Annotated in this window: 36 protein-coding genes, 4 tRNA genes and 1 pseudogene; 32 read left to right on the top strand and 9 right to left on the bottom strand. The window is 39.3% G+C overall.

The features are described 5' to 3' along the window. From B4N75_RS08430 to tsaB, 14 genes and pseudogenes are all read left to right on the top strand, one after another. A pseudogene (locus B4N75_RS08430) lies at window positions 1-590 on the top strand (ornithine carbamoyltransferase); the annotation flags it as partial. 20 nt (window positions 591-610) lie between these two features. Then, window positions 611-1,054 (top strand): hypothetical protein, encoded by a 444-nt coding sequence (locus tag B4N75_RS08425; protein WP_296668974.1) that lies wholly within the window; start codon window positions 611-613, stop codon window positions 1,052-1,054. Window positions 1,055-1,147: 93 nt separating this feature from the next. Beyond that, window positions 1,148-2,128 carry a DHH family phosphoesterase gene (locus B4N75_RS08420; RefSeq protein ID WP_296668976.1) on the top strand — a complete coding sequence of 327 codons (981 nt, stop codon included), beginning with the start codon at window positions 1,148-1,150 and terminating at the stop codon, window positions 2,126-2,128. Window positions 2,129-2,425: 297 nt separating this feature from the next. Further along, the gene (locus tag B4N75_RS08415; RefSeq protein WP_296668978.1) at window positions 2,426-3,358 is read left to right on the top strand and encodes a hypothetical protein; all 933 of its coding nucleotides are present in this window, start codon (window positions 2,426-2,428) and stop codon (window positions 3,356-3,358) included. Between the two features lie 44 nt (window positions 3,359-3,402). Next, window positions 3,403-4,035, top strand: coding sequence for an RdgB/HAM1 family non-canonical purine NTP pyrophosphatase (gene rdgB, locus B4N75_RS08410; protein WP_296022723.1), 633 nt, complete (start codon window positions 3,403-3,405; stop codon window positions 4,033-4,035). A 387-nt stretch (window positions 4,036-4,422) separates the two neighbouring features. After that, window positions 4,423-5,283: a flagellin gene (locus B4N75_RS08405; RefSeq protein ID WP_078929749.1), complete on the top strand. Its 861-nt coding sequence runs from the start codon at window positions 4,423-4,425 to the stop codon at window positions 5,281-5,283. A 441-nt stretch (window positions 5,284-5,724) separates the two neighbouring features. Continuing rightward, window positions 5,725-6,579 carry a flagellin gene (locus B4N75_RS08400; protein WP_296022722.1) on the top strand — a complete coding sequence of 285 codons (855 nt, stop codon included), beginning with the start codon at window positions 5,725-5,727 and terminating at the stop codon, window positions 6,577-6,579. A gap of 114 nt (window positions 6,580-6,693) precedes the next feature. Next, entirely contained in the window at window positions 6,694-7,068 is a 375-nt protein-coding gene (locus B4N75_RS08395; RefSeq protein ID WP_296022721.1) for a flagellar protein FlaG, read from the top strand. Window positions 7,069-7,107: 39 nt separating this feature from the next. Then, complete coding sequence (gene fliD, locus B4N75_RS08390) at window positions 7,108-9,183, top strand: flagellar filament capping protein FliD (protein WP_296668981.1); 2,076 nt, start codon at window positions 7,108-7,110, stop codon at window positions 9,181-9,183. A gap of 58 nt (window positions 9,184-9,241) precedes the next feature. Continuing rightward, complete coding sequence (locus tag B4N75_RS08385) at window positions 9,242-9,829, top strand: hypothetical protein (protein ID WP_296022719.1); 588 nt, start codon at window positions 9,242-9,244, stop codon at window positions 9,827-9,829. Further along, complete coding sequence (locus B4N75_RS08380) at window positions 9,830-10,900, top strand: PilZ domain-containing protein (RefSeq protein WP_296668983.1); 1,071 nt, start codon at window positions 9,830-9,832, stop codon at window positions 10,898-10,900. An 81-nt stretch (window positions 10,901-10,981) separates the two neighbouring features. Beyond that, window positions 10,982-11,251: a hypothetical protein gene (locus B4N75_RS08375; protein WP_296022717.1), complete on the top strand. Its 270-nt coding sequence runs from the start codon at window positions 10,982-10,984 to the stop codon at window positions 11,249-11,251. Then, the gene (gene tsaE, locus B4N75_RS08370) at window positions 11,248-11,700 is read left to right on the top strand and encodes a tRNA (adenosine(37)-N6)-threonylcarbamoyltransferase complex ATPase subunit type 1 TsaE (protein ID WP_296668985.1); all 453 of its coding nucleotides are present in this window, start codon (window positions 11,248-11,250) and stop codon (window positions 11,698-11,700) included. The genes B4N75_RS08375 and tsaE overlap by 4 nt, the downstream gene beginning before the upstream one ends. After that, window positions 11,697-12,371 carry a tRNA (adenosine(37)-N6)-threonylcarbamoyltransferase complex dimerization subunit type 1 TsaB gene (tsaB, locus tag B4N75_RS08365; protein WP_296707129.1) on the top strand — a complete coding sequence of 225 codons (675 nt, stop codon included), beginning with the start codon at window positions 11,697-11,699 and terminating at the stop codon, window positions 12,369-12,371. Before tsaE ends, tsaB begins: the two co-directional genes overlap by 4 nt. Before the next feature lie 54 nt (window positions 12,372-12,425). On the opposite strand, the gene csrA is transcribed toward tsaB, so the two are convergent. The 5 genes from csrA to B4N75_RS08340 all read right to left on the bottom strand — a co-directional run bounded on the left by csrA (window position 12,426) and on the right by B4N75_RS08340 (window position 16,868). Next, a complete protein-coding gene (gene csrA / locus B4N75_RS08360; protein ID WP_273443248.1) occupies window positions 12,426-12,653 on the bottom strand; it encodes a carbon storage regulator CsrA in 228 nt (75 codons plus the stop codon). Further along, window positions 12,653-13,096 (bottom strand): flagellar assembly protein FliW, encoded by a 444-nt coding sequence (gene fliW, locus B4N75_RS08355; RefSeq protein ID WP_078929737.1) that lies wholly within the window; start codon window positions 13,094-13,096, stop codon window positions 12,653-12,655. Before fliW ends, csrA begins: the two co-directional genes overlap by 1 nt. A gap of 63 nt (window positions 13,097-13,159) precedes the next feature. Further along, window positions 13,160-14,404, bottom strand: a complete 1,245-nt coding sequence (locus B4N75_RS08350) for a flagellar hook-associated protein 3 (RefSeq protein WP_296668988.1) — start codon at window positions 14,402-14,404, stop codon at window positions 13,160-13,162. Window positions 14,405-14,537: 133 nt separating this feature from the next. Then, window positions 14,538-16,406 carry a flagellar hook-associated protein FlgK gene (gene flgK, locus B4N75_RS08345; protein WP_296707127.1) on the bottom strand — a complete coding sequence of 623 codons (1,869 nt, stop codon included), beginning with the start codon at window positions 16,404-16,406 and terminating at the stop codon, window positions 14,538-14,540. Between the two features lie 21 nt (window positions 16,407-16,427). Continuing rightward, window positions 16,428-16,868 (bottom strand): hypothetical protein, encoded by a 441-nt coding sequence (locus tag B4N75_RS08340; RefSeq protein ID WP_296707125.1) that lies wholly within the window; start codon window positions 16,866-16,868, stop codon window positions 16,428-16,430. A 317-nt stretch (window positions 16,869-17,185) separates the two neighbouring features. Here B4N75_RS08340 and B4N75_RS08335 point away from each other — a divergent pair. The 6 genes from B4N75_RS08335 to greA all read left to right on the top strand — a co-directional run bounded on the left by B4N75_RS08335 (window position 17,186) and on the right by greA (window position 21,638). After that, a tRNA-His gene (locus B4N75_RS08335) sits at window positions 17,186-17,257 on the top strand. A gap of 49 nt (window positions 17,258-17,306) precedes the next feature. Next, window positions 17,307-17,380, top strand: a tRNA-Arg gene (locus tag B4N75_RS08330). A 27-nt stretch (window positions 17,381-17,407) separates the two neighbouring features. Beyond that, window positions 17,408-17,480 (top strand) — tRNA-Lys (locus tag B4N75_RS08325). A 58-nt stretch (window positions 17,481-17,538) separates the two neighbouring features. After that, window positions 17,539-17,618, top strand: a tRNA-Leu gene (locus tag B4N75_RS08320). Between the two features lie 327 nt (window positions 17,619-17,945). Beyond that, a complete protein-coding gene (locus B4N75_RS08315) occupies window positions 17,946-18,884 on the top strand; it encodes a hypothetical protein (RefSeq protein ID WP_296668992.1) in 939 nt (312 codons plus the stop codon). A gap of 36 nt (window positions 18,885-18,920) precedes the next feature. Further along, window positions 18,921-21,638: a transcription elongation factor GreA gene (gene greA / locus B4N75_RS08310; protein WP_296668994.1), complete on the top strand. Its 2,718-nt coding sequence runs from the start codon at window positions 18,921-18,923 to the stop codon at window positions 21,636-21,638. Between the two features lie 105 nt (window positions 21,639-21,743). On the opposite strand, the gene B4N75_RS08305 is transcribed toward greA, so the two are convergent. Further along, complete coding sequence (locus tag B4N75_RS08305; RefSeq protein ID WP_296022709.1) at window positions 21,744-22,970, bottom strand: pyridoxal phosphate-dependent aminotransferase; 1,227 nt, start codon at window positions 22,968-22,970, stop codon at window positions 21,744-21,746. A gap of 200 nt (window positions 22,971-23,170) precedes the next feature. Between B4N75_RS08305 and B4N75_RS08300 the strand changes: the two genes are divergently transcribed. After that, window positions 23,171-24,241, top strand: coding sequence for a PTS transporter subunit IIC (locus B4N75_RS08300; RefSeq protein ID WP_296707124.1), 1,071 nt, complete (start codon window positions 23,171-23,173; stop codon window positions 24,239-24,241). A 212-nt stretch (window positions 24,242-24,453) separates the two neighbouring features. Next, entirely contained in the window at window positions 24,454-25,389 is a 936-nt protein-coding gene (locus B4N75_RS08295; RefSeq protein WP_296707122.1) for an MBL fold metallo-hydrolase, read from the top strand. Between the two features lie 19 nt (window positions 25,390-25,408). Here the strand turns inward: B4N75_RS08295 and deoC are convergent, their stop codons facing one another. Then, a complete protein-coding gene (deoC, locus tag B4N75_RS08290) occupies window positions 25,409-26,083 on the bottom strand; it encodes a deoxyribose-phosphate aldolase (protein WP_296022706.1) in 675 nt (224 codons plus the stop codon). 325 nt (window positions 26,084-26,408) lie between these two features. Here deoC and B4N75_RS08285 point away from each other — a divergent pair, with 325 nt between their 5' ends. The 5 genes from B4N75_RS08285 (at window position 26,409) to B4N75_RS08265 (ending at window position 31,964) form a co-directional block, all read left to right on the top strand. After that, window positions 26,409-26,582 (top strand): 4Fe-4S binding protein, encoded by a 174-nt coding sequence (locus B4N75_RS08285; RefSeq protein ID WP_078929727.1) that lies wholly within the window; start codon window positions 26,409-26,411, stop codon window positions 26,580-26,582. A 69-nt stretch (window positions 26,583-26,651) separates the two neighbouring features. Beyond that, window positions 26,652-27,068 carry a hypothetical protein gene (locus B4N75_RS08280; RefSeq protein WP_296668999.1) on the top strand — a complete coding sequence of 139 codons (417 nt, stop codon included), beginning with the start codon at window positions 26,652-26,654 and terminating at the stop codon, window positions 27,066-27,068. Window positions 27,069-27,111: 43 nt separating this feature from the next. Then, entirely contained in the window at window positions 27,112-28,023 is a 912-nt protein-coding gene (locus tag B4N75_RS08275; RefSeq protein WP_296707121.1) for a M23 family metallopeptidase, read from the top strand. Window positions 28,024-28,164: 141 nt separating this feature from the next. Further along, a complete protein-coding gene (locus tag B4N75_RS08270) occupies window positions 28,165-29,160 on the top strand; it encodes a hypothetical protein (RefSeq protein ID WP_296022703.1) in 996 nt (331 codons plus the stop codon). Between the two features lie 239 nt (window positions 29,161-29,399). After that, window positions 29,400-31,964, top strand: a complete 2,565-nt coding sequence (locus tag B4N75_RS08265) for a penicillin-binding protein 1A (RefSeq protein WP_296669002.1) — start codon at window positions 29,400-29,402, stop codon at window positions 31,962-31,964. A gap of 341 nt (window positions 31,965-32,305) precedes the next feature. Here the strand turns inward: B4N75_RS08265 and tyrS are convergent, their stop codons facing one another. Beyond that, complete coding sequence (gene tyrS, locus B4N75_RS08260) at window positions 32,306-33,550, bottom strand: tyrosine--tRNA ligase (protein ID WP_296022701.1); 1,245 nt, start codon at window positions 33,548-33,550, stop codon at window positions 32,306-32,308. A gap of 289 nt (window positions 33,551-33,839) precedes the next feature. Between tyrS and rlmJ the strand changes: the two genes are divergently transcribed. The 5 genes from rlmJ (at window position 33,840) to B4N75_RS08235 (ending at window position 41,066) form a co-directional block, all read left to right on the top strand. Then, window positions 33,840-34,703, top strand: a complete 864-nt coding sequence (rlmJ, locus tag B4N75_RS08255) for a 23S rRNA (adenine(2030)-N(6))-methyltransferase RlmJ (RefSeq protein WP_296669004.1) — start codon at window positions 33,840-33,842, stop codon at window positions 34,701-34,703. Window positions 34,704-34,973: 270 nt separating this feature from the next. Beyond that, window positions 34,974-36,143 (top strand): substrate-binding domain-containing protein, encoded by a 1,170-nt coding sequence (locus B4N75_RS08250; protein WP_296022917.1) that lies wholly within the window; start codon window positions 34,974-34,976, stop codon window positions 36,141-36,143. Window positions 36,144-36,336: 193 nt separating this feature from the next. Continuing rightward, window positions 36,337-37,830, top strand: a complete 1,494-nt coding sequence (locus tag B4N75_RS08245; RefSeq protein ID WP_296669005.1) for a sugar ABC transporter ATP-binding protein — start codon at window positions 36,337-36,339, stop codon at window positions 37,828-37,830. A gap of 154 nt (window positions 37,831-37,984) precedes the next feature. After that, window positions 37,985-39,625, top strand: a complete 1,641-nt coding sequence (locus B4N75_RS08240; RefSeq protein WP_296669007.1) for a galactose/methyl galactoside ABC transporter permease MglC — start codon at window positions 37,985-37,987, stop codon at window positions 39,623-39,625. A 196-nt stretch (window positions 39,626-39,821) separates the two neighbouring features. Next, complete coding sequence (locus B4N75_RS08235; protein WP_296669008.1) at window positions 39,822-41,066, top strand: HD domain-containing phosphohydrolase; 1,245 nt, start codon at window positions 39,822-39,824, stop codon at window positions 41,064-41,066. Between the two features lie 122 nt (window positions 41,067-41,188). Here the strand turns inward: B4N75_RS08235 and clpB are convergent, their stop codons facing one another. After that, entirely contained in the window at window positions 41,189-43,777 is a 2,589-nt protein-coding gene (gene clpB / locus B4N75_RS08230; protein ID WP_296022696.1) for an ATP-dependent chaperone ClpB, read from the bottom strand. Window positions 43,778-44,026: the final 249 nt, after the last annotated feature.

Genomic DNA, 44,026 nt, shown 5'->3' with positions numbered 1-44,026 from the left:
AGCAGCTTGCAGAATTTTCAGGAATTCCAGTAATTAACGGACTTACAGACGAATTTCATCCTACGCAGGCACTTGCCGATATTCTTACGCTTCAGGAAAATTTCGGAAAACTCAAGGGCTTGAAATGGGTTTTCTGCGGAGACGGACGCAATAACGTAGCGCGCTCCCTTATGATTATTTCTGCAAAACTGGGAATTGACTTTGCAATATTCGCCCCTAAAGAACTTTTTCCTCCAAAAGACATTCAGGATTTGTGCGAACCGTTCTCAAAAGAAAGCGGAGCAAAAATTGAAATTTCAGATGATATTTCGGTTGTAAAAGGAGCAGATTGCCTTTATACTGACGTATGGGTTTCGATGGGTGAAGAAGCGCTCAAAGAAGAAAGAACCCGTTTGCTCAAACCGTATCAGGTAAACAAAGAACTTATGACTGCGACAGGCAAAGAAAACACAATTTTTATGCACTGTCTTCCAGCGGTCTTAGGCCAGGAAGTTACCGAGGATGTTTTTGAAAGTTCCGCAAGCAAAGTTTGGGACGAAGCAGAAAACCGCAAGCATACGATTAAAGCAATCATGCTGGCACTTATCTAGCCATAACCAGGAGATTCAAGATGAAAAAAACTCTCATTGTTGGACTTATTTCTGCAGTTCTTTCTGCTGGATTCATTTTTAGCGCAACTGCACAGGAAAGCGCAGACAAACAAGAACCTTCTTACAAAAAGGAATTTCATGAATCTGAAATGAGTTACAAAAATGTAACAGTTTACAGAGTCCTCGACCAAAAAGATGCTTACATCGTAATGTATGCAAAAGGTCATCGCGAAGTTGGCAATGTTGTAGTTCCAAAAAAATGGTACAAATCTTCACCAAGAAAACTCGCATTCCGCAAGCTTTCTACAGGAATGTCTCCTTATATGACAGTTCTCTACCGCAATGGAGAATTTGAACAGGTAATTCTTACAATGCCGATAAGCCGTGCAGATTCTGCCTGGGGAGTAGCAGACAGCAACGTCCAGGTAAATGCCGACAAAGATACATTCGACATAGTTTATTAAAACATCTCTAAAGATTCACATTTCTTTTTAGAGTCTCAAAAAGAAAAAGAGCCGTCCTTTCTATGATGGCTCTTTTTTTTGACAGGAAAATTTATGAAAATCATAACTGACAAACAAATCGATTCATTTAAATTATTTTTAAAGTCGCACAATTTCTTTTTTGTAATCGGACACAAAGAGCCAGACGGAGACTGCATCTACAGCTGCCTTGCAATGGCCTGTATTCTAAAAAAGCTAAATCTTGAATACCAGCTTTTAAGCGCCGGTCCGTTCAAACGCAATGAAATCGCTTCAAAAGCACATTTTTTTTCAGACACGCCTCAATTTTTGTCAGAGCCGGAACGAAAAGAAACTGGTCTTATAATTCTTGACTGCTCAGAATTAAAAAGGCTTGGAGATATTGAAGGAGATTTGACAGGACTGGACACTTTTATCGTAGACCATCACCTTACTGCCGATGTATCTGACAACTGCATAATCGATTCCTCTGCTCCTGCCGCCTGTTGCCTCGTTCAGCAGATTTACGAAAAATTAATCGGCCCTGTAGATTCGGAAGTTGCAAATTATCTTTTTATAGGACAAAGCACAGACACAGGATATTTTAAATTTCTTAATTCAGATTCAACAGAAGTATTTTTACAGACAGCAAGACTCGTTCAGGCAGGCGTAAATCCTAGAAAAGTTTACGACCAGATAACTGGCGGCCGTCCTTATTCAACACGAAAACTTCTCGGAATTCTTTTAGGCAGAACAGAAAGAGTTTGCAACGACAAACTTGCAATTACATACGAAACTTTGGAAGATACAAAAAAATACGGTCAGGAAGGACGAGACAGCGACGCGCTTTATTCACTTCTCCTTGCAACGACAGGAATCGAGGCTGTTGCCTTCTTGCGCCAAGATACGGAATTCAGTTGTACAGGAGGACTTCGCTCAAGAGACGACTGTGACGTAAGTGCAATTGCCTCTCATTTTGGCGGTGGCGGCCATAAAAATGCAGCAGGTTTTAGCATTCAGGGCAAGCTGGAAAACCTTATTCCCGAAATAAAAAAAGAATTTGCAAAAATTTTATAAAGTTTTTCTGCAAGATTTTGCAAGAAAGTTTAAAGATTTCGCAAGTTTTTGCATGATTTTGCAAGAAAATTGCAAGTTTTTGCAAGAATTTGCATAATTCCGAAAGAAAGCTGCAAGTTCTTGCAAGAATTTGCATAACTCTGCAAGAAAGCCGCAAGTTTTTGCAAGAAAATGAATTTTTTTGCAAGTTTTCTGGATGATTTTGCAAGAACCTGCAAGAAAATACGAAAATTTCATCATTTTTACATAAAAAAAAATTGGCATAAAAATTGCTGTTTCCAAAACAGGAGGCAGCAAATGCAGCAAATTCAAATTTTTCAGGTTCCGCAGTTATTAAAAACAAAAAAAATTACGGAGCAAATGGCCAGAAATATCATCTGGGAAGAAATCTTTAAAAATCCGAAAAAATATGGACTTTCTACGCTTACAGAAGACCAGCTGAGCGATTTTTTGCTCTTCGGCTCTTCAGTTTTTATTCAATACGTAAAAAATTACACAAAAAGCTCCATCAACTTTACAATTTTTCTAAGAGCATGCATAAAGCATACTTACAAAAATTGGGTTAAAAAACAGGTAAAAACAAAAGCTGGCGAACAATGCCTGCAAGACCAGTCTATTCTTGACTTTGAATACAGACAGGAAAAAATGAACGAAGACTACATCGAAAAAAGCCATAATTTTCAGACAAAACGAAATTTTTCAAAAACATTGGACAACATGAGCAAAAAAAAGCAGGAAATTCTAAAGGAATTCATTCACATTTGCGCCTGCAAAGCCTGCAACGAAATAGATCCTGCAATGCTCAAAAACATATCTGAATTTTTAAAAATGAACCATGAACATTTTTGCCAGGAAATTGAGGAGTTAAAATTAAGGACAGCCTGTAAAAGGTCAAAAAGAAATTATATGATTGAACGGAGAAACCGCGCATTTTTCTTTCATAAGAGAGGTCTTTTCGAGATTTCGAAAATCGATACATCTTCATCTTATTACAACAGACTTTCGGAAAAATACGAAAACCAGACAAACAGCTGGAAAAATATCAACAGCCTTCTAAAGCACAGATTTGTTGCTTCTCCTACAGTTGCAGAAATTGCAAAAGTTACAGGAATAAAAGAGCGGCGTATTTCGTTTTTTTTAACCCACCGTCAAAAAACACTCAATTTTATGCCATTTATTGAAAATGCCCAAAATTATAAAGAGGAAAACGGCAAAAATGACGATGAGTGAATTCGTTTATTGTAACCACTTTTTTTTTGGAGTATATTTAGCTTATGAAATTATTTTTAGCTTCCGGCAACCGGCACAAACAGAAAGAAATGCAGGAAATTCTCTCTGATTGTGAAATTTTAATCCCTGCAGACGTTGGAATCGAATTTGATCCAGAAGAAACAGGCGCTAGTTTTTACGAAAATTCCCTCATAAAAGCGCGCGCCCTTTACGAGCTTGTCCATGAACCTGTAATTGCAGACGATTCAGGAATCTGCGTAGAAAGCCTCGGAAACGCACCAGGAATCTACACTTCACGCTATGCAGGTCCAGAATTTATGCGCGGTTATCCAGACGGTCACAAAATGCCGCAAAACGAGCAGAATGAAAACCTTATTCTGCAGCTTAACGCAACAGGCTCAAAAAACCGCAGATGTTTTTACGTCTGCGCAATGGTTTTGCTCATAAACAGTGAACGTTTTTTTGTCGCCCAGGAAACCTTTGAAGGCGAGCTAATCGACGACATAAAAAAACAGGCAGGAAACGGAGGTTTTGGCTACGATCCTATTGTCTATCTTCCGCAATACAAAAAAACTGTCGCAGAAATTTCAGCCGAAGAAAAAAATAGAATTTCTCACCGCGGAAAAGCAGCGCGAGCAATTTCTGACATCTTAAAAAATCTGAATAAACAAGGCTAAAATTCATTTTTTTTTATTTCATCTTGAATTACACTACAATGCACGGTCTGTCACAAAAAATTGGCAGACCGTGTTTTTTTGTACATAGTATAGCTGACTATTTTATGCCAGAAAATTTTGCAATCTGCCTGCACGTAAAATTGCACTTCCTCGCTCAACTATTTTTTTCAAAAAGTTCAAAAAAAATTGAATTTTTTATTAAAGATATTTATTTCCAATGCCGATAAGAATAAAGACAAGTTATGGGCAGAAATGTTTCGATGAAACAGATGTCCAAACAAGTCAATGTAAAAGGAAATGGATGTAGCCTTGTAAATGCAGAAGTTTCCTTTTACAAACAGTCCAAAAAGGATTTTGGATTGACAATTTTCCATGGAGGAAAAAATTATGGTCATTAACCACAACATGTCAGCTCTGTATTCAAACAGACAGTTAGGAGTAACTAACCAGGGTCTTCAAAAAGACATGGAAAAGCTTTCATCAGGCGAAAGAATCAACCGCGCTGGTGATGACGCCTCTGGGCTTGCGGTATCTGAAAAAATGCGCAGCCAGATCCGTGGATTGAACCAGGCTTCTCAGAACGCACAGAATGGTATCAGTTTCATTCAGGTTACAGAAGGTTATCTGCAGGAGACAACAGACATCATGCAGCGTATCCGCGAACTTGCAGTTCAGTCATCAAACGGCATCTACAGCGACGAAGACCGCATGCAGATCCAGGTTGAAGTTTCTCAGCTCGTTGCAGAAGTAGACCGCATTGCATCTACAGCACAGTTCAACGGTATGAACATGCTCACAGGACGTTTTGCGCAGTCTACAGGTGAAAACACTGTTACAGGTTCTATGTGGTTCCACATTGGAGCAAACATGGATCAGCGTATGCAGGTATTCATCGGAACAATGACATCGGAAGCTCTCGGTATCCGCGAAATCGGTACTGAAACTCCAATGAGTTTGGCATCTCCTGATATGGCCAACCGCGCAATCGGAACTATCGACGAAGCTCTTAAAAAGATTAACAAGCAACGTGCCGATCTCGGTGGTTACCAGAACCGCATGGAATATGCAGTTCGCGGACTTGATATTTCAGCTGAAAATATGCAGGCTTCTGAATCACGCATCCGTGACACAGACATGGCTTCGCAGATGGTTGAATTCACCAAGAACCAGGTACTCACACAGGCTGGAACAGCAATGCTTGCTCAGGCAAACTCACAATCACAGAACGTATTGTCTTTGCTTAGATAGTGCTGTATAGTAATTTGTCAGAAATCTAAGTATGATTTTAAAATCATTTTTGAATTTCTGACAAATTTTGCGGTGTTTTTGTTCTACTTCTTTTTATTTTTTCACAAAAAACACTAAAAACCTAACTTTAGAATTTGATTTAGCAGATTTTTTTGCTATAATCTTATTCATAGAGTTTTGCAGAACAAAAAGCTGTAATTTTATTGCAGTTTTATCTGAAAAACCGGGCATTTTTTTAGGAATGCCAATGATCTTTGAAAACAGCTCTCCATGACCTTGTGACAGTATGGACGGTTATTAGTATTTTTATACAGAATACGAATAACAGTTCCTGCTGATGGACTAAAACTGCAGAAGGGGGCGCAAAACCGACTGCAAACCGCACAATGGCAGGACTTACGGCATGAAGTCGTATGTTTTTTTGCATGGAGGGCACAAATTATGGTTATTAATCACAATATGAGTTCGATGTACTCAAATCGCACACTGGGAGTTTCTAATGAACAGTTGCAGGCAAACATCGAAAAACTCAGTTCAGGTCAGCGCATTAACAAAGCTGGCGATGACGCTTCAGGACTTGCAGTATCTGAAAAGATGCGCAGCCAAATTCGTGGATTGAATCAAGCCAACAGAAACATTCAGAATGGTGTTTCTTTCATTCAGTCTACAGAAGGATATTTGCAGGAAACTACAGACATTCTTCAAAGAATTCGTGAACTCGCAGTTCAGTCATCAAACGGCATCTACAGCGATGAAGACCGTATGCAGATTCAGGTTGAAGTATCTCAGCTCGTTGCAGAAGTAGATCGTATCGCTTCCCAGGCTCAGTTCAACGGAATGAATACTCTTACAGGCGCATTCGCTTCAGATTCAGTATCAGGACGCATTATGCAGTTCCAGATCGGTGCAAATGTTGACCAGAACGCTCGTGTATACATCGGCACTATGACAGCCGAAGCTCTTGGACTTAAAGGAGCCCAGGGATCTGATGAACAGATTGGAATTGATTCACCAGACAAAGCTAACATGGCTATTGCATCAATCGACAACGCGCTTTTGACAGTTTCAAAACAGCGTGCAGATCTCGGTGCATACCAGAACCGCTTTGAAATGGCTTCTAACGGTATTGGCGTAGCTGCAGAAAACCTTCAGGCTGCTGAGTCACGCATCCGTGATACAGATATGGCTTCTGAAATGGTTGAGTATACAAAAAACCAGATTCTTTCACAGGCTGGTACAGCAATGCTCGCACAGGCAAACAGCCAGTCACAGAACGTACTTGCATTGCTCAGATAGCAAAATCGCTTTTATTATTTAAGAGATTCCTGGATGTTATCTTTTTTAGAATAAAAGCGTAAAGAAGAAGGGGTGCGCCCTCCTTCTTCTTTCATTTTTCAGGAGGAAAGCCCCATGACAATAAGTTCAATAGGGCAGCCGGCAATGGATGGCCGCATATCAGCAAACTCCGCAAATGTTTATGCATCTAGAATTCCGCAAAAACTGGAAGTAAAGATGCCTATGGCAGATGCTGCACAAGTGGTTCAAAACATTTCCGACAAAAATGCCCAATTACAAGAAGATGTCCGTCAATTACAAAAACTATCAGATGTTGTTTCGGGTAGAAAAGTCCAATTTTCGGTAAATAAGGAACTGAATCAAGTCGTTGTTACCGTTGTTGACTCAAAAACTGATAAAGTCATAAAACAAATTCCTTCCGAAGACATTCAAAAGTTAAAAGTAAGAATACGGAAAGCAATCGGAGTATTGTTTGACGAAATGATTTAATTCATTTTCTTGCATTAGCATAATTTACAGGATTACAACATGGCTGATATATCAATACCTGGAGTCAGTGACAAATATAAGACTAACGATTTTATTGAAGCATTGATTAAAAAAGAGCGGCTTCCGCTTACAAGGGAGCAGGAGTCGCTCGACAGGTACAAGGAACAGCAAAATGCCTGGAACGGAATGAGCCAGAAGATGACGGCTCTTCGCACAAATACAAAAACTCTTTACTCATTTGACAATCCCTTCAACAATAAAATTTCGACTTCAACTGACGAAAATGCAATAACCGCAACACCCGGACGAGAAGCAGCTTACGGTCAAATTAAAATTGATGTTGTAAAACCGGCGACATCAGACCGTTTTCTTTCGGAAGAGCTGGACAAAGATTTTTCAATTCCAAAAGGGAAATACAGTTTTCAGGTTGCAGACAAAACGATTTCTTTTAACTGGAAAGGCGGAAAAGTTTCGGAATTTGTAAATTCTCTCAATAAACGCGGAGCAAACACAATAAAAGCAAGCATCGTCGGTGTTTCAAACAGCAAACAGTCGCTTTTACTTGAGTCATTAAAAACTGGCGATGAAAATACTTTAATTTTTAAGGATGATGCGCTTTCATTCGCCCTGAAACACGGAATCATTGCAAAAACAAAGGCTGACTTTCAGGAAATCGGAACGTCTTTGGAAGATTTTTATTCGCCTCAGGACGAATTTCCAGTTCCTGCGGTAGAACAGTCTGGAATGCCGGAAATTACAAGCAAAGAAGTTGAATGGGATTCAGAAGAAAACCGCTATATTCTTCCTCCGCGCTCTGGACTTGAACTTCAACTTAATGACGAAATTCTTGAAAACAAGAATAATAGAATTGAATTCACGTATTCAACCTTTGAAACCCAGGATATAACCGATGAATTAAACCTTATCCGCACTACCCGGCCGGAACTTCAGGAAGCAGGCAAAGTTACTTACGAAGACGTGACTGTTTTTAACGACAAGACACAAGTTGAACTTCCGCCAGTGCCTCCTACCCTGCTTACGCCAATTGCCGGCGAAACAGACTTTTACGCAAGAACTGCCGATGGAAAGGAAACTCAGATTAAGACCGCAAGTCTTGCTATTGATGAAGAAACTGGAGAAAAAACAGTTCAAGTTGATTTAAAAAATTATCCGGACATTCAGAGCATTGTTATACGAAACAGAAACACAGGAGAAGCGGCTGCTGTTTCAAAGTTTACGGTTTATGACTCAAAAAAAGATTTGGGCTACGAAGCTGTGCATCCGGTTTCAACTGCAGGAGATGCAATAATCAAGTACGAAGGAATTACTGTAAACCGTCCGACAAACAAAATAGACGATGTAATTCCTCATGTAACGCTGAATGTATTTAATTCAACTGAAAAGACCGCGACAATCGACATAAAACCGGACAAAGAATCTGCAAAAGACGCTCTAATTCAATTTGTAGGAACTTACAATCAGGTTTTGGCAGAAATGAACATTTTGAGCGAAAACAAGCCGGAAATTATTTCTGAATTAGATTATCTTACAAGCGATGAGCAGGAAAACGCGCAAAAAAGGCTCGGAATGTTTTTTGGAGACAGTTCCCTACGTTCCGGAAAAAGTTCCTTGCAATCAATTGTTTCTGGAAGTTACCGCTGGTCAGAAAATGCGGCAATAACAATGCTCAATCAGCTTGGAATTTCAACAAGGGCGACAGGTTCTTCAGGAGGATATTCCGCAAGCCAGCTCCGCGGTTACCTTGAAATAAACGAAAAACAGCTGGACAAGGCTCTGGAAAACGACCTCGATCAGATAAAAAATATTTTTGGATACGATTCTGACGGAGATTTAATCGTTGATTCAGGCATTGCATATCAACTCGACAGGCAGCTAGGTTCCTGGGTTCAGAGCGGCGGAATAATCGCAAATAAAAACGCAACTCTCAAAACAAGGATTCAATCGTCCGAAACAAAGATTGCAACTCTTGAACGTCAAATAGACAGCAAAGAAGCGCAATTAAGGTCGAAATACGGACAGATGGAAGGAACCTTGAACAGTCTGAACGCACAGTCAAATACAATCTCAAACTTTGCAAACAACGGAAAACAATAGTAAAATATATCTAAGCTAAAATTTGAATTTTTATAACTTACAGAAACAGGAAAAATTTATGGAATTTTATGTAAACGGGACAAAGATTGATGTTGAGCTCGAAAACGAAAAAACAATCGGAGATGTTCTCAGAGGTTTTGAAGAAGAATGTGCGAAATCAAACGCAACGACCATAAGCATTATCGTTGACGGAAAAAATATCAGTGCAGAAGATTTTGACAAAACTGCCGAAAAACAATTGTGTCCGGACACAAAAATTGAACTTGAAATTATAAGTCAGGATGCAATCGAAAATTCTTTCAACGAAGAAAAAGAAATCTGCCGCAAACTTTCAGAAGAATTAAAACAACTTCCTGTAAAATTTCAGGCTGGAAAAGACAATGAAGCAAATTCAATAATTACTTCGCTTGCTGATTTAATCGACAGCATTTGCCACACAGCAAGTCTTTCCGCCTTGTTTCCTCAGAAATTTGGAAAAATAAAAATCGAAGGCAAAACTTTTGTCGAATTTTTCGCAGATTTGTCTCCGATTCTAAAGGACTTTGAACAGGCTATTGAATCAAAGGACACAGTCCTTTTGGGCGATTTGGCAGAATACGAAATCAGCCCGCGGCTCGGCAGCCTGGCAGACGCTCTGGAGGCATAAATGAATTCTGGTTCACCGATTGCAGCAAGGCTTTCCATAAATATTCTTTCCGTTCTGCTAGTTGCTCTTATTGCTGCGACAATACTTGTAATTCTATGGGGCATCTCAAAAATTCTCGAAAAATATAAAATTTCAGATTCATATGCAGAAAAAAGCAAAAACCGCCCTACTTCAAAAAAAAATATAAATGAAATTTCAAAACGCGCAAAACTTTCAACTGACGAAAAACAACTTTTCTCTAAAATCTGCACAGAACATCCGCTCCCAAACATAAATTACATTCTCAATAAAACAAATACATTTAATTCATACTTAAAAAGTGAATTCAATTCATTAAAAAACACAGAAGATGAAAATGCAAAATCAGTTATCTTTTCGCTCAGGGCAAAACTTGTAAAAACGTTTGAATCTTCTGCCATTATAAAAACTTCGCGCGTAATTCCAATAGGAACAACTTTTAATTACACTCCATCGCAGGGAATTCATTTTTTAACCGTTCTTGTCGATTCAAATCAGTACGAACTTCATTTTCAGCTTCCGGAAGATTTGCCTGCCCAGGACAGACCAGCAATTCTTTCAAAAATAAAGTTGATTTTTGTGTACAAAGACTCAATGCCTTACGAAATAGAAGTCCGGGTTGTGCGTTATCAGAAAGGGAAAAGAGATACAGACCTTCTTGTCTGCACCCACAGCGATAAAATATTTTCCAGAACAAAACGCGCTTTTCCGAGAATTGACCTTTTTCAAGATTGCAGTTTTTCTTATGTAAAACCAGAAATTGACGGCAACAAAACAGAATATAAAGCAAGCGAAAAAATACATGAAGGACAACTTTTAGATATTTCTGCCGGAGGATGCAGGATAACAACAAAACTTGCCATCAAAGCAGAGCAATATTTAAAAGTAACAGCTCCTTTTGACGGAAAAACAGAAGCCTGCGCAATCGGCTTTATAATCCGAACTACAAAAACAAAAAATAACGAATATATTATTCACATAAAATTTGTAAAAATTGAAAAAAATATTATGAATAGAATAAATGCACTCGCCTGCGGTTATGAAACATTTTGAAATGCAAAAAAAATTCATAAGACTTTTTAACAGCAATACTGTTATTGACGGTAAAATTAGATTAGATTATTCTGTAAAGACATGAAAGTTTTAGAAATCAGTTCTATTGGCGTTGAAGATAATTTGATTTATTACCGCCGAAATTATACTGCAATTGCAAAAATCGATTTTCTCTCAAAGCAGGAAGATGTAGAGATTTCTTTTACAATAGAAGTTGATCCGTTCGGACGAAAGACAGTCACATTAAATTATCCGTACGGCACAAATTTTGATTATCCAGTTTTGCCTGTAACAAAATCAATAAAAGAAAAAATTCTTTCAATGGACAACGAAGGATTATTACCAATATGACTTTTTATACAGATTCACCAGAGCAGACAATTGAATTTGGAAAAAAAATAGGTTCTAAATTAAAAAAAGGCGATATTCTTGCAATGCAGGGAACTCTTGCGGCAGGAAAAACAACAATTACAAAGGGAATTGCGATTGCTCTTGGAGTTGAAGATACAATCACTAGCCCGACATTCTGCCTCATAAGCGAATACGAAGGAAAACTTCCTCTTTATCACATGGACGTTTACCGCCTTAACGGAACTGACGACTTTATAAATCTTGGCGCAGAAGAATTGATTTATGGAAACGGCGTAAGCATAATCGAATGGTCAGAAAAAATTATGGATTCGCTTCCAAAAAAAACAATAATAATTCGGCTTGAGCCTCAGAAAAGCGCCGATGGCTGCCGAAGAAAAATTACGCTCGAAAACTGGCCTTACGGCGACTTTTTATGGGGAAAAAAATGAAAGCTTTAGCAATAGACAGCGCATCTGGCTGCATGACAGTCAGCGCGAAAAATGATGATATTACGACTTCTCTGTCGCTGGATATAGGACAAAAACAAAGCCAGGAACTCTTGCCTGCCATTGATTTTGTCTTAAAAAAAGTCGATTTAAAACCTGAAGAACTCGATTACACGGTTTTATGCAAAGGTCCGGGAACTTTTACAGGTTTGAGGCTTGCATTCTCCGCTTTAAAATCAATTGAGCTGGCATTTAACAAGCCTGTTTATGGAGTTTCCACACTCGAATGTTACGCCTCGCCATTTAAAAATTTTGAAGGACTTGTAATTTCGACAGTCGATGCAAAAAAAGAACAGTTTTTTGCAGGAATTTACGAAAATAAAAAGACAATTCTTGAGCCGGAAGACACGACGATAGAAAAAGTAATTTCCGTAATCGACAAAACAAAAAAAGTTCTCTGCGTCGGATCGGATGCAAAGCTTTTTGCAGAAGAACTCAAACAAAACAGCCCTTCTCTGGACGTTATTTATTTTGACGCGCAAATAAACACCTGCATAAATCTTTTCAATATTGCCGAAAAAATGATTGAAGAAAAAAAAGAGCCCCTCAAAGATTTTGAAGGGCCTGAATATCTGCGCAAAAGCGAAGCAGAAATCGCCTTGGAAAACATGTAGTTTTTAAGCCGATTTTTTTATTCTTGATTAGACTAACTTTTTCTTCAAAAAAACTTATTTTCCGCCTAAGAATTTAGAAAGCGCTTCGAGAGTCTGCGAATTTGCGGCAGCTTCCCTGTTTTCTGTCTGAATTGCATTAAAAACTTCTTGACGGAAAACCTTTACATTTTTTGGCGCTTCAATCCCGATTTTAACCTGATCTCCGCGAACTTCAATCAAAGTGATTGTAATGTTGTCGCCAATTTTTATTTTTTCATCTACTTTTCTTGACAATATCAACATTACTTTTTTTCCTTATCGTTTAAAGTTTTGATGATATTATGCTTTGTGGTCCATTTTGAATCAGAAAGTATAACCTGAAGAGCTGTCCGATTTTTGCGGTTTATAACAATCGGCCCCTGAAGATTTGCAGTTACAGCGCTTCCGTCTGCCGGAACTGTAATTATTGCGAACAAAATTACATCGCCCGGAGAATCAATGCCGATTTCACAGAGAGTTCTGTCATCAATGTCGAGTTCATAATCATTTACAATCAAAAACGGATCAACGATTATAAAGGCAAGGTTCTGTTCGTCGAGAGACTGAAGCCAGTAAAAAGGTTTGTATTCCGCCTCTATAATCGCATATTTATGATATTCTTCAAAACCATAAAGACCGTTTGGAAAACTGACGATTTGACTTTCATCAACATTGACAGTTCCCATTGTTTTTGTTTTTACTTCCATTGCTAAAAATTTTCCTCCCAATTATTTTTAATTTCATTCAATTTTTATCTCAAAATTTAAACTTTACTTCATGTAGTTTAAGAGAGAAGAACTGTACATTTTTCCGGCATTGCTTAAGGTTGCCTGCTGGGTATATTCAAGCATTTTCTGATCGGTAATGGCCTGTGTTATGTCAAGATCGCCTTCCCTAGAAATTTGAGAAGTTACGTTCAGCGCAGTCGCAGAATTCCGCACAATGTCGTTTTGAAGCCTTTCATATTCGCTTCCGGACTTTGCAACGCGGGTAGTAAGATTGTTTATTCCAGAGTCAATGCTGGCAAGAACGCGAGTTCCGATTGTATCTCCATCGCCTTTTAAAAGGGAATTTCTGAGCAAAATTACACTGTCAAAAAGAGAACCGCCCGAAACACGAACATTATCCGCCATATTGTAAGGAGGCTTTTGACTTGAATCTTTTATTATTCCAAGGTCATTCAAAACAGTTCCAGAAACGTCTTCCAGCCAGAGTTGATGAGAATCCGTCGTTGTAAGGTTCAATCCGTTCGTAACAGGATCGACAGCAGCCTTTACAGCGGCTCCTGAACTGTTGATTTTTGCAACAAGAGAATATACTGTATCTCCGCTTTCCATCTGAATTTTTTGACCGTCGATATTTATTACGCCGCTTTCCTTTGCCTGCCATGAAGAAAGGTCACGTCCGCTGAACAGGCGCTGAGGTTCCGCCCAAAATGTCTTTGAACCAACATTGTCCACTGTAATATATTTATTTTCATCAACTTCAACTTTATTCTTATCAATCGTTCCGTTATAGCGAACAGAAGAAATCAAAGGCTGAACAGCACCGTCAACATGACCTAAATCAACTTCAAACGCAGGAGAGTTTGTGTTTGTGCCTGCAAAAATTGAATTTCCGTCAGGACCAGTAGCATTCGCGTTTTGAACAAGTTCCTGCAAAAGTTCATCAACTTCTACAGCCATATTCCGCAAATCGTCCTGATTATAAATTCCGTTTGCTCCAGTAACTGCAAGCTCACGCACACGCTGCATAATATCAAGAGAATTTTGCATATAACCTTCGCGATACACAAACTGGTCGCTTAAAGTTTGTCCGTTTTTTTCAAAATTGTTTACGCGGTTAAGATAAGACTGATATTTTACAAGATGGCCTGCAGCAACAGGATCATCGCGCAAAGACTGAATTTTTTGCTGGCTTCCTATCTGGTTGTTTATTTTATTTAAGCGGCGTTCCTGAATACGAAGATTGTTCTGAGTATTGTTGTTATTCATCTGACTGCTGATTCTTCTCATAGCCTTATTTCTCCCATAAAAAGCCAAGCTAAAAACTTCAGTTTTAGGATTGACCTTTTACTGCAATTCCGTATCAAAGTGAGAAATTGCAATTGATTAGTAAGTTTGCAACGCAAACTTGTAAAGATAAAAACTAAACGCCAAGACGATTGATTATCGTATCAAGCATCTGGTCGATTACAGAAACATATTTTGCCGCAGCGTTGTATCCATGCTGAAATTTTATGATGTCGGCAAGCTCCTCATCGATATTTACGCCGCTGATAGAATCCCTAAAATTCCTTAAATCATTCATAATCGCATTCTGGCTCAAAAGCATATTTTCCGCCTGTTCGCCTTTTAGACCGGCATTTGTGACAGTTTCTGCAAAATAGTCGTCAAAAGTGCGGCTCGTTCCAATCATTACGTCAGTGTTGCGGATTGAAGCAATTTCTACAGCAGCACGGGCATCTCCAATCGAAGCCCTTCCCTGGCCGTTCGGAAAACCTGTCGCCACTGAATTCGGGTCGTTTTTTATTTTTTCGCTAACGGCAATATATCCGCCAGGATTCATAACAGGAGCAACAGAATATTCTCCAGCCAGAGAATCAACCGCATCGGCGCGAGCAAAATCATAAGCGTTTTCTGCGCCGCTTCCGTTCAAAATGCCTGAATAACCGGCAAGGAAAAGTCCTGAATCTTCGACATGGCGAAGCACAAAGTCTGGATTTTCCATTGATTCAGAAGCGCCCGCTTTTAAAACGAGTTTATTTTCGCGGTCAAGATAAGCTTTAACCTCGCCCTGAGAATCATTTATCCTTGCAATTACATCTTCCACAGTGTCATTTGCAAAATATGGAACAGCAATATTTCCTGAATGGCCTGACAAAGTCATAACACCGTCAAGTCCGACTTTTTCCTGAGGATTTAACGAATTTTTACCGGAAAAACGGAAAATATAAGACGTATCAACTTCACCGTCACCGTTGCGGTCATAATTTCCCTTGACATCAGTAACAAAAGGATGCTGAACAAAAAAATCAAGCCCTGTCTCATTGTTCGCACCGATTCCAGCGCGATGAACATCGTTTACCAAATCAGCAAAATTTACAGCCATAGTGTTCAATGCCTGAATTTCGTTTCTTATATCACTGTCACGCAGCTCAATCAAAGCGCCGAGTTTTCCAGATTTTATGTCAGCGTTAAGAGCGGTGTCTTTCCACACAACCTTGTCATAACCATTATTGTCAGCCTGGGCAACAAGATCAAAACCGCGGGCAACGCTTCCCTGAACCAAAACCTGTCCGCCGACGTGAACCATAAATTCGTCGCTGTCGCGGCTGTCGCTCGTTATTTCCACAAGACCAGAAAGCTTCTCAACAAGCAAATCCCTTCTGTCCATAAGATCGTTCGGATTATCGCCCATCGCCTTGGAACGCACAATTTCGCCGTTCAAATCAGCGATCTGCTTTGCATAATCATTTACCTGCTTTACAGTAGCTTCAATATCGCCGTTCAAAAGAGTTCCTATTCCAGCCAAAGAATTATAGCGGCCAGAAATAGACTGAGTTAAACTGTCCGCACGGGTAACAACGGCTTGACGGGCAGCCTTGCTTTCCGGATAAACAGAAAGCTCCTGCCAAGACTGCCAGAATTTGTCCATATTCGTCCGGACAGAAACATCGTTCGGTTCATTGTAAACCTGCTCAATCATAGTGTAATACTGTTCGCGAGTAGCCCAGTAAGATTCGTTGTTTGACTGCGCAGCAATTCTCTGGTCAAGCATTTCATCCCTAAGACGAGTTATGCTTTCAATCGTAGTTCCCTGACCAATCTGTCCTGGAGTTTCCGCACGAGCAAGGTCAGGTCTGTAAAGAGGATCAAAAGTCTTAACCTGAACACGCTGCCTGCTGTAACCTTCAGTATCAGCGTTTGAAATATTGTGGCCGGCAGTCTGAATCTGCTGCGAATGAGCCATTATGCTTCTTTTTCCAAGTTCAATTCCTGCAAAAGCGTTAGCCATATTTTTTTCCTCCGTTCCAGCCTAAACAATCTGGTCTATTACAACATTGTGAAGTTCCGGCTTTACGATTTTTCCATAATGCGAATAAACAGTATTTCTGCGCTCAGGCAAAACTTCTTCAAAAATTCCTTTCAAAAATTTCCTAGTATTAAAAATATATTCATTTAAAATTTTGTTTTCAATTTTCGACTTCAAAAGCTTAGACTTTACTTCGCGGACAAGCACGGCAATTTCCAGCTCCGAATAAAAACTAACTTCCGAAGAAATTTTTTCCCGGCGTCCGTCAAGTTCGGCAAATTCATCGCTTAAACAGCGCATTTTTTCCAGCCACTCTTCAAGTTCGAGCCAAACCCGCTTTACAACACATTCGTGAACATTTTTCTGAACAACAAGAATTTCATCCAGCAAAGAAGACTGTTTTTTCAAAATTTCCAAAAACTGCATTTTTAAAGCCTGTTCCATAAATTTCCTCAATTTATTTTCGGAAAAACAAAAGCCACCCTTTAATTTATTTTCTTATTAGAACCGTTTTTTTATTTTGGACGAATTTTTTTTGTCTCCTCCGGTGTTACGTTGTTCCGCTAAACGCTCATTCGCATACTTTCAGTCTGCGAACGCTTCGCGCAACTCCACCCCGGCGTAAAATTTCCGCAAAAAAAAACAAGTTCCTCAGTTTTTGACAGTTTTTTATTCAAATTTTTAAAAAATCCAGAAATCACAATTTTTCATCTTGACACTAATCTTCGTTTTTTGATAGAATTATTCACATCAGTTACACGGTGCCTATAGCTCAGCGGTAGAGTTCCAGATTGTGGATCTGGCTGTCGTGGGTTCGAACCCCACTAGGCACCCACATTCAAATACATTTTTATGTGTTGGAGCTCGCTGGTTAAATACAACGCGTTTGTAGCTCAACTGGATAGAGCAACGGACTTCGAATCCGTAGGTTGCACGTTCGAGCCGTGTCAGACGCATATTGTATAAAAACTGATAAGATTTTCGGGCGACTAGCTCAGTTGGTAGAGCAACAGACTCTTAATCTGTGGGTCCGGGGTTCGAGCCCCCGGTCGCTCATATTTCGGTTTTACGAAATAAAAAATCGGGATCGAGACTTCTGTCCTTGCCGTAATCTGCGAGAGTGGTGAAATTGGCATACACGCTAGACTTAGGATCTAGTGCTTCGGCGTAAGGGTTCAAGTCCCTTCTCTCGCAAAATTCTTCCCCCCCATAAAAAATAGCAAACATATTTTTTCTTAATCTAGTCATTTCCTCTATTGGTTTTAAATTCATTCTTAATTTTCTCAAAAAAAAACAAGCTGCATGTTGTTTTTCCGTCCAAAACTTAGAGCCAAACCAAAAATTCGCTGTCTTTATTAAAAACTTTCTGTTATTTTTACGTGTAACTAAATTAAAAAAAATTAACAGAAAAAACCATTGACTTATTTACTCAAGTAAAGTATAAATTATGCCCCATTTTTGCTTTTTTTTATAATTTATTGACTAACACCCCCATTTTGCTATAAATTTAATACAGTCGTTATGAGTGTTCAATCTGAAGAAGGATTAAAACAGGCTTACAAAATGCTTTCTCAAGGAGAGCCAGCAGAGGCAAAAAAACTTCTTGCGGATATTTTGGAATTCAACCTCGACAACAAAGAGATTGATTTTGCAGTCTGGTGCTGTTCTTATTGGATTGATTTTATAAAAAAACTGGCAAAATCCGACTTTTACGAACGTGGAGAAAGCATTCTATTTCAGTGGAAAACTTTCGAGGAAGCGTTCGGCAAAAAAAAAGAAATTTTTGCAAGAACAGTTTTTTCGGTGCAGACAGGAGTGTTTTCTCTTGCACTGGACAGTTTTAGTTCTGTTTCACAGGAAAATACAAGACTTCCGGCTCAAAAGGCAGATTTGCTTTTAAAAATCGGAATCTGCAACAAAAAACTCGGAAAGTACGACATTGCGCGTTCAAACCTTATGGAGGCAAATAAATTTCTTCCTGGTTCGGCGCAGATAATTGCCGAAATGGCCGACTGCTGTGCCCTGTGCGGGTTGGAAAACGAGTCAAAAGTTCTTTTTCGGGAAGCATTTTTTATCGATGCGAGAAAAATCGATATAAGCATGCTAGATTCAGAACTTATAAAATGTCTTGTTCAGAAAATAAAAGACGACCACGGATACAGCGGCTCAGAACTTCAATATTGGATTCCAGTTTATGCGGTTCTTTATGGAGTTTTTAATATAAAGCGTGAGCTTCGGAGCGTAGAGGTTTTAAAATTAAAGCAGGATATTTATGAAACGGAAAACGAAATTAAAAATCCTGCTAACAATGTAAATCAGTTAAAACCAAAATTGATTTACATGTATTTCTGGTTAGTTGATCACTACATTCAGAAAAACCAGACTGGAAGCGAAGTTAGCGACCTTTTACTAAAAATCAAGATTTTAGACAGAAATGTCTATGACTTGTATATAAAATAATAAGTTTTGGAATAATTTTTTTTACAGGAGTATAAAATGTCTGCAGAAATCGTTACAAAAGTACAGGACATGCTCAAAGAGGCAACCTGGACAAGAGCAGCAATCGGCAACTACACAAAGAACAACCTTATCGAGCTGTCGGAAATCATCGAAAAAGCAGAAGCAGAGGATTGCACTGCGGAAATAAAAGCAATCTGTGATGAACAGCTTTCTCACACAAAAGACAGCATCATTGCGCTTTATATTTCGGGAATTCTCGGTTTAAAACATGGAGATCTTGACAATTCGAATTTGGTAACTCTTGTAGACATTTTCCAGAAAAATTACAAAGAACCGGTTGTAACCTATCTTTGCGAAACAATTCTCGACATTGATCCTAATAACAAATTTGCCCTCCGCACACTTGCAGATATTTACCGTGCAGCAAATGATCCAAAAGCTTGGGCTCTTTACGAAAAAATTGTAAAAATTGACGTTGAAGAAGCTGAAATCGCAAAAATTCTCGCAGAACATTACGAAGCAGAAGGCGATGTAAAAAATGCCGTTGCTTATTGCAAAAAAGCACTTCTCCGCTTTGTTAATACAAACAACCCAACCGCATTAAAAGAAACTTGGGCAAAACTCGTTTCTATGATTCCTGACGAAATTGACTTCTTCCTTCTCGTACAGCGCAAAGTAGAAAAATCAATCAGCGCAGAAGAAAGCTCTCTTCTTCTTCACGGCCTTTATCCGTACTACAAAGACAACGCGCCTTCAGATCCTAAAAAATGGGATATTGCAATTCAAATTCTCAAAATAATTCTCAGAATCGATCCAAAAGATTCTTGGGCAAGAAACGAAATTGCAGCCTGCTTCCAGGGAAAATACGCTAAAAATCCAAACGTCAACGACTTTATCGCTTCATCAAACCTTACTCAGAATTTCCGCAACGTATTTGAGGCAATCAATGATTTTGAAAAACACATTGCTTTTGGCGTAAAAAATTTCATTTACCACAGAACATGGGGCGTTGGAATCATCACAAAAGTAGAAAATGACAATCTTTTCATCAACTTTGGAAGAAAGAACGGAGTTAAGCAGATGTCTCTCAAAATGGCAGTAAGCGCGCTCCAGCCTCTTGCACGCGACCACATCTGGGTTCTCAAGGCAACAAAATCAAAGGACGATTTACAGAAACTTTTCAAGGACAACCGCGACAAAACTCAGGCTCTCAAAATTATAATCAAGTCTTTCGGAAACAGCTGCGACTTCAAAAGAATCAAATCGGAACTAGTTCCTTCTATTTTGACTCCTGGAGAATGGACTTCGTGGAACACGGCCGCAAAAAAAACTCTCGAAACAAATCCAATTTTTGGTGTAAATCCAAACAACATTAACGAATACATTGTTCGTGATGCTAAAATTTCTACAGAAGAAAAACTCAGCAACGAATTCAAGGCTGAAAAACAGTTCGCTCCACGTGCAGATGTCTTCATGAGATTTTTCAAAAACGAAGAAGCTGATAAAGACAGCGAATTCTTCATGGATATGTACAACTATTTCAAGGGTTTTTTAAAAGGCGCACATCAGGCAAACGAGCAGGTTGTAGCTTCTTACCTTATAGTTCAGAAAGTAGGTGCTGAAATGCCATCTTTGGCAGTTCAGCTCAACTACACTTTTGAACAGCTCTACCGCGACATTGACAATCCTCGCGAAATGTACACTCTTCTCAAAGACACAAAAAATACAAGTTTCCAGGCTGACTTTCTAAACCAGATAAAACTTTTGTCTGACTGGGTTGACCAGTACATTGAGCTTTTCCCGACAGTTCTGAACAAAAAAATGCTCAACGAAATTATTGAAAATGGAAATACAGAAAAAGTTCAGAAACTTGCCGTAAAAGTATTTGAAAATTTCCGCGACTACCGCAATGCAGTCCTCTTCTTCTTTGAAGAATGTCAGGACGACGAATGGTTTAAACAGTCTGGAATTTCTTATCAGAAACAATTGATTACAATCGTAAACATTATCGATCAGTCTTACCGTGAAATCGATAATCACGTTGATACTACAGAAAATAAAAAAATCATTAAAAACGCAATAAAATTGATTTTTGACGGCGAAAATGCTTATGCAAACTACATGCTTTCATGCGACATGGACACAATGACTCACCTTTACACTCTTGTTGATGACATTGTTAACCTTGAAGGCATTTACAAGCAGGCTTTGCGCAACAAAATTCTTTCAAAGTATCCAGATTACAAATTCCGCGCAAAAGAGGAAAAGACAAACGCTCCAAAGGGAATGCTCGTCACAAAGGCAAAGCTCGACGAGAAAAAGGCTCTCGAAGCAAAAATGACAACTGTTGACATTCCAGCAATTGCAAAGGAAGTTGCGGATGCAAAGGAAAAAGGCGACTTGAAAGAAAACGCTGAATATATCGCCGCAAAAGAAGCGCAGCACAAGCTCAACAACGACTTGAACCGTCTTCAGGGCGAACTTGCACGTGCAGTTATCTTCGATCCAACAACTGCTACAACTTCGATGGTTTCTTTTGGAACAGAAGTCGTTCTAACAAACAACGCTACAGGAAAAGACGAAAAATACATTATCATGGGACCGTGGGAATCAGATCCGGATGCAGGTATCATTTCTTACATGTCTCCGTTTGGCAATGCAATTCTCGATTCAAAAGTCGGCGAAAAACTTGAATTTACAATTAACGAACACAAAAATGACTACACTGTAAAATCGATTAGACTTGCCAAATAAAAGGTAAAAAAGAGGCTGCCCTTCAAGACAGGCAGCCTTTTTTTTGCAAAAAAAATGAATAAAAAAAGCAGAACTTAAAAAAATTCTGCTCAAAATTCTAAAGTCTTATTTTTTAAAAATCTTATTCAAAGCTTTTACAAGCTGAACATTTTCTTCGTGGGCTTTTATCGAAACTCTGTACCAGCTTAAATCCATTCCATAAAAATCCGAACAACCACGGATTACGATTTTTGACATTGCCAGAGCCTGGCACAAAGGCGCCTTAAACGGATTTGGCGAAGAATCCTCTTCGTTGACCAAAGACTGCTTTTTCGGACCGTTATGACCTTTTTTATCCTTTGCATGCTCTGAGCCGGAAGCATAATCCAACGCCGTTTTCTGTAAAGTTTCATTAAGTTGAACGAGAATATAATTTCCTTCACCACGCAAAACTTTTGCTCCGATTGATTCAAAATAATCCGACAAATATTTTCGTTCTTCGGTTACAAGCTTGAGCATCTGACGGTGCCAACTATTGCTTTCAATTTCTGCCTGCATTACCGCAGAACCTGTTACCTGGGCGTCCGTACTGATTGTCCACGGACGCATTGCATTAACAAGAGGATTATAAACGCTGGAACTAAAGCAAAGCGCGTATCCCAAACGAAGTCCTGCCATTCCATAAAATTTTGTAAATGCATTGAGAATTATAAGATGCGGGAATTCATCAGCGCGGTCTATAAGCGCGCGGACATTTTTTTCGGCAGTTTCGCTAAACTGACAGAAACAGGAATCCAAAACAAGAACAGTGTCCGATTTTTCGCAGAGCCTGGCAATTCTTACAATCATATCCAAAGGCATCACGTTGCCTGCCGGGTTTGAAGGACTTGCCATAAACATAAGCGGAACTCCGCCCGAAAGAATTTTTTCAAGATGCTGAAAATCATCTTCCGTAAAAACAAAGTCGTTTTTCTTTTCGAGGGTAAGGTGAAGAATTTTTTCTTCGCTGCATGCCATCAAAAGCGCATTTTCGTATTCAGAAAAGGCAGGCTCAACAATCAGGTTAAAAGCCGTTCCCTGAACATTTTTTCCAAAAACCATAGAAATAAGCTGAGTAATATCAGCAGCGCCAGAGCCGCACAGAATTGGCCCGTCAAAATTCCAGTATTTAGCAAGAGATTCTTTCAGTTCCGTACAATTAGGATCCGGATAAGCCGCAATAATATCTGGATTTAAGGAAAGCGCAAGCAATGCCCTCGAAGCAGCCTTGTGAACTCCCAAAGGACTTGTGTTAGCAGAAAAGTCCAGATAATCATTCAGTCTTCTTGAATTAGTTCCACCATGAAAAAACATAACAGAATTATTATATCATTTTATTTAAATCTCTCAAAGATAAAACACGGCATAAATTGAATTTTAACTGATTTTTTGCTAAATTAGACAGGAAATTCAGATGTTACGTTTGGGATGACCATTATTTTTCGGCATCAGCAAGTATATCAATGACACTACCATATTTTCTCCCGCTAACGCGGTGTTTACAGGAGGACGTTATGAACAAGTACGTCAAACGGTATCTTATTGATGCTTTGGGTGGAATGGCGCAAGGTCTTTTCGCTTCGCTCTTAATCGGAACAATTGTAAAAACTCTTGGTCAGCAGCTTTTGCGGCTTGGCTCAAACCCAATTTTTACTTTTTTAGTTGATGCAGGCGCTTTTGCTTCGGACGCTCATGTTGTCGGAGCGGCTATGGCAATAGGAATCGGTTTTGCAATGCAAGTTCCTGCACTTGTTCTTTTTACACTTGCGGCAACAGGAAGCGCGGCAAATGTAACTGGTGGAGCTGGAGGACCTCTTGCAGTTCTTTTTATCGCAATTCTTTCAGCAGAAGCAGGTTGCCTTGTAAGCAAAAAAACAAAAGTTGATATTATTGTTACTCCGCTTGTTACGCTTTTAACAGGATCATTGCTAACAGTCATTACAGCAAAATACATTGGAAAAGCAGCAAGCGCCTTTGGAAACATAATTGTCTGGGCAACAACACTCCGTCCTTTCTTGATGGGAATGATAATTTCTCTTCTTGTAGGAGTTTTGCTCACTTTGCCAGTAAGTTCAGCAGCGATCTGCGCAGCTCTCGGTCTTACAGGTCTTGCAGGAGGAGCGGCAGTCGCCGGTTGCTGCGCGCAAATGGTCGGTTTTGCAGTATTGAGTTTTAAGGATAACCGCTGGTCAGGACTTTTGAGCCAGGGGCTTGGAACAAGCATGCTCCAAATGCCAAATATCATCAAAAATCCAAAAATATGGATTCCGGCCTGCCTTTCTTCACTCATCACAGGTCCTGTTGCAACCTGCATTTTCAAAATGGAAATGAATGGAGCAGCGGTAAGTTCTGGAATGGGAACCTGCGGCTTAGTAGGTCAAATCGGCGTCATTTCTGGCTGGTTCAATCCTTCTCAGACAGCACTTTCCCACGGAGCGTCAGCAGCTGCTCCTTCAGGATTCGACTGGCTTGGACTTATTCTCGTATGCTTTGTTTTACCAGGAATTTTAACATGGCTTTTTGGGAAATTTTTCAGAAAACTTGATTGGATAAAAGACGGCGATTTACTTTTGGAAAATAGCTAAAACAGTTCTATAATGTAAAAATTGAGATTCATATTAGATACCCTTGATTTCGAGTTTTATAATTTAATGTCATTATCGTGCTTGAACCAGATAATCTATTGAAAAATTCCAACAGCTTCACCTGTCGCAGCACAGGATAGACACTTAAATTACTGCTCTTATCAAAACTCGACATTTGTATTAGATAGATTTTTTTTACGGGAGAATAATAAATGAACGAAAAAACTGAATTATCTGAACTTTCAAAAAACATTTATCTTCTTGCATTGCCAACAAATATCGGAATTATTGCCCTAAAACAGCCAGATTCCTCCACAAATATTTATTTAATCGACAGCGGAAACGATGAACGCTATGCAAAGGCGATACTTGAAGCAGTAAACAGTTCCTTCAATTCTCCCAAAATAAAATCCGTAATAAACACACACTCTCATGCAGACCATTGCGGCGGAAACGAATATTTGCGCTCAAAAACCGGATGCCAGATTATTGCAAGCATTGGCGAAGCCGCAATAATGGAATGCCCCGTTCTCGAAACAGGCCTAATCTGGGGCGGAATGCCGGTAAAAGAGCTCGAAACAAAGTATTTTACGGCTTCTCCCTGCATTGCCGACAAAACATTTAAAAGCGGCTCAGATTTTTACATTGAAGATAAAATTCACGTACAGACAGTTCCGCTCAAAGGTCATTACATCGACCATACAGGATTTTTAATCACCGATACAGACGGAAAAAAAATTTTTTTTGCAGGCGACTGCCTGAGCGGACGCGACGCAATAAAAAAATACTGGATTCAGTATCTTTTTAACGAAGAAGAATCAAAAAAAAGCCTTTTGGCCCTCTCAAAAATCCAGGCCGATTTTTATGTTCCAGGGCACGGTCAAGGCGTTGAACAAATTGAAGGGCTGGTCGAACTAAACCTTATTGCCCTTCTCGAAACCGAAAATATGATTTTGGACGAATTAAAAACTCCAAAAACGGCAGAACAGCTTCTCCAAAATGTAAGCACCCGCAACGGAATTTCGCTCAAACTCAGCCAATACGTCCTTATAGGCTGCACCTTGCGCTCATATTTAAGCTCCCTAAGCGACAGCGGAAAAATCAAGTACGAAATCAAAGACAACATGATGTACTGGTCTCTCGCCTGATTTTCCGCCACAAAAAAACTCAGCCTTCAACAATTTTAACACCGGCAGAACAACCAAGCCTGTTTGCACCGGCATCCAGCATTGCCACGGCGTCTTCAAAAGTCCGGATTCCGCCGCTCGCCTTTACGCCCATGTCTTTTCCGACAGTTTTTCTCATCAATTCAACGGCATGAACGCTCGCGCCTCCAGTCCCAAATCCAGTAGAAGTCTTTACAAAATCAGCGCCGGCTTCCTTTGCCTTTTCGCAAACCGTTACAATTTCTTCATCATTAAGATAGCAGGTCTCAAGAATCACTTTTTCTACAATTTTTTTATTTTCACCGCAATCAACGTCATCGACTGCACAGCGAACCGCATAAATCTCTTCAAAAACATCTTCCCATCGCCCGTCTTTTACAGCGCCTAGATTTACAACCATGTCAACTTCGTCCGCGCCCTCGCTAACACACATAGCGGCCTGGCTCGCCTTGTCATCAATCGAATTCGCCCCAAGAGGAAAACCAATCACAGTGCAGACCTTAACTCCGCTTCCACGCAAAATTTCCGCCGCAAAAGGAACATAAACTGGATTAACGCAGCAGCTCGCAAATCCGTATTTTACAGCCTCTTCGCAAAGTTTTTTAATGTCGCTTTCCGTAGCACAGGCAGAAAGCTGAGTGTGATCAATAAATTTCGCAATTTCTTTTCTTTCCATATTTTTCTCCCGTAAAAAAACTAACATTCATTATAACATAATTCTTAAAAATTTTATGGGAGTTGCGCCAACAAAGTTGCCGCCGCGCTTTCCGCGGTTCCGGCTTTCGCCTCCATTGCTCCGTTTCACTGCGCAACAAGACTGCCGCTGCAATCGCTAACTCGATTTCATTGCGTTTTTTTGTTAGCACAGTCTAATTCGTTCAAATCTGCCTTTATTTTTCTTGTTTAGGAAAATTTTATATGCTAAATTATAAACAGATTGAATCAAACAGTTTTGGCTTTTCAATCACATTTGGGAAACTTCCCTTAAAAAGAGGTACATTATGGCTTATAAAATTGATCCTTCAGCATGCGTAAACTGCGGAACATGCGAACCAGACTGTCCAGTCGGAGCAATCAGCGAAAACGACGGACACCGCGAAATCGATTCTTCTAAATGCGTAAGCTGCGGAACATGCGCAAGCGTTTGTCCGGCAACAGCAATTTCAGAAGAATAGTTTTACATTCTAAAAAATCTGCAAGAATTGCTCTTGCAGATTTTTTTTTGTCTGTTTATATTTGTAGGTATGTTCAGACAGATTTTAAAAGGCTACAGCCAGATTCTCAGTTCAATTTTAAAGGTTCTGGCGCTTCTTACAATTTGCGCACTCGTCGGAATTGCACTCGTCTATCCCTTATGGTATTTTGCAACTAAACTTCCGCAGACTTACACTCTCTGCGTTACAGCAATCGCCTGCCTTTTATTTTTAATCTGGCTTATTTTAAAAATCCGCTCTGCAGGAATTAAGAATTCCCTGATTTTTTTTACAAAATTCCTGATAATCGCATCTACAGTTTTAGGCTTTGTTTTTCTAGTCTTTGCAGGCAAAAGGCTTTTTACAATCTTTGAAATTATCCTTGCCTTTTTTCTTTACGGCTTTGTTTCGTTCATATTTAAGCCTTCGCAAAAAACAAAAGACTTTCTAGAAAATGATTCTCTCTAAAAAAATCAAAAAATTCTTTTTTTTACCGGCTCTGTCCTTTTTTTTGAATTTTTACGCTTTTTCAAACAAAGAACAGTCTTCAACTAAGATATTTGAAATCAATTCTGAAAAACTTCCGTTTATAAAAGTTCCGGACAGTTCAAAAGATTTGATTTTCAAGCAATTTTTAGAGGAAGCGGCCTTTAACTCAAAATATTCACTTTCTGCAAAAAATTCCTCTCAAAAACAAATTCTCAGTTTTTATAAAATCCTCGTACCACAAAACATGGATTTTATCTGGCTTTCTTCAAGGCTCAGCCCGGTTTACAAAGACACACTCGCAACTTTAAACAGGTTTTCTTCGGCAGATTCAAAAATTTCCGGAAAAATAATACTTGCTTCCACATTTAACGGAATTTTTATTCCTGAAAATCCCGGCTCAGCCTGGGAACAGCTTCTTTTCAAAAAATATATGACCGAGGAAAAAATCAAAAGCGCAAAAATTTTTAAGATTGACGGAAAACTTTTCTATTTTTTTAAAAATGAAAGGTTCGATCCGACGACAGCGCTTTTTTTTCTGGATACAAAACTTGTAAGTCCGCTTTCAACAAATATTTTAACGAGCAGTTTTGGTTACCGTGTAAGCCCGATTTCAGGAAAATGGAAATTTCATTCGGGAATAGATCTTGCGGCTCCATTAAAAAGCAGCGTTTTTGCCTGTTGCAGCGGAGAGGTCAGCCAGAGCGGATTTAACCCAACTTATGGAAACTTCGTTATTTTGCAGCATTACAACAATTTAACAAGCGTGTATGCCCATCTTTCAGAAATTCTTGTAAAAAAAGGTCAAAAAGTCAAAGCTGGCGAACTCATAGCAAAATCAGGTTCGACAGGCGCAAGCACAGGGCCTCATCTTCATTTTGAGCTTAGAAAAGACGGAAGCCCGACAGATCCCGGGAAAATCATAAATTTTAACTAAAAATTTAAAATATCTCCAGCTTTTAGATTTTTTTTAGATTTTTCGTTGATTTTGCATTATGATTTATATACATAAAAAATAGTATACTGTAAAATATTTATAGTTATAAAATAAATGTTATTTTTTATTTTGGAAAGATTTATGAAGAACTGCAAAAAGCCACGCAAAAAAATTCTATTTTCTCTGTTGCTGATTACGGCAAATTTTTTTGCGCTCTATGCAGAAAATTTTCGCGTTGCAAAAACACATGTAATCTTAATTCCTCAGAATTACGGAGAAGTTTCTGCCAATCTTGGAATTTTTGACGCGCTTGCAATAAAGCTTCCAGAAGACAAAACATTTGTTACAGGGCTTGAACTTACAATGAAAGTTCCGCAAATAATGACAACTTGGCGGGACAGTGTTGCATATACTTTTTATGACGGACTTTCTCCGCTTCCAACAGAAAAGACGATCGATTATACAGGAAGCAGAACAAGCATATCAACAATTTCTGGAAAAATCGTCAACACGATTTATATTCCGCTAAACGAAAAATTCAGCATCAAAAATAATCCTTATGCAAAAATTCTTGAAGAAAAAATTTCTGCAAAAAACGGAATAATTTTCCTACGCTATATGCTTGCAATGAAAGGCGCCCCCGAAGAACTCGAAAATGCGCAAATTCAGATTACAGCAAAACCTGTTTTGAGCAGCGAAGGATATTTCAGTCTTGAAGTTTCAAAACCGGAGGGAAAAAACGAAAACTTCAGCATTTACATTGACGACACCTTTATTCCGTCAATTCCCAAAAAAATGCTTTTAAAAGAAGGCGAACATCACCTACGCGTAACTGGAGAAACTTTCAGAAACGAAGTCCGCACTTTTATTGTCGAACAGGCAAAAATCACTTCGTTAAAGGTTGCTCTTCGAGGAATTGAGCCTGAAGTAAAAATTCTCTCACCAGAAAACGCTTCGATTTATTTTGACGGTGAAGAGCTCGCCTCTCCAAAAGAGCCTTTTGCCGTTACACAGGGACCACACACTGTAAAATTTGCAATCGGCGACTACGAAATTACAAAAACTTTTGATGCAATAAACGGCCGCTCGTACTCTGTAAACCTGAATATTGACGCTTCTGTAACCGAAGAAGAATAAAAATGTTTTAAAATTTCTTATTTTCATCACAAAAAATCAAAAACAACTAAAGATTTTTAAATAAACTGACGATATATATATTGTCGGGCATCAATTATCCCCTCCCACCCATTGAGCCCGACTGCCTGATGGGCATGGACCGGCTATCTAAAGCCGGTCTTTTTTTTGTTTTTATAAATTCAAAGCAAGCAAATCCATTACATTGACTAAAGGGCCGTAATTTCTTATTCTATAAGAATATGAAAATTAAAAAGTCAACATACGTGTTTGTCTGCGGTCTTTTTTTCTGCGCCATTTTTTTTGGAGCAGGACTTGGACTTGCTCTGAGCAATACAAAATTTATAAAAGATAATGAGCAGTTCACAGAATTCTCAACTTCGCTTCCGACAAAACTTTTAGACATAAATGGTGAACTTATAACTGAACTCGCTTCAGAGGAAAAACGAGAAATAATCAGCATAAGAGATTTGCCGCAGTGCATGCTCGATGCCCTTATAACGCGCGAAGACAGGCTTTTTTACAGCCACCATGGATATTCTGTAAAAGCTCTCTTTCGCGCAGTTTTCGGAAAACTCACAGGCATGTCGCTTGGAGGCGGTTCTACCTTAACCCAGCAGATTGCAGGAACTCTTTTTTGCGACAGAACAGATATGTCTATACGCCGAAAATTAAAGGAATTGTGGTGGGCAATTCAAATGGAAAGGCGCTACACTAAAGACGAAATCCTAGAGCTCTATCTGAATAAAATTTATTTTGGCGGCGGAACGTACGGCGTAAGCGCTGCGTCAAAATACTATTTCGGTCATGATGCAACGGAAATTACTCCGGCAGAAGCAGCAATTCTCGTAATTCAACTTTCCAACCCAGCATTTTACAATCCATTTGAATATCCAAACCGCGCAATGGATCGTCAGAAAGATGTTTTGAGCACAATGGTCAGCGCAGGATATATTTCAAAAGAGCAGGCGGATGAAAGTTTTGACGACTACTGGGCAAATTTTGACTACACAAGAACTGCTACGGCGGCTGTATTCAACCACGATGACAACGCTCCGTGGTTTTCTGAATATGTAAGGCGCGAGCTTGGAAACCTAATTTACGGAACTGAAGACATTTATTCTTCTGGATTTACAGTAAACACGACTCTCAACCTAAAAAATCAGGCAGTTGCGCAAGATGTAATGGACAGATATATCCGCTATGCAAACCGCACTTACCAACGCTCAACTGGAGAACGGACAAACCAGGCTTTTTCTGTTTATACACCAATGACAGAACTGCTCGCCCTTACTTTTAATCTAAATAGCCTAAAAGTAAGCGAACAACGCAATGAAGCCATTTCAAAGGCAACTTATACAAGCCAGATAAATCCTGTCATGGACGTTATGTCTCTCATGTTTGGAGTCGACTCTCTAAAACTCGGAATCGTAAACAAGGCCAATCAGCAGGCAAAAGTTAAAGTAAGCAAAACTACAATCGAAGGTACGATGATTGCCCTCGAAAACGACACAGGCTATATTACGTCACTTGTCGGAGGAAGCAAATTCGACAGCGAAAACCAGTTTATCCGTGCCGTGCAGGCAAAACTCCAGCCGGGGTCTGCCTTTAAACCGCTTTATTATTCCGCCGCAATCGACAGCAGAAAATTTACTCCTACCTCGATAATTTCAGATACGCCGGTCGTATTCCACACGGCTGACGGAAAACCATATATTCCTCAAAACTTCCGTGGCGAATGGAAGGGCGATGTTGAACTTTGGTATGCGCTCGCCCACTCTATGAACGTTCCTTCGCTCAAAGTTCTTGACGGAATCGGCTTTGAAGCCGGAATCAACCGTTCAATCGCACTTTTGGGAATTCCTAAAGAAGAAGTTCCATACCGCGGTTTTGTCCCAGGCTATCCGATTGGGCTTGGAGTATGTTCTGTAAGACCTGTTGAACTTGCCAGAGCGTATTCTGTATTTGCAAGCGGCGGAAAAGAAGTGACTCCAATTGCAATACGTTCGGTGGAAGACAAAAATGGAAACGTTATTCTAAATCCCGAAAAAGAACTTCGCACTGCATTGCAGGCAAAAGGGGCGGCAGCACAAGTAATTTCACCACAGACAGCTTTTGTCATGACGGAATTACTACAGAATACAGTACGTTCTGGAACTCTTGCGGGTCCTTCTTCAAACGGAGACAAACTCCGTTACAAAGATTCAAACGGACACTTATACAAAATTCCTGCCGCAGGAAAAACGGGTACAACGCAAAACTGGGCAGATGCATGGGCTGTCGGCTTTACGCCATATTACACTTCTGTATTTTGGTTTGGATTCGACAAACCTGGTCAGTCGCTGGGACTTCAACTCACAGGTTCAACTCTTTCTGGCTACGCTTGGGCTGATTATATGAAAAAAATTCACAACGGTCTTCCTATGAAAGACTTTTCAAAACCGGCAACCGGCGTAATAGAAGCAACAGTCTGCTCTGTAAGCGGCGGAATTCTCACTCCAGAATGTGGCGATCACAAAGTTACAGCATGGTATCTTGAAGGGACACAGCCAACTCAAGTCTGCTCAGTTCACTCAACGGCAAATTCAAGCCGTGCAATCGGAATTTACCGTTTGGAAAAAGAGCTTTACAAGGCAGGTTTTGCAAGCGAGCTCATAATTCGCGACAATTCTACTCTTTCATTCAACCTCAACAAACCACTTCAAGACGGAGATTTCGGCGTATTTGACACAAAACTCAGTCCGACAGACGCTCAGGAACTTGACGAAAATGGAGCAGCGCCAAATTACAACTATCTCATGGACTAAAAAACTTTCAAAAATTTTTAGTACATGAAAACTACATTAAAACAAAAAAAATCCGGTCTTAGACAAAAATGTTCTAAAACCGGATTTTTTATACAAAATACTTCAAAAAGTTCTATATTAGCCCTAACTTCGAATTTTATAGTTCAATGTCATTATCGGGCTTCACTCCTTGTCACCATCAGGCTTTTCTCCTCCAACTTGTCATTATCAGGCTTGACCAGATAATCTATTAAAATCTTTCAATAGATTTCTGACCGAGTTTACTGCATAAACATTGCAGTGCCGCTACACAGAATGACACATAAATGATTATTTTTTTCAAAATTCGACATTCAGGATATTTAATTAAATACAATCCGACAGAACTTTTTCTTTCCTGCACGAAGCACAAGTTCTCCGTCAGAATCCAAATCTTTTAAAGTTACAGTGTATTTTACATCAGAAATTACTTTTCCGTTAATGGCAGCGCCATTCTGCTGAACAAGACGACGCGCGTCTCCGTTCGATGCGGTAAGTTTTGTCGTAGTAAAAAGATTTAGAAGTCCAAGGCCATTTCCCAAATCCGCCTTCAAAAGTTCAACTGTCGGCATATGAGACTTGTCTCCTTCTCCGCTAAAAGCAGCCTTTGCGCCTGCAAGAGCCTTGTCCGCCTCCTCCTTTCCGTGAATAAGAGAAGTAACCTCATAAGCAAGCCGCTCCTTAGCCTCGTTGATGTTGCCTGAACAGATACTGGAAATTTCATCAAGAGAAAGGAATGTAAACAATTTAAAGAATTTTTCAACATCCGGATCAGCAACATTGCGCCAGTACTGGAAAAAGTCAAAAACAGGAGTAAGAGAAGGATCGAGAAAAATTGCGCCTTTTTCTGTCTTGCCCATTTTTTTACCGTCAGAACGGGTAATCAACGGGAATGTAAGGCCATAAGCCTGATGCTGGGCATTGAGCTCTGTAGTTCCACCAAGTTTACGGCGAATCAAATCAACGCCGGCAGTAATATTTCCCCACTGATCATCGCCGCCAATCTGCAAAACAACATTGTGTCTCTGATGCAAGCAGTAAAAGTCGTATGCCTGCAAAAGCTGATAGTTAAATTCAATAAAAGAAAGTCCGCGCTCAAGACGCTGCTTGTAAGCTTCAAAAGTAAGCATTTTATTTACAGAAAAACAAGAGCCAATATCGCGCAAAAAATCAATGTAGTTCAAATCAGCAAGCCAGTTTTTGTTATTTTCGCTGAGAGCTGTTTTTCCATCAAAACCAATAAATCTGTCAAGCTGAGCCTTAATATGCTCAACATTCGAATCAATCTGCTCATAAGAAATCATCTTACGCATTTCTGTTTTGCCGGATGGATCACCGATTCTTGCTGTTCCGCCGCCAATAAGGGCAATTCCGTTGTGCCCAGCAGCGCGCAAATGTCTTAAGGCAAAAAAAGGAACCATATGTCCAATATGCAAAGAAGGCCCGGTCGGATCACAGCCAACATAAAAAGTAACCGGTCCTTTATCCATCAAATCAGAAAGTCCCTTCTCGTCCGTACACTGAGCAAAAAAACCACGTTCTTTTAAGGTTTCAAGCGCTTTATTCATTTCATATCTCCCAAATTTCAGAAAATTTTACCGGGCGGCTTTTTGCATTTGCAAAAACCGGGTCTTGCGTGGTTTTATTCCAAAATAAATTTTGGAACGGCTTCGCCGCCACTCCAGCCCCTGCCGCGTTAAATCAATCGAAAAAAATAAATTCAATCTTTAAAATCATAAATTTTCCTGAAAAAATCCTGCAAGCTAAGAGGATTTAACTCTCTTTTTTTCATTTCTTTATTTTAATAAAAAAATTATCTCTATTCAATCAGAGCATTTTTTGAGATAATATTCTGTCATGCTAAGTTACATCCACGCTTTTCATGCCGGAAATTACGGCGATATTTTAAAACACGCAGTTTTTGCCTTTACGCTCCAGCATCTTCTCAAAAAAGAAAAACCATTCTGCGTAATTGACACACATTCTGGCTCAGGAAAATACGCCTTGGACGACGAACGCCTTTTAAAAACCTGCGAAGCCCAGTGCGGAATTCAAAAACTTTTAAAGGCGCCATATTCCGACTTAAAAAAAATTTTCGGAAAAGATTTTCTTTCAATTCTCGAACTGTACGTAAAAAAAGGACTTTATCCCGGAAGCCCGGAAATTGCGCGGACTTTTCTTCGCGAAAGAGACCAGTTGATTTTAAACGAGCTTCATCCAAAGGTTTTTGAAGAACTAAAGCTTAACATAAAAAGTCCAGCTTTAACTCAAAACGCAAAACAAAATTCTCCTTCAATCATTTTAAACCAGAAAGACGCAAAAATTATGCTCAATGCAAATATTCCTCCAAAAATTAAGCGAGGATGTGTAATAATCGACCCAAGCTACGAAGACGCAGATGATTATGAGCAGACGGCTCAAATGTTTGTTTCTGCTTACAAAAAATGGCCAACTGGAACTTACTTAATCTGGTATCCTCTTCTTTCCCACCGCCAGCTCGAAATTGAATATCTAAAGCAAAATGTAATCGCCACCGTTGAAAAAACAAACAATACAGAAGACAAAAAAGCCGTCTTTTACGAAATCATCATCAAAAAAGAAGAAGAAATGACCGGCCTTGCAAAAATGTACGGAAGCGGAATGCTCGTCATAAATCCGCCTTATGGACTAAACGAAAAAATGGAAGAATCAATTCCTCTTATCGAAAAAGCTCTTCGCTAGTTTTACAAAAAAACAAAAAACTCAAGAAAATAAAAATTCTTGTTAAAAAACTGCAATTTTTCAAATAAATTTTCCTGAATCTGTCGTTTTTTTGAAATTTAAAAATAATTGTTTGACGGCTCAAAAATTCGGCTTTAGACTGAGTATGTACGAAGCAGGTCTAAAAAATCGACATTTGTAATTTTTTAGAGGCTTTAAAATTTTATACTGCAAGTTACAAAAAGGAGGTTTTTTGTGAAAAAAGCATTAGTAACAGTTTCGGCGCTCGTAATGACTGCCGCAGGATTTATGGGATGCCAGAAGAACGGAAATTCTTCTGTAGTATTAAACAAAGACAAACCGCTTGTATTCTTTAACAGACAGCCATCGGACCCAACGACAGGTCAGATTGAAAAAGATACTATGAACTGGAACAGCAAAACTTATTACGTTGGCTTTGACGCAGCAGGCGGCGGTGCAGTTCAGGGAAAACTTATCACGGATTGGCTTGCAAACCAGGACGCTTCTAAAATTGACCGCAATGGCGATGGAACAATCGGATATGTTCTTTGCGTAGGTGATGTAGGTCACAATGACTCAAAAGCAAGAACTGAAGGAATTCGAAAAGCACTTGGAACTTGGAACGGAACAACAGATCCGACAGATTCAAAAATTGGCTCTGTAAAAATTGGCGGAAAAACACTCAAAGTAGTAGAACTTGAAGGAAAAGCTATGACTGGAACTGACGGTTCAACCTGGAATGCAAATGCCGCTACAGATGCAATGGGCGGCTGGGCAACAAAATACGGCACACAGCTTGATATGGTTGTTTCAAACAACGATGGAATGGCAATGGGCTGTCTCCAAGCTTCTAACTACCCTGCAGGAGTTCCAATTTTCGGATACGATGCAAACGCAGATGCAATCGAAGCTATCGGTGCTGGAAAACTTACAGGAACTGTTTCTCAGAACGTAGACGCACAGGCTACAGCAACATTGCAGGTTATCAGAAACCTTCTCAATGGTCTTGAAGGCGAAGATGTTTACAAGAAAGGCATTTTTGAAGCAGACAGCAACGGAAATAAAATTTCAGCAGAAATCACTTATGTTCCAGAAACAAAGGCTGTACTTGCACTGAACGCAGGTGTTAATGCAGACAACTGGAAACAGTACACAGCAGGAAACAGAGATAAGGGGATAAAACAGACTAATGCCGCAAAGAAAAAAGTTCTTCTTACAATCTACAATGCGGCAGACAACTTTCTGTCTTCTTCTTACCTTCCTGCATTAAACTACTATGCTCCACTTTTAAACCTTGACCTTACAGTAGTTCAGGGTGACGGTCAGAACGAAGCTTCTTGTCTTGACAAGTTTACAAACCTCAACAGTTTTGATGCTTATGCAATCAATATGGTAAAAACAAACTCAGGACGCGACTATACGGATAAACTTAAATACTAATTATCAAAAGTTTGCCAGGAAACTGTCCAAAAAGTTCTATATAAAAAAAGCGGCGGTTGAATCTGCTAAAAATCAATTTGATATTTTGTCAAAGTTCAAGAGCCGCATATAAAACAAAAATGGACAGTTTCTTTTCAAAGTCTCGTTTTTTTTACGAGCAGTTTTTCAAATTCCTTTTTAGGGAGACATCTAAATGAATGATAATCTGCTTGAAATTAAAAATCTTTCAAAATCATTTGGGAAAAACAAGGTTCTTAGCGGAATCAACATTACGCTCAAAAAAGGCACAGTTTTAGGCCTTATGGGCGAAAATGGCGCTGGAAAATCTACAATGATGAAATGCCTTTTTGGCATATACGAACAAGACGAAGGTCAATTTTTTTTAGACGGAAAACCTATCGATTTTACAAGTCCAAAAGAAGCCCTCGAAAACGGAGTCTCGATGGTTCATCAGGAATTAAACCAGTGTCTTGATAGAACTGTAATGGACAATCTCTTTTTAGGAAGGTATCCAAAAAAATTCGGAGTAATAGATGAAAAACGGATGTTCCGGGAGTCAAGCCGTCTTTTCAGTTCTTTAAAAATGAACGTAAACCCGAATGTAATTATGAGAACAATGTCTGTTTCTCAGCGGCAGATGGTAGAAATTGCAAAAGCTGTATCTTACAATGCAAAAATTATCGTTCTTGACGAACCAACATCTTCGCTTACAGAACCAGAAATAAATAAATTATTTGCAATCGTTCGCGATTTAAAGTCAAAAGGGGTTTCTTTTGTTTATATTTCGCACAAAATGGACGAAATTTTCCAGATTTGTGATGAAGTTTCAGTTTTGCGCGACGGAAATATGGTTTATCAAAAAACAACGCTCGACGCAAAGATGGACGAGCTGATTTCTGCAATGGTCGGCCGTTCGCTGGACAAACGATTTCCGGACGTTGACAATACTCCAGGAGAAGACTATCTGGAAATTAAGAATCTTTCGACAAAATATTCACCGCAACTCGAAGATATTTCGTTTACGGTTAAAAAAGGTGAAATTTTTGGTCTTTACGGACTTGTCGGCGCAGGAAGAAGCGAACTTTTAGAATCAATCTTTGGTATAAGAACAATTTCGAAAGGTGAAATTATCTTGAACGGCCGTTCTGTCCGTTTTTCGAGCCCAAAAGACGCAATGGCCTACAATTTTGCAATGGTTACAGAAGAACGGAAACTCAACGGAATGTTCGGAAAAGACACAATCGAATTTAACACCTGCATAACAAACCTTGAGCAGTACAAAAAATTCGGGCTTTTGTCTTCAAGAAAAATGCGCGATGCCGCAAACCGTGAAATAAAAAAAATGCACACAAAATGCGTTTCAGCAGATGAACTCATTACTTCTCTTTCTGGTGGAAACCAGCAAAAAGTAATTATAGGAAAATGGCTTGAACGGGAACCAGACATTCTTCTGCTCGACGAGCCGACTCGCGGTATTGACGTTGGAGCAAAATACGAAATTTATCAGTTGATAATCAAAATGGCAAAAGAAGGAAAGACAATTATTGTAGTTTCCAGCGAAATGCCTGAAATTTTAGGAATTACAAATAGAATTGCTGTAATGTCAAACCACAGGCTTGCAGGAATCGTAAACACAAAAGAAACGGATCAGGAAGCGCTTTTAAGGCTTTCGGATAAATATCTATAAAAAAGCGTTAGCGCTGGCAGGAGTAAGCCATAGGCTTATTGCGAAGTGGAGCATAGCGAAACGAAGCAATGGAGCGAAAGCGGAACTCCGAACATAGCGACCCGAACTAAAGCGAGGGGAACGCCCGACTAAAAGATTTTTTAGGGAGAAAATTATGGCAGAATTTGTTACACTTCAAGAAAATCCAAAAATTAAAGAGTATCAGGAAAAACTCCACGGCTTGCGCTCAGACGGTGTAAATAAAATTGCAGAGATAAAGCAGGCTATTGCAAAAGTCAAAAAAAATCCGATGATTGAATACGACAATAAGCCTCAAATTTTGTCTGACTACAAAAAACAGCTTGAAGAGGCTAAAGCTGTCGCAAAGAAAAACGAAGCGCAGGACAAAATTCTTACAAAAGAAGCTGTCGCCTACGCAAATTTGGCTGCAAAAGACTACATAAAAACAGTAGATGCAACCGAAAATGAAAAAATAAAAATTGAAAAAGCAAATTTTGACCAGAAAATTCGAAAAATAAAGGCAGAAGGAAAAGCCCGAATTGAAAACGCAAAGTCGCCGTCAGAAAAGGAAACCGCACGATACGAACTCAAAACTTCGCTTTTTGACGAAAAAAATAGAAGCCAGACGATAATTGAGCGTTGCCGCGATGCGAAAAAACAGGCTTTTACGGATCACGTTACAATTAACCGTGGACTGCGCAACGAAAAATCAAGTTTTATTGAAGATGCTCAGCTCGGCTTTATAAACTACAAAAACAGTTTTAAACTTTCAAAATTCTTTTTGGACAATGGACTTTACATTGCAATTGCAATTTTCTTTGTTGTCTGTATTATAATTGCCCCTGCAATCGGAGCAGGAAACCTTTTGACTTTGCCAAATATCTTTACGATTCTTGAGCAGTCTTCGACAAGAATGTTCTATGCTCTCGGAGTTGCCGGTTTGATTTTGCTTGCTGGTACAGACTTGAGCGTCGGACGAATGGTTGCTATGGGTTCTGTTGTAACTGGACTTATTCTGCATCCAGGAACGAACATCGTAAAATTCTTTAACATGGGGCCATGGAACTTTACAGCGCTTCCGATGGGGGTCCGCCTTATTTTTGCTTTATTGCTTTCTATTCTGCTTTGTACGGCATTCTGCGCATTTGCAGGTGTATTTACGGCAAAACTAAAAATTCATCCGTTTATCTCTACACTAGCCTCTCAACTTATAATTTACGGACTTTTGTTCTTCGGAACAACTGGAACTCCGGTCGGTTCAATCGACTCTTCTGTAAAAGATTTAATCGGCGGCCGTTGGGTTTTGGGAATTATAAACGGTGAGCTTGTTACTTTCCCTAAACTGATTATTCCTGCAATAATTGCAATTATAGCTGCATGGTTTATCTGGAACAAAACAACTTTTGGAAAAAACATGTACGCAGTAGGAGGAAACTCGGAAGCGGCAAGTGTTTCTGGAATTTCGGTTTTCTGGGTTACAATGGGCGTATTCATTATGGCAGGGATTTTCTACGGTTGCGGAGCATTTTTGGAAGCATTCCGTGCAAACGCAAGCGCGGGAACTGGCCAGGGCTACGAAATGGACGCGATTGCAGCCTGCGTAGTCGGTGGAATTTCGTTTAACGGCGGCATAGGAAAAATTGGAGGGGCCGCAATCGGTGTTGTAATCTTTACAAGCCTTACCTACTGCCTTACGTTCCTTCATATCGACACAAACCTTCAGTTTGTATTTAAGGGATTAATAATCATTGCGGCAGTTGCGCTTGATTCAATTAAATACTTGAAGCGCAAGTAATTAAATCTAAGAAAATTTTGTAAACTTTTATAAATGAAACTAAAAAGCGGTTTGATTTTTAAACCGCTTTTTTTTATTGCTCTGTGTAATTTTTTTATTCAAAATCATAAAAATTCAAATTGAAATTTTATGTTAAATTAAAATTTTGTGTTATAATAAATTTTGGATATACATATTTTATTTGGCGCAATTATTTATGGAAGAAAACAAAATTTTAACCTTTATTCTGCACAAAAAAGCAATTTTTATTTCGATTATTTTTACGTTTATAAGCATTTGCGGTCTTTTAGGCTCATCAGTAATCATCGTATTTGAAAATAAAATTTCCCATTTTTTTACGCAGGAAGTTCAAATCGAAAAAGAAAACCGCATTTTTCGCACAGAAAATCCTGTAAAACAGCCGGAATGTACAATCAACATGAACATTCCATTGAGAAGCGATGGACTTCTAAACTGCTGGCAACAATCAGACTCAACATGGGGCTCTCAATATGACATCTATATTTACAATAACACAGCAAAAAAAATGCAAAACTGGGTTCTTTCGCTTACAGTTCCAAAAAATGCAAAAATCGATAGCTGCTGGAACGGTTTTTATACGATAAAAAACGGAACTATAAAAATAAAACCTTCAAAAATTGCGCTCAACGACGAAGTTTCTCCTAAAACATTTTGTAAATTAGGATTTGTTTTGTATACAGATGAACTTTTAACAGAAAGCAGTTTTTCGCTGGAAACAAAACTCATTGAACCGCTTTTCTGCAACAAAAAATTCATATCTTTTACAATATCAACAATTCTCGGTCTCATTTTTCTTATATTGACAGTCATAAACTACAAAGTCGTAAAAAAACAGCAACAACAGGCAGAAAAAGAAATCTCAGAAATTCTAAAATTATGCGCCCGATTTATTGATACACGGGACAAATACACACAACAACACTCTCTAAACGTTGCAAAATATTCAAAATTACTTGCAAAAGAACTCGGTTACAGCAAAGCTTTTCAGAAAAATATTTATAACTGCGGAATTTTGCATGATGTCGGAAAAGTTTTTATTTCGCAGTCAATATTATGCAAAAACTCAAAACTGAATGATGAAGAATGGGAAGAAATGAAAAAACATACTATCTATGGAGCAGAAAGCTTGAAAGGCTTTAAAGAAATAGAAAACGTAACTAAGGTTGCACTTTATCATCACGAACGATTCGATGGGAAAGGCTACATGGAAGGCTTAAAAGGAGAAGAAATTCCACTTGAAGCACGAATAGTTTGCGTCGCCGACTCTTTCGACGCAATGGCAACTGACAGAGCCTATAGGCCTCACCTTCCAAAAAACATAATAGTTTCAGAATTAAAAAAAGGTGAAGAAACTCAATTTGACCCAAAAATTGCGCAGGCCATGCTGAACCTCATTTCAACTGGAAAAATAAAAATCTAAACTGCATTAAAATTCAATAAAACAAAAAGCGGCCTGACATTTTTCATCAGACCGTTTTTTGTTTTTAAATTTTCTCCTGAAAAAACTGCTCCTTTAGGTTTTTAAGTTTTTAACCTTCAAAATTACTTAAAAATAAGCTCTTTTCCATCAGAAGAAACATTTATCACGCTGCCTTCGCCAAACTTTCCTTCCAGAAGCTCTTTTGAAAGAGGGTTTTCAACCCAGGTCTGCACGGCTCTTTTTATTGGGCGGGCACCAAAGGCTGGATCATAACCTTTTTCTGCAATAAAGTTCACAGCAGAATCATCAAACTTAATCGAAATTCTTCTGTCTTCAAGACGCTTTGTAACCCTTTCAAGCTGAATTTTTACGATTCCGCCAATGCAACTTCTGTCAAGACGGTTGAACATTACGATTTCATCAATACGGTTCAAAAATTCTGGTCTAAATGTTGATTTTAACAGTGAATCAATTTCGCCTTTAAGTTTTGAACTGTCAGTTTCATTATTTTCTCCAGCCTCAAGAATCAAATTGCTTCCGAGGTTTGAAGTCATAATGATTATCGTATTTTTAAAATCTACTACTCGTCCCTGTCCATCTGTAAGCCGCCCATCATCAAGAACCTGAAGAAGAACGTTAAAAACATCTGGATGAGCTTTTTCGACTTCATCAAACAAAATTACGCTGTACGGCCGACGACGAACTGCTTCTGTCAACTGTCCGCCTTCATCGTAACCTACATATCCTGGAGGTGCGCCGATAAGACGGCTCACACTGAATTTTTCCATATACTCGGACATATCAATTCGGGTAAGGGCTTTTTCATCGTTGAACAAAAAATCAGCCAAAGTTTTTGCAAGTTCAGTCTTACCTACACCTGTCGGACCAATAAACATAAAACTGCCAAGCGGTCTGTTTGGATCGTTAAGCCCAGCCTTGTTTCGTCTGATTGCGTCGCTTACAACTTTTACAGCTTCGTTCTGACCAATAACGCGTTTATGCAAAACATTTTCGAGCTGAACATATTTTTGCTTTTCACTCGTCATCATCTTGCTTACAGGAATTCCTGTCCAAACACTTACAACTGAGGCAATATCTTCTTCCGTAACTTCCTGCCGCAAAAGAGATTCATCAGCGGAATTCACTCTTTTTTCGTCCGCAGCCTGACTTTCTGCCAGTTGTTTTTGCAGCTCAGGAATTATCGAATATTTGTATTCAGCAGCCTTTGCAAGATTTCCTTCTCGTGTAAACTTTTCCTCTTCAAACCGGGCATTCTCAAGTTTTTCCTTAAGGTTGCGCGATTTATCAATCTGGGCTTTTTCGTTCTGCCATTCCAGTTTCATAGAATCGCGTTTGTTCGTAACATCCGCAAGTTCCTTTTCAAGTTTTTCAAGACGTTCAAGGCTCGCCTTGTCATCTTCCTTGGAGAGCGACTGTTTTTCAATCTGCAACTGCAAAATTTTTCGCTCAAGCTGATCAAGAGCCGTCGGTTCGCTTTCGATTTCCATTTTTAAACGGCTTGCAGCCTCGTCAACAAGGTCAATTGCCTTGTCTGGCAAAAATCTGTTTGTTATATAACGGTTAGAGAGTTCTGCAGCAGCAACAAGAGCTTCATCATTGATTTTAACACCATGATGAATTTCATACTTATCTCTCAAACCGCGCAAAATTGCAATCGTATCTTCAACAGTCGGCTCAGCGCAATAAACCTGCTGAAACCTTCTTTCAAGCGCGCTATCTTTTTCAATGTATTTGCGATACTCGTTCAAAGTAGTAGCACCGATTACATGAAGCTCTCCACGGGCAAGTGCCGGTTTAAGAAGATTAGAAGCATCCATACTACCTTCGCTCGCGCCGGCGCCGACTATAGTATGAAGTTCATCGATAAACATTATTATCTGTCCTTCGCTCTTTGAAACTTCAGTAATTACAGCTTTAAGCCTTTCTTCAAACTCACCTCGAAATTTTGCACCGGCAACAAGGCTTCCCATATCGAGGCTCAAAAGACGCTTGTTTTTCAAACTTTCAGGAACATCGCCACTTGCAATACGACGCGCAAGACCTTCGACAATTGCTGTTTTTCCGACACCAGGTTCACCAATCAAAACAGGATTATTCTTAGTCCGTCGTATCAAAACCTGCATTACACGGCGAATTTCCTCATCGCGTCCAATAACAGGATCAATTTTGTCCTGTCTGGCACGAGCCGTCAAATCCGTGCAGTATTTCTCAAGCGACTGCATTTTGCTTTCCGGATCCTGGCTGTCAACAGTCTGATTTCCACGAACCGCCTTTAAGCTTTCAAGAATCGCTTCCCGAGTAACTCCATATTTACGCAAAAGTTCCCCAGTCCGGTCTTCACTTTCGCTCATAGCAAGCAAAATATGCTCAACCGAAAGATACTGATCTTTAAGAGAAGTCATTTCCTTTTCTGCCTTCGCAAGAACTTTCTGCGCTGCAGAAGAAAGACTAATCTGAACATTTCCAGTAACCTTCGGATACGAACTCAAAAGATTTTTCGCCGCACTGTCCAAATCTCCAGCACTAACCCCTATTCTTTCGACAATCGGTTTAACAAGCCCATCTTTTTGCTCAAGAAGCGCAATTAAAAGATGTTCAAGCCCGATTTCCGCATGATCATTTTGCTGAGCAAGGGCACTGGCTTCCTGGAGAGCGTCCTGTGCTTTTAATGTAAACTGATCAAAATTCATTTTTCGCCTCCAAAATTTTTTATTTACATCTCTAAAAACTTTTTAAGAGAATTTTTTTGTTCTTATAATTTCAAGATACTCAAAAAATAAAAAAAAGGCAAAAAAAAGCAGCACAACTGTTGCAAAAAAATCATTTTCTATTTATAAAAAACATATCTCAGAATTTCCGGCTATCCGCCCTTCGCTAACGCTCATTGCCGTTCCGGCAACTCCGGGGCTCCTATCCGGGCTATAAGCCCGGTCGTGCGC

The sequence above is a fragment of the Treponema sp. UBA7570 genome (assembly GCA_002477955.1).
GTDB lineage: Bacteria > Spirochaetota > Spirochaetia > Treponematales > Treponemataceae > Treponema_D.
Note: the sequence above shows the minus strand (reverse complement) of the source record. Positions and strands in the feature narration are given on the sequence as shown.

Excerpts from the sequence above, each read along its gene's own strand:
- B4N75_RS08425 (WP_296668974.1), top strand. The coding sequence starts at position 611 with ATGAAAAAAACTCTCATTGTTGGACTTATTTCTGCAGTTCTTTCTGCT.
- B4N75_RS08420 (WP_296668976.1), top strand. The coding sequence starts at position 1,148 with ATGAAAATCATAACTGACAAACAAATCGATTCATTTAAATTATTTTTA.
- B4N75_RS08415 (WP_296668978.1), top strand. The coding sequence starts at position 2,426 with ATGCAGCAAATTCAAATTTTTCAGGTTCCGCAGTTATTAAAAACAAAA.
- rdgB (WP_296022723.1), top strand. The coding sequence starts at position 3,403 with ATGAAATTATTTTTAGCTTCCGGCAACCGGCACAAACAGAAAGAAATG.
- B4N75_RS08405 (WP_078929749.1), top strand. The coding sequence starts at position 4,423 with ATGGTCATTAACCACAACATGTCAGCTCTGTATTCAAACAGACAGTTA.
- B4N75_RS08400 (WP_296022722.1), top strand. The coding sequence starts at position 5,725 with ATGGTTATTAATCACAATATGAGTTCGATGTACTCAAATCGCACACTG.
- B4N75_RS08395 (WP_296022721.1), top strand. The coding sequence starts at position 6,694 with ATGACAATAAGTTCAATAGGGCAGCCGGCAATGGATGGCCGCATATCA.
- fliD (WP_296668981.1), top strand. The coding sequence starts at position 7,108 with ATGGCTGATATATCAATACCTGGAGTCAGTGACAAATATAAGACTAAC.
- B4N75_RS08385 (WP_296022719.1), top strand. The coding sequence starts at position 9,242 with ATGGAATTTTATGTAAACGGGACAAAGATTGATGTTGAGCTCGAAAAC.
- B4N75_RS08380 (WP_296668983.1), top strand. The coding sequence starts at position 9,830 with ATGAATTCTGGTTCACCGATTGCAGCAAGGCTTTCCATAAATATTCTT.
- B4N75_RS08375 (WP_296022717.1), top strand. The coding sequence starts at position 10,982 with ATGAAAGTTTTAGAAATCAGTTCTATTGGCGTTGAAGATAATTTGATT.
- tsaE (WP_296668985.1), top strand. The coding sequence starts at position 11,248 with ATGACTTTTTATACAGATTCACCAGAGCAGACAATTGAATTTGGAAAA.
- tsaB (WP_296707129.1), top strand. The coding sequence starts at position 11,697 with ATGAAAGCTTTAGCAATAGACAGCGCATCTGGCTGCATGACAGTCAGC.
- csrA (WP_273443248.1), bottom strand. The coding sequence starts at position 12,653 with ATGTTGATATTGTCAAGAAAAGTAGATGAAAAAATAAAAATTGGCGAC.
- fliW (WP_078929737.1), bottom strand. The coding sequence starts at position 13,096 with ATGGAAGTAAAAACAAAAACAATGGGAACTGTCAATGTTGATGAAAGT.
- B4N75_RS08350 (WP_296668988.1), bottom strand. The coding sequence starts at position 14,404 with ATGAGAAGAATCAGCAGTCAGATGAATAACAACAATACTCAGAACAAT.
- flgK (WP_296707127.1), bottom strand. The coding sequence starts at position 16,406 with ATGGCTAACGCTTTTGCAGGAATTGAACTTGGAAAAAGAAGCATAATG.
- B4N75_RS08340 (WP_296707125.1), bottom strand. The coding sequence starts at position 16,868 with ATGGAACAGGCTTTAAAAATGCAGTTTTTGGAAATTTTGAAAAAACAG.
- B4N75_RS08315 (WP_296668992.1), top strand. The coding sequence starts at position 17,946 with ATGAGTGTTCAATCTGAAGAAGGATTAAAACAGGCTTACAAAATGCTT.
- greA (WP_296668994.1), top strand. The coding sequence starts at position 18,921 with ATGTCTGCAGAAATCGTTACAAAAGTACAGGACATGCTCAAAGAGGCA.
- B4N75_RS08305 (WP_296022709.1), bottom strand. The coding sequence starts at position 22,970 with ATGTTTTTTCATGGTGGAACTAATTCAAGAAGACTGAATGATTATCTG.
- B4N75_RS08300 (WP_296707124.1), top strand. The coding sequence starts at position 23,171 with ATGAACAAGTACGTCAAACGGTATCTTATTGATGCTTTGGGTGGAATG.
- B4N75_RS08295 (WP_296707122.1), top strand. The coding sequence starts at position 24,454 with ATGAACGAAAAAACTGAATTATCTGAACTTTCAAAAAACATTTATCTT.
- deoC (WP_296022706.1), bottom strand. The coding sequence starts at position 26,083 with ATGGAAAGAAAAGAAATTGCGAAATTTATTGATCACACTCAGCTTTCT.
- B4N75_RS08285 (WP_078929727.1), top strand. The coding sequence starts at position 26,409 with ATGGCTTATAAAATTGATCCTTCAGCATGCGTAAACTGCGGAACATGC.
- B4N75_RS08280 (WP_296668999.1), top strand. The coding sequence starts at position 26,652 with ATGTTCAGACAGATTTTAAAAGGCTACAGCCAGATTCTCAGTTCAATT.
- B4N75_RS08270 (WP_296022703.1), top strand. The coding sequence starts at position 28,165 with ATGAAGAACTGCAAAAAGCCACGCAAAAAAATTCTATTTTCTCTGTTG.
- B4N75_RS08265 (WP_296669002.1), top strand. The coding sequence starts at position 29,400 with ATGAAAATTAAAAAGTCAACATACGTGTTTGTCTGCGGTCTTTTTTTC.
- tyrS (WP_296022701.1), bottom strand. The coding sequence starts at position 33,550 with ATGAATAAAGCGCTTGAAACCTTAAAAGAACGTGGTTTTTTTGCTCAG.
- rlmJ (WP_296669004.1), top strand. The coding sequence starts at position 33,840 with ATGCTAAGTTACATCCACGCTTTTCATGCCGGAAATTACGGCGATATT.
- B4N75_RS08250 (WP_296022917.1), top strand. The coding sequence starts at position 34,974 with ATGACTGCCGCAGGATTTATGGGATGCCAGAAGAACGGAAATTCTTCT.
- B4N75_RS08245 (WP_296669005.1), top strand. The coding sequence starts at position 36,337 with ATGAATGATAATCTGCTTGAAATTAAAAATCTTTCAAAATCATTTGGG.
- B4N75_RS08240 (WP_296669007.1), top strand. The coding sequence starts at position 37,985 with ATGGCAGAATTTGTTACACTTCAAGAAAATCCAAAAATTAAAGAGTAT.
- B4N75_RS08235 (WP_296669008.1), top strand. The coding sequence starts at position 39,822 with ATGGAAGAAAACAAAATTTTAACCTTTATTCTGCACAAAAAAGCAATT.
- clpB (WP_296022696.1), bottom strand. The coding sequence starts at position 43,777 with ATGAATTTTGATCAGTTTACATTAAAAGCACAGGACGCTCTCCAGGAA.